The sequence below is a fragment of the Rothia sp. P13129 genome (assembly GCF_048512865.1).
In the GTDB taxonomy this organism is placed as follows: domain Bacteria; phylum Actinomycetota; class Actinomycetes; order Actinomycetales; family Micrococcaceae; genus Rothia.
The window spans coordinates 288,358-346,028 of record NZ_JBLXYA010000001.1 but is presented as its reverse complement, the minus strand read 5'-3'; the positions used below and the strand labels follow the sequence as shown (position 1 = coordinate 346,028).

Annotated in this window: 52 protein-coding genes and 1 pseudogene (2 of these 53 only partly in view); 18 read left to right on the top strand and 35 right to left on the bottom strand. The window is 48.3% G+C overall.

The annotated features are described in order from the left end of the window. Together ACN081_RS01635 and ACN081_RS01630 are read right to left on the bottom strand one after the other, a co-directional pair. On the bottom strand, positions 1-955 hold the 5' portion of the coding sequence (locus ACN081_RS01635; RefSeq protein WP_419102764.1) for a glycosyltransferase family 2 protein. It extends 41 nt beyond the left edge of the window; the window shows 955 of its 996 coding nt (coding positions 1-955); it begins with the start codon at positions 953-955; its stop codon lies off the left edge, out of view. 150 nt (positions 956-1,105) lie between these two features. After that, positions 1,106-2,080 carry a glycosyltransferase family 2 protein gene (locus ACN081_RS01630; protein WP_419106780.1) on the bottom strand — a complete coding sequence of 325 codons (975 nt, stop codon included), beginning with the start codon at positions 2,078-2,080 and terminating at the stop codon, positions 1,106-1,108. 361 nt (positions 2,081-2,441) lie between these two features. Here ACN081_RS01630 and ACN081_RS01625 point away from each other — a divergent pair, with 361 nt between their 5' ends. The 4 genes from ACN081_RS01625 (at position 2,442) to ACN081_RS01610 (ending at position 9,962) form a co-directional block, all read left to right on the top strand. After that, positions 2,442-7,301 (top strand): NAD-glutamate dehydrogenase, encoded by a 4,860-nt coding sequence (locus ACN081_RS01625; RefSeq protein WP_419106742.1) that lies wholly within the window; start codon positions 2,442-2,444, stop codon positions 7,299-7,301. A gap of 167 nt (positions 7,302-7,468) precedes the next feature. Next, entirely contained in the window at positions 7,469-8,215 is a 747-nt protein-coding gene (locus tag ACN081_RS01620) for a GntR family transcriptional regulator (RefSeq protein ID WP_419101222.1), read from the top strand. A 29-nt stretch (positions 8,216-8,244) separates the two neighbouring features. Then, on the top strand, positions 8,245-9,141 hold the full coding sequence (gene iolB / locus ACN081_RS01615) for a 5-deoxy-glucuronate isomerase (RefSeq protein ID WP_419106741.1): 897 nt from the start codon (positions 8,245-8,247) through the stop codon (positions 9,139-9,141). Positions 9,142-9,215: 74 nt separating this feature from the next. After that, positions 9,216-9,962, top strand: a complete 747-nt coding sequence (locus ACN081_RS01610; protein WP_419106740.1) for a sulfite exporter TauE/SafE family protein — start codon at positions 9,216-9,218, stop codon at positions 9,960-9,962. Between the two features lie 88 nt (positions 9,963-10,050). Here ACN081_RS01610 and ACN081_RS01605 read toward each other — a convergent pair whose 3' ends face one another. The 11 genes from ACN081_RS01605 to ACN081_RS01555 all read right to left on the bottom strand — a co-directional run bounded on the left by ACN081_RS01605 (position 10,051) and on the right by ACN081_RS01555 (position 23,145). After that, positions 10,051-11,262, bottom strand: a complete 1,212-nt coding sequence (locus tag ACN081_RS01605; RefSeq protein ID WP_419106739.1) for a Gfo/Idh/MocA family protein — start codon at positions 11,260-11,262, stop codon at positions 10,051-10,053. A 121-nt stretch (positions 11,263-11,383) separates the two neighbouring features. Beyond that, on the bottom strand, positions 11,384-12,826 hold the full coding sequence (locus ACN081_RS01600) for a sugar porter family MFS transporter (RefSeq protein WP_419102759.1): 1,443 nt from the start codon (positions 12,824-12,826) through the stop codon (positions 11,384-11,386). A gap of 325 nt (positions 12,827-13,151) precedes the next feature. Then, a complete protein-coding gene (locus tag ACN081_RS01595) occupies positions 13,152-14,126 on the bottom strand; it encodes a Gfo/Idh/MocA family protein (RefSeq protein ID WP_419106738.1) in 975 nt (324 codons plus the stop codon). Positions 14,127-14,166: 40 nt separating this feature from the next. Further along, the gene (locus tag ACN081_RS01590) at positions 14,167-15,084 is read right to left on the bottom strand and encodes a sugar phosphate isomerase/epimerase family protein (protein ID WP_419101216.1); all 918 of its coding nucleotides are present in this window, start codon (positions 15,082-15,084) and stop codon (positions 14,167-14,169) included. Positions 15,085-15,348: 264 nt separating this feature from the next. Next, positions 15,349-16,848 (bottom strand): CoA-acylating methylmalonate-semialdehyde dehydrogenase, encoded by a 1,500-nt coding sequence (locus tag ACN081_RS01585; protein ID WP_419106737.1) that lies wholly within the window; start codon positions 16,846-16,848, stop codon positions 15,349-15,351. Between the two features lie 86 nt (positions 16,849-16,934). Then, positions 16,935-18,869: a 3D-(3,5/4)-trihydroxycyclohexane-1,2-dione acylhydrolase (decyclizing) gene (iolD, locus tag ACN081_RS01580; RefSeq protein ID WP_419106736.1), complete on the bottom strand. Its 1,935-nt coding sequence runs from the start codon at positions 18,867-18,869 to the stop codon at positions 16,935-16,937. A gap of 40 nt (positions 18,870-18,909) precedes the next feature. After that, complete coding sequence (locus tag ACN081_RS01575; protein ID WP_419101213.1) at positions 18,910-19,824, bottom strand: Cgl0159 family (beta/alpha)8-fold protein; 915 nt, start codon at positions 19,822-19,824, stop codon at positions 18,910-18,912. A 34-nt stretch (positions 19,825-19,858) separates the two neighbouring features. Then, entirely contained in the window at positions 19,859-20,824 is a 966-nt protein-coding gene (iolC, locus tag ACN081_RS01570; RefSeq protein WP_419106735.1) for a 5-dehydro-2-deoxygluconokinase, read from the bottom strand. Between the two features lie 424 nt (positions 20,825-21,248). Then, a complete protein-coding gene (locus ACN081_RS01565; RefSeq protein WP_419106734.1) occupies positions 21,249-21,716 on the bottom strand; it encodes a GyrI-like domain-containing protein in 468 nt (155 codons plus the stop codon). Between the two features lie 15 nt (positions 21,717-21,731). Beyond that, complete coding sequence (deoD, locus tag ACN081_RS01560) at positions 21,732-22,442, bottom strand: purine-nucleoside phosphorylase (protein WP_419102755.1); 711 nt, start codon at positions 22,440-22,442, stop codon at positions 21,732-21,734. Positions 22,443-22,545: 103 nt separating this feature from the next. Further along, the gene (locus ACN081_RS01555; protein ID WP_419106733.1) at positions 22,546-23,145 is read right to left on the bottom strand and encodes an arsenic metallochaperone ArsD family protein; all 600 of its coding nucleotides are present in this window, start codon (positions 23,143-23,145) and stop codon (positions 22,546-22,548) included. A 188-nt stretch (positions 23,146-23,333) separates the two neighbouring features. Between ACN081_RS01555 and ACN081_RS01550 the strand changes: the two genes are divergently transcribed. After that, positions 23,334-23,849, top strand: coding sequence for a PTS sugar transporter subunit IIA (locus tag ACN081_RS01550; RefSeq protein WP_419102753.1), 516 nt, complete (start codon positions 23,334-23,336; stop codon positions 23,847-23,849). Between the two features lie 10 nt (positions 23,850-23,859). On the opposite strand, the gene ACN081_RS01545 is transcribed toward ACN081_RS01550, so the two are convergent. Then, entirely contained in the window at positions 23,860-25,173 is a 1,314-nt protein-coding gene (locus ACN081_RS01545) for a hypothetical protein (protein WP_419106732.1), read from the bottom strand. A 202-nt stretch (positions 25,174-25,375) separates the two neighbouring features. Between ACN081_RS01545 and ACN081_RS01540 the strand changes: the two genes are divergently transcribed. The 3 genes from ACN081_RS01540 to gabT all read left to right on the top strand — a co-directional run bounded on the left by ACN081_RS01540 (position 25,376) and on the right by gabT (position 29,831). Continuing rightward, a complete protein-coding gene (locus ACN081_RS01540; RefSeq protein WP_419106731.1) occupies positions 25,376-26,875 on the top strand; it encodes an NAD-dependent succinate-semialdehyde dehydrogenase in 1,500 nt (499 codons plus the stop codon). A 55-nt stretch (positions 26,876-26,930) separates the two neighbouring features. Further along, positions 26,931-28,358, top strand: coding sequence for a gamma-aminobutyraldehyde dehydrogenase (locus ACN081_RS01535; protein WP_419106730.1), 1,428 nt, complete (start codon positions 26,931-26,933; stop codon positions 28,356-28,358). A 132-nt stretch (positions 28,359-28,490) separates the two neighbouring features. Continuing rightward, entirely contained in the window at positions 28,491-29,831 is a 1,341-nt protein-coding gene (gabT, locus tag ACN081_RS01530) for a 4-aminobutyrate--2-oxoglutarate transaminase (RefSeq protein ID WP_419106729.1), read from the top strand. Between the two features lie 115 nt (positions 29,832-29,946). Here the strand turns inward: gabT and ACN081_RS01525 are convergent, their stop codons facing one another. Beyond that, a complete protein-coding gene (locus ACN081_RS01525; RefSeq protein ID WP_419106728.1) occupies positions 29,947-31,224 on the bottom strand; it encodes a sucrase ferredoxin in 1,278 nt (425 codons plus the stop codon). A 61-nt stretch (positions 31,225-31,285) separates the two neighbouring features. Between ACN081_RS01525 and ACN081_RS01520 the strand changes: the two genes are divergently transcribed. From ACN081_RS01520 to ACN081_RS01510, 3 genes are all read left to right on the top strand, one after another. Beyond that, positions 31,286-31,693 (top strand): RNA-binding S4 domain-containing protein, encoded by a 408-nt coding sequence (locus tag ACN081_RS01520; protein ID WP_419101202.1) that lies wholly within the window; start codon positions 31,286-31,288, stop codon positions 31,691-31,693. Positions 31,694-31,765: 72 nt separating this feature from the next. Next, entirely contained in the window at positions 31,766-32,296 is a 531-nt protein-coding gene (locus ACN081_RS01515; protein WP_419106727.1) for an N-acetyltransferase family protein, read from the top strand. A gap of 31 nt (positions 32,297-32,327) precedes the next feature. Next, positions 32,328-33,680, top strand: a complete 1,353-nt coding sequence (locus ACN081_RS01510; protein WP_419106726.1) for an MATE family efflux transporter — start codon at positions 32,328-32,330, stop codon at positions 33,678-33,680. A gap of 46 nt (positions 33,681-33,726) precedes the next feature. Here ACN081_RS01510 and ACN081_RS01505 read toward each other — a convergent pair whose 3' ends face one another. Next, on the bottom strand, positions 33,727-34,776 hold the full coding sequence (locus ACN081_RS01505) for a YeiH family protein (protein ID WP_419106725.1): 1,050 nt from the start codon (positions 34,774-34,776) through the stop codon (positions 33,727-33,729). Positions 34,777-34,843: 67 nt separating this feature from the next. After that, positions 34,844-35,458, bottom strand: coding sequence for a pyridoxal 5'-phosphate synthase glutaminase subunit PdxT (gene pdxT, locus ACN081_RS01500; protein ID WP_419106724.1), 615 nt, complete (start codon positions 35,456-35,458; stop codon positions 34,844-34,846). Between the two features lie 215 nt (positions 35,459-35,673). Here pdxT and ACN081_RS01495 point away from each other — a divergent pair, with 215 nt between their 5' ends. After that, positions 35,674-36,393: an ABC transporter ATP-binding protein gene (locus ACN081_RS01495; RefSeq protein ID WP_419106723.1), complete on the top strand. Its 720-nt coding sequence runs from the start codon at positions 35,674-35,676 to the stop codon at positions 36,391-36,393. Beyond that, positions 36,393-37,124: an ABC transporter permease gene (locus tag ACN081_RS01490; RefSeq protein ID WP_419106722.1), complete on the top strand. Its 732-nt coding sequence runs from the start codon at positions 36,393-36,395 to the stop codon at positions 37,122-37,124. The genes ACN081_RS01495 and ACN081_RS01490 overlap by 1 nt, the downstream gene beginning before the upstream one ends. 209 nt (positions 37,125-37,333) lie before the next feature. Here ACN081_RS01490 and ACN081_RS01485 read toward each other — a convergent pair whose 3' ends face one another. The 3 genes and pseudogenes from ACN081_RS01485 to pdxS all read right to left on the bottom strand — a co-directional run bounded on the left by ACN081_RS01485 (position 37,334) and on the right by pdxS (position 38,928). Next, positions 37,334-37,771: a hypothetical protein gene (locus ACN081_RS01485; RefSeq protein WP_419102740.1), complete on the bottom strand. Its 438-nt coding sequence runs from the start codon at positions 37,769-37,771 to the stop codon at positions 37,334-37,336. 15 nt (positions 37,772-37,786) lie between these two features. After that, positions 37,787-37,897, bottom strand: a pseudogene (locus tag ACN081_RS01480) (helix-turn-helix domain-containing protein); the annotation flags it as partial. Between the two features lie 125 nt (positions 37,898-38,022). Then, a complete protein-coding gene (gene pdxS / locus ACN081_RS01475) occupies positions 38,023-38,928 on the bottom strand; it encodes a pyridoxal 5'-phosphate synthase lyase subunit PdxS (RefSeq protein ID WP_419102739.1) in 906 nt (301 codons plus the stop codon). 89 nt (positions 38,929-39,017) lie between these two features. Here pdxS and ACN081_RS01470 point away from each other — a divergent pair, with 89 nt between their 5' ends. The 3 genes from ACN081_RS01470 to ACN081_RS01460 all read left to right on the top strand — a co-directional run bounded on the left by ACN081_RS01470 (position 39,018) and on the right by ACN081_RS01460 (position 41,699). Further along, the gene (locus tag ACN081_RS01470) at positions 39,018-40,517 is read left to right on the top strand and encodes a PLP-dependent aminotransferase family protein (protein WP_419106721.1); all 1,500 of its coding nucleotides are present in this window, start codon (positions 39,018-39,020) and stop codon (positions 40,515-40,517) included. Positions 40,518-40,583: 66 nt separating this feature from the next. Next, positions 40,584-41,177 (top strand): hypothetical protein, encoded by a 594-nt coding sequence (locus ACN081_RS01465; RefSeq protein WP_419106720.1) that lies wholly within the window; start codon positions 40,584-40,586, stop codon positions 41,175-41,177. 156 nt (positions 41,178-41,333) lie between these two features. Then, positions 41,334-41,699, top strand: coding sequence for a hypothetical protein (locus tag ACN081_RS01460; RefSeq protein WP_419102736.1), 366 nt, complete (start codon positions 41,334-41,336; stop codon positions 41,697-41,699). A 69-nt stretch (positions 41,700-41,768) separates the two neighbouring features. Here ACN081_RS01460 and ACN081_RS01455 read toward each other — a convergent pair whose 3' ends face one another. The 11 genes from ACN081_RS01455 to ACN081_RS01405 form a co-directional block, all read right to left on the bottom strand. After that, complete coding sequence (locus tag ACN081_RS01455; RefSeq protein ID WP_419106719.1) at positions 41,769-42,221, bottom strand: hypothetical protein; 453 nt, start codon at positions 42,219-42,221, stop codon at positions 41,769-41,771. Position 42,222: 1 nt separating this feature from the next. Continuing rightward, positions 42,223-42,879: an Asp23/Gls24 family envelope stress response protein gene (locus ACN081_RS01450; RefSeq protein WP_419101189.1), complete on the bottom strand. Its 657-nt coding sequence runs from the start codon at positions 42,877-42,879 to the stop codon at positions 42,223-42,225. Next, a complete protein-coding gene (locus tag ACN081_RS01445; protein WP_419106718.1) occupies positions 42,879-43,442 on the bottom strand; it encodes an RNA polymerase sigma factor in 564 nt (187 codons plus the stop codon). Before ACN081_RS01445 ends, ACN081_RS01450 begins: the two co-directional genes overlap by 1 nt. Before the next feature lie 87 nt (positions 43,443-43,529). Next, positions 43,530-44,153 (bottom strand): hypothetical protein, encoded by a 624-nt coding sequence (locus ACN081_RS01440; protein WP_419102734.1) that lies wholly within the window; start codon positions 44,151-44,153, stop codon positions 43,530-43,532. A 2-nt stretch (positions 44,154-44,155) separates the two neighbouring features. Next, positions 44,156-44,782, bottom strand: a complete 627-nt coding sequence (locus tag ACN081_RS01435) for a hypothetical protein (RefSeq protein WP_419102733.1) — start codon at positions 44,780-44,782, stop codon at positions 44,156-44,158. After that, positions 44,779-45,138 carry a hypothetical protein gene (locus ACN081_RS01430; RefSeq protein ID WP_419101185.1) on the bottom strand — a complete coding sequence of 120 codons (360 nt, stop codon included), beginning with the start codon at positions 45,136-45,138 and terminating at the stop codon, positions 44,779-44,781. The genes ACN081_RS01435 and ACN081_RS01430 overlap by 4 nt, the downstream gene beginning before the upstream one ends. A 40-nt stretch (positions 45,139-45,178) precedes the next feature. Continuing rightward, on the bottom strand, positions 45,179-45,379 hold the full coding sequence (locus ACN081_RS01425; protein WP_419101184.1) for a hypothetical protein: 201 nt from the start codon (positions 45,377-45,379) through the stop codon (positions 45,179-45,181). After that, positions 45,379-45,870 (bottom strand): Asp23/Gls24 family envelope stress response protein, encoded by a 492-nt coding sequence (locus tag ACN081_RS01420; RefSeq protein WP_419101183.1) that lies wholly within the window; start codon positions 45,868-45,870, stop codon positions 45,379-45,381. The genes ACN081_RS01425 and ACN081_RS01420 overlap by 1 nt, the downstream gene beginning before the upstream one ends. Positions 45,871-46,056: 186 nt before the next feature. Beyond that, on the bottom strand, positions 46,057-48,318 hold the full coding sequence (locus ACN081_RS01415) for a heavy metal translocating P-type ATPase (protein WP_419106717.1): 2,262 nt from the start codon (positions 48,316-48,318) through the stop codon (positions 46,057-46,059). Positions 48,319-48,409: 91 nt separating this feature from the next. Then, complete coding sequence (locus ACN081_RS01410) at positions 48,410-48,625, bottom strand: heavy-metal-associated domain-containing protein (RefSeq protein WP_419102731.1); 216 nt, start codon at positions 48,623-48,625, stop codon at positions 48,410-48,412. Positions 48,626-48,674: 49 nt separating this feature from the next. Continuing rightward, on the bottom strand, positions 48,675-49,007 hold the full coding sequence (locus ACN081_RS01405) for a metal-sensitive transcriptional regulator (RefSeq protein WP_419102730.1): 333 nt from the start codon (positions 49,005-49,007) through the stop codon (positions 48,675-48,677). A gap of 174 nt (positions 49,008-49,181) precedes the next feature. Here ACN081_RS01405 and ACN081_RS01400 point away from each other — a divergent pair, with 174 nt between their 5' ends. Beyond that, complete coding sequence (locus tag ACN081_RS01400) at positions 49,182-51,227, top strand: glycoside hydrolase family 15 protein (protein WP_419106716.1); 2,046 nt, start codon at positions 49,182-49,184, stop codon at positions 51,225-51,227. Between the two features lie 57 nt (positions 51,228-51,284). On the opposite strand, the gene ACN081_RS01395 is transcribed toward ACN081_RS01400, so the two are convergent. The 4 genes from ACN081_RS01395 to pta form a co-directional block, all read right to left on the bottom strand. Then, positions 51,285-52,244, bottom strand: a complete 960-nt coding sequence (locus ACN081_RS01395; protein ID WP_419106715.1) for a bile acid:sodium symporter family protein — start codon at positions 52,242-52,244, stop codon at positions 51,285-51,287. 5 nt (positions 52,245-52,249) lie between these two features. After that, the gene (locus tag ACN081_RS01390) at positions 52,250-53,632 is read right to left on the bottom strand and encodes a M48 family metallopeptidase (protein ID WP_419103217.1); all 1,383 of its coding nucleotides are present in this window, start codon (positions 53,630-53,632) and stop codon (positions 52,250-52,252) included. Positions 53,633-53,823: 191 nt separating this feature from the next. Beyond that, positions 53,824-54,963, bottom strand: a complete 1,140-nt coding sequence (locus tag ACN081_RS01385) for an acetate/propionate family kinase (RefSeq protein WP_419103216.1) — start codon at positions 54,961-54,963, stop codon at positions 53,824-53,826. Positions 54,964-55,081: 118 nt separating this feature from the next. Beyond that, on the bottom strand, positions 55,082-57,193 hold the full coding sequence (gene pta, locus ACN081_RS01380; RefSeq protein ID WP_419106714.1) for a phosphate acetyltransferase: 2,112 nt from the start codon (positions 57,191-57,193) through the stop codon (positions 55,082-55,084). 217 nt (positions 57,194-57,410) lie between these two features. Here pta and ACN081_RS01375 point away from each other — a divergent pair, with 217 nt between their 5' ends. Then, positions 57,411-57,671: the 5' portion of a thiamine-binding protein gene (locus ACN081_RS01375; protein WP_419101174.1), read on the top strand. 51 nt of this gene lie beyond the right edge of the window; only the first 261 of its 312 coding nucleotides appear in the window; it begins with the start codon at positions 57,411-57,413; the stop codon falls past the right edge of the window.

Sequence of the window (57,671 nt, the reverse complement as noted above, 5' to 3'; positions counted from 1 at the left end):
CCCGATACAACGGTGGGCATAATTTTAGTAAAGTGGCAGCCGCACAAAAAATAGGATTAATAGAAATAATCTGATAAATCTGTGACCACCGAATCAGCTGACGATTACGAGATAGAATTTCACGCCCCTGAGCAGTGTCATTAAAAATTGCTTGCTGTGAGCTATTAAGAAAAGTGATAATCCACGAAACGTCGTAAGCCTTACGCCCTTGAATGGTGTTCAGGCGTTCCCCTAATAGCTCTGCTTGAGCCTGCATGAGAGCTAAGCTTTCTTCTACAGGGGTAATGCGTCCCCACGAAAGACCGGTCGACTCCATAAAATACTCATATTGGACTTCTGGAGTTGCTACAACCGTCTGAGCGTTAAGACATAATGCCAAGGTGACAAGAGCGTCTTCTCCACGATGAATATCTGGGCAGAAACGAACATTTTCAAAAAGAGAACTACGAATGATTTTGTCGCACAGATAAGGAGTGATTCTTCCACCTTGAAGAAGGTGATAAGCGGCTTCTTGTCCTAGGAAAGTCTCTGTCGGTTGGGTTGGGCGTGGGGTAACGGAACCATCTGGTTTAGCAATAGCTAAAACACTGGTCACAATATCGGCATCATAGCGCTCCGTATAAGAATGCAAAGATTCTAAAAAATGCGGGCGATACGTATCATCTGAATCAAGAAAAGCAACCCATTGCCCCCGAATGTGCTCTAGCCCCTGGTTGCGTGTTCGTGAAACCCCCTGATTCTGCGCATTATTGAAAAAACGTAGCCTTGGATCAGGGTTGTGGTGAAGAAATTGTTCAATAACCTGCGCTGAATGATCAGTTGCCCCATCTACGAGTATCAGCAACTCAAAATCAGGGTCACTTTGAGCGAGCACCGATTGAATAGAAGATATAACACGTTCAGCAGTGTTATACACCGGCATAATGATAGATGTGCGAGGAGCAGAAAAGCTCATGCAGAAGTTCCTCACGGGTAGGAAACGAAATATCGACAGCACACATTATATCCTTCACCGCTTGAAACAAAGGATGCGTCATGCAGAACCTTAAAAGTTATAGCGGACATCAGGGAGTGCTACATCTGAGTAGTGTAAGACCAAAGAGACTTAGCCAATTCCATACGCTCGTTGAACATAACGGGTATAAAACGTCTGGTAGACCTTCGGCGAAAGTTTAAATAAGAATGCGGCAGCACCAAAAACTGGACGTGTTCTAAGAGCTCGTACAACAATATGCCACGCTAATGCCTGTTGGCATTGTTTTAAATAATTCGGAGCGTTGGAAACACCTAAACGCAGAGCACTTTGTGCTCCATTGAGAAAAGCTAGACACCATGTAACGGCAAGAGCGTCCTGCTCTTGCTTGCTCCCTTGATGTATTTGAGTATTTTCTTTGAGATAGTTCATATACCGGTACATTTCTTGTATGGGCGGTACAGACCCCCACGTGACAGAATGCGGGTTTACGCTATAGAGGCATAATGATTCTTCAATAAAGCGCACTTTTCGCGCTTTTTGATAAATCGGAATAATGTAGGCGGCATCTTCAATACGGTTAATAGTGGGGAAGGTGTGTCCAGTTGCGGTGCTGGCACGAAAAATTTTGTCCCACACATAGGGTGTTGTTTCGTCGCGTAGAAGTTTGAGCATCGCTTCATGTCCCGTGAATATTCCAGTTTTTCCGCGGAGTCGGGTGCGTTGGTTTCCGTCTCGTGTGACGACATCATGAGCGCAGACAACAACGTCTATTTCATCGTTCGTCCAATGATGCATTCTTTCAAGAAAAGTTGGTGTGAAGGCATCGTCTGAGTCTAAGAAGGCAAGCCACTGTCCGCGAGCTTGAGAAAGTCCTCGGTTGCGAGTTTCGGATAATCCAATGTTCTGTTCGTTGAGGAAGTAGCGTACCCGTGAATCATTAACTTTTTTGAGGTGCTCTGTGATGATGTGATCAGCGTGGTCTGGGGAGGCGTCGTTAACGATGATGAGTTCAAAATCTGGGTCTGTCTGATGCAGAACGCTATCGATGGCACGGATAACCGCATGAGCGGTGTTGTAGACCGGCATAATAATGGTAGTTCGCACAGTCAATGAGTGCCCCCTTGTCTCAAAAGTACATGTACCCATGATTATAGGTGTTTTTAGAGTGTAGCTTGGACTTTAGAGGAGCTCTCTCATGTCTCGTGATGTGGCAAGGTCTTGTGGTTGGGTGTCTTTTGAGGAATGTCAGTAGCGAATAAAAGTGTTACAGACTTTAATGCTTCTTGGTTATTCTAAAATATGGGGTTATCTAGCTGATACGTTAGTTTTTTTAATTTTCTTCACGAGAGTACTCTAGGGGTTTTGTGTTAGTGGAGTCACGTTATAAGGTATTACCTATAACACGCACACTCAGCGTGTTGACCATATCACAAAGGTGTGATTGTACTACTACCGGAGGCATATTTTGCACGCTCGCGACGACGCATCAACAGAACAACTGACCACCCCAACATGGATCGATCAGTATTACCAATACACCTCTACAGAGGCAGAAGGAAATAACGTTCACAACCGCCAACGTCTCGCCCAAGAACACCGACGTCTATCACAGACCCGTCAACACGGCGAATCCCTCGTCAACACGCTACAGGACGAAACCTCCACCACATTACTCATCACCACCGATGATATGAGCTACCTCGTCAGCTCCATCACCGCCGAGATTGCCGCACACTACGGCGGTATTGCAACATTGAACCACCCCACCTTCATCGCTGAACGAGACCATAACGGAACACTCATCAGCCTAGAAGGAACAGGCGTAGAACAACCGGTCGTCAGCGGAGACACCGCAGCGTTACCCGTACTAGACCAAAAAACACCCTCGAACGGCAACACACTCACCGTAGAATCATGGATATCCATCCAGCTCATCAAAACTCTTGACCCACAAACGCAACAAGAACTCACAACACGTATTCACCAGATTCTCAAAAATGTACGTAGCGCCGTTACGGACGCTGACGCCATGGCACAACACGTACAAACCATCGCCCAACAACTCAGCGAGCGCACGAACACCACACAACAAACCTTTAGCGCCCATGACCCCATCCAAAAAATAAGCACTGCTCAAGAATTTCTTAACTGGTTAACCGAAGGAAACTTCTTGTTCTGGGGGATGGAAGAACGGCGCATTAACCCCGCAACAGCAACACTAGAGACCTCACCGCAGAATCGTTTAGGAATCTTTACCCAAAGCCAAGAACATCACGTCGAACTACCTGCCCTCGACATCACAACGGTGTATTCCCAACAGCCATTACACATCACGAAAGCGTATTCTCGCTCAACCATTCACCGTCACGAGTATCTCGACTATATTGGTGTCAGCATTGTGGACGACTCCGGTGCAATCATCGGAGAGCACGTTATCTTAGGGCTGTTCTCTGCTCAAGCGTATACACTGCCAGCTACGCAAACTCCATTGATACGAGAACGTATTAATTCTATTCGTCACCGACTCGGGTTCCACTGCTCCTCCCATTCAGAAAAAACTCTTACCGGAATGATCGAGCAGTACCCTAGAACAGAACTGTTCCACACCAACGTTGAAACTCTCAGCGAAACCTTCCGAGCCATCATGGGGCTTGAAGAACGACGCCTTACGAGGGTCTTTATCCGCCCCGATAGCTTAGGGCAGTTTATTTGTGCCGTTATTTTCTTACCGCGAGACCGTTATAACACTGGAGTCCGCCAACGAATCGAATCTGTTTTCTGCGAACAATTTGATGTCGCAGACATCGACTATGACGTACGTTTGTCGACTTCTTCCTTAGCTCGTCTTTTCCTTCGTATTCGGTTGAATCAACCCAATACGACCCTCGAGATTAACACTGAGGACATCCAACAAAGAGTCCAACGAGCTGTGCGCTCATGGTCAGAAGCAACTGCTTCGGCACTAGAAAAAGCCCAACCAGAAGATAAAGCCCGTACGATTTCTCAGCTATGGGCTGATGCGGTTCCTGCAACCTATCGTGCCGACTATTCCGTTGAAGAAGCCGTCAACGATGTTGACATCTTTGAAGAGCTCTCAACACAACATAAAAAGCCTGTAGCAGTCAGACTCTACACAAAAGATGGGCAAACTCGCCTCAAAACGTATCTCAATAGCCAACACACACTAACCGAACTGCTACCGGTTATGCAGAATATGGGGCTGATCGTAATCGATCAGCGACCCTACCGTATCACCCCTGCAGACGGGCGAGACTTTATCCTCTATGATTTCGGTGTGGTATTCCCTGAAGGGATTGATGCACAAGAAGTCGTAGATGTTTACGAACAAGCATTAAGCTCATTCCTTCAAGGACGCCGTGAAACAGACACCCTTGACCGTCTCATTCTCAAAGAAAAAATGAGTTGGAAATATGTGACTGTTCTGCGCGCTTACACACACTACCTTGGTCAACTTGGATGCGGATTCACCCCAGAATTCATGTCCGACACGCTGCTAGGGTACCCTGCTGTTACGAGTCTACTTAACGAATTCTTCGCTATCAGCTTCGACCCGAAACGCCAGTACAACACTGATGAAGAACGAGAACAAGCACGTCAAAAAACATGGGAAGAGCTCCTCTTAGAACTTGGTAAGATACCAACTCTTGACGCAGACCGTTTTATGCGTTCAATGGCTACCGTTATCGCAGCTACTTTACGCACTAACGCGTACCTACCAGATGAGTTCCTCGCGCTAAAAGTCTCTCCCGAATACATTGATTTTGCGCCTTTGCCTCGACCTAAATTTGAAATCTACGTGTATTCTCCCCGAGTAGAAGGCGTGCACTTACGCTTTGGCTCCGTTGCACGCGGCGGACTCCGCTGGTCTGACCGTCGTGAAGACTTCCGCACTGAGGTCCTTGGCCTTGTCAAAGCCCAGATGGTCAAGAACGCGGTTATCATCCCAACTGGAGCTAAAGGCGGGTTCTTCCCGAAACAGCTTCCTTCCCCAGCACAAAATCGTGACGCATGGATTGCAGAAGGACGAGAATCCTACAAAATCTTTATTCGTGCGCTCCTCTCTGTCACCGACAACCTGCGTATCGATGAGAACGGCGTAGAACACATCATCCGCCCCGAAGGTATTATTGCTCGCGACGCAGACGACTACTACCTTGTTGTAGCCGCAGATAAAGGGACTGCAGCGTTCTCTGATACAGCTAATAGCATCAGTGAAGAATATGGATTCTGGCTTGGTGATGCGTTCGCGTCCGGCGGCTCTATCGGATACGACCATAAAGCAATGGGAATTACCGCAAAAGGCGCATGGGAATCTGTTAAACGTCACTTTGCCGAACTCGGTAAAGACTGCCAACAAGAAGAATTTACCGCAGTAGGTATTGGAGATATGAGCGGTGACGTCTTCGGTAATGGAATGATGCGCACACAAACAGTCAAACTCCTTGCCGCCTTTGACCACCGCGACATTTTCTTAGACCCCAACCCCGACCCCGAAACCTCTTTCAAAGAACGCGTACGCCTCTATGAATTACCACGCTCCTCGTGGCAGGACTACGACCGTTCACTCATATCTGAAGGTGGCGGAGTCTACTCTCGCGATAGTAAATCTATTCCGCTGACACCCCAAGTACGCTCCGCCCTAGGTATTGATGAGGACATCACAGAGATGTCACCACCTCAACTGCTTTCAGCTATTCTCAAAGCTCCCGTTGAACTCATCTACAACGGTGGTATCGGTACATATATTAAATCGTCTGCAGAAACTCACGCAGAAGTTGGCGACAAAACCAATGACGCACTTCGTATCAATGGTTGCCAAGTACGAGCCACCATTATCGGTGAAGGCGGAAACCTCGGAATGACCCAACGCGGCAGAATTGAAGCAGCAGAAGCAGGGGTACTTCTCAACACTGACGCTATTGACAACTCTGCCGGCGTAGAAACCTCCGACCGTGAAGTCAACATCAAAATCCTAATTGACCGACTCATCGCTCAAGGCAAACTATCGCCAGAGGAGAGAGCAACATTTATTGAAGCTCAACGGGAAGATGTGGGCCAACAAGTTCTTGAAACAAACCGTGAACAAAATGTTCTACTCCAAGCAGAACGGCACGGTGTTATCCCAGGGGTAAGCGCCTACATTCGACTCATCCACGACCTTGAAAAACATGCCGGACTGGTGCGTGAAGTAGAGTTCATCCCTGACGACGAACACATCCGCGAACGCTATGAACAGACCGGAATTACTCTCACTAGCCCTGAATTTTCAGTGCTTACCGCATATGTCAAAATGCACCTCACTGCGGAGCTTTGCAAAACATCTTTTGCAGAAGACCCCTATCTGCACCGTATTTTGCAAGAGTACTTCCCTCCAGCACTTGTAGAGCGATTCGGAGAAGACCTAAACACCCATCCGCTACGTCAAGAAATTATCTGCACGCGGGTTGCAAACCAGATAGTGAACACTGCTGGTATTACGCATGTCTTTAGGGTTCAAGAAGAAACAGGCGCCAGCGTAGACACTATCGCACGAGCCTTCTTCGTTGCCCGTGACCTTTTCGATATTGACAAGGCTTCTACGGTGCATCGCGGGCTTCCTGCACGCACCCCGATTCAGGGTTGGCAGGCAACAATGCGAGACTGGCAACGCGTACTTGACCGCCTCGTACGCTGGTTTATCTCTGAGCGTTCTGTTGTTACAGGAGCACCAATCTTTGACATCATTAACACCTATTCAGAGGTTCTGCGACTGCGACGCAACCTCCCTGATTATCTTTCTGATAATTCTCGCGCTCGCGTTCGTGCTTTGCGTGAGCAGGGTGAGCAATGGGGTCTTCCTGAAGAATTGTTAGTTGTCTGGATTCGTGGTTTTGAAGGTTTCGCATTGATGGATGTGGTGCGGACTGCTCAGGCTCATCAACTCAGTGTTGATGCTGTTGCCCTGATTTACTTCTCGGTGTATGACCGTTTCGGAGTAGATTCTTTGTTGACGCTCATTAGCCGTCTGCCTCGTACTGACCGTTGGGAGATTCTTGCTCGTTCAGCTCTTCGCGATGACCTCTATGAGATTGCTGCTGGCCTTGCCCTAGCAATTTTGAAGGCTCAAGGTGAAAATGCCTCGGCTCGCTCGGTGGAACAAGGAGATTCTGCCGTTCAACAATGGGTCAAAGAACATCCTGTTCGTATGGAACGAGTTGATGATACTTTAGCTGAGGTAGTTCAGGCTGCTACTGGGTCTGATGGTCGCCCCCGTTTTGATGTGCTCTCTGTTGCGTTGCGTGCTTTGCGTGGTGCGTTGAACTAACAGACACTGTGGTTCAGGTGTGGAAGTCATCGCTATTATTTTGATCAATAGCGATGACTTCCTTGCATTTGTTGATGTGCTAGCACCCTTGGAATGAATCACAATGCTACTCTAGAATAGTTATGTCTTTACAAAAGGACATATAGACACTATCCCCAGCAAGGTTGATGATGGCTACTATAGATTTTCCTGCAATTACTATTGATCGTTCTTCCCCTATTCCCCTGTACCATCAGCTTGTTAACGGCATTAACCACCATATTGCTGAGGGAAAGATTCCTACTGGTTCAATGCTCCCTAACGAACTAGAACTTGCTGCTCAGCTGCATCTATCACGTCCAACTGTGCGTAAAGCTATGGATGAGCTTGTTCGTGGCGGGTTACTTGTTCGTAAACGTGGGGTAGGTACACAGGTTGTTTCAAACGAGATTCGTCGCCCCTTGAGCCTGTCTTCTCTATACAACGATTTGCAACGAAGCGGTATTGAACCAACAACACGTGTCATTACCTATGAAGTGGTTGAAGCTGATGAGCAAATTGCAGAGAAACTTGCCTTAACTGATGATTTATCGGTTTATCATCTGGTTCGTGTTCGTTACGAAAACGGTACTCCACTAGCTTTAATGGAGAACTGGGTTCCTGTTAGTGCGGTCTCTTTGACGGAGGACGAATTAAATGAACGCGGTTTGTATGAGCTCATGGGATCTCGTGGGGTGACGTTCTCTCTTGCTCAACAAAAAATTGGTGCCACTATAGCTAATAAGTATCAGGCGGTAGAGCTTGATACCCATGAGGGTGCGCCGTTGGTGACGATGTTCCGCACCACCATGAATGACACCGGTGTTCGTGTTGAAACAGGAAAGCACGTATACCGAGCAGACCTATATTCCTTTGAAATGACGCTTTCAAACTAAAATTCTGAACTCTACGATAGGAGAGTACCGTGACACAGCAGTGGTTCTACCCAGCAGGTTCTGCTTCCCAAGACCAATGGGAGGTTTCTTTAGGGGCTTCTGACTCTACAACGACTGTAGAAGGTTGGAAACATACTGGTATTCGTGTTGCTACTTTGGGGGAAGAGCCTCTGAGCTTAGATGCAGCAGATGAAGAGCGTATCATCATGCCCTTGAACGGTGATGTTCACGTCACGATAGGTGAGCAACAGTACCTTCTTGAAGGTCGCGAATCTGTATTCCACGGCCCTGCAGATATCTTATACACCGGTATTAATACCCCTGTGGTGATTAGCGGAGTCAAAGGTGCGCGAGTTTCTATTTCTTCTGCACCAGCACGTGCACACTATCCGGTTCGTCATGTTAAAAAGAGTGAGATTCCTGTAGAGCTCCGTGGTGCCGGTAATTGTTCTCGTCAGGTTCATAATTTTGGTACTCCAGCAGCATTAGAAGCAGACCGTTTCATTGTCTGTGAAGTGATTACTCCTGCTGGTAACTGGTCTTCATATCCTCCTCATAAGCATGATGTGGAGCAAGAAGGGGAAACTGCGTTAGAAGAGATTTATTATTTTGAGACTCGCCCTGCAGTAGGTGCACCGGCAGAAGCGCAGGACGCGATTGGCTACCAGCGTGTATATGCTTCAGATGAACGTCCCATTGATGTCAACGCTGAAGTGCGTACCGGTGACGTGGTGTTGGTGCCTTATGGTTGGCATGGGCCAGCCATGGCGGCTCCTGGCTACGATTTGTATTACTTGAATGTTATGGCAGGTCCTGGACCTGTTCGTGATTGGCTGATTAGCGATGACCCACACCATGGCTGGGTCCGTTCGACATGGGACAATCAGGAGATTGATCCTCGTCTTCCTTTCACCGCAGAACAATAAAAATATAATATGTCCAGAGGTGCTAAAGAATTATTCTTTAGCACCTCTGGCTTTAACATGATGGGGCAAAAACAATGCTGAATATTATAGGGGAGTACTCTCTAATTTCTTGGGCTCTTCTAGGATGTGCAGCCTTTTTAGTGGGTATCTCTAAGACGATGCTTCCGGGAGTTAATCTTATTTCTGTTATTATTTTTGCTTCTCTCATGCCAGCAAAAATATCAACGGGCGCATTATTAATATTGCTCATCATCGGCGATATTTCAGCGTTAGTAGCGTATAGAAAACATGCTCATTGGAAAACACTCTTGACCTTGGTGCCGGCTGTGCTTTGTGGCTTAGTTGTGGGTGCTGCGTATCTTTTTGTTTCTAATGATCAGGTGATTCGTCGTAGTATTGGTTGGATTTTATTGGCTTTGATGGTGCTGACTCTTCTTCAGCGTCAGAGCCGTCATTCAGCACAGAATACTTCGCAGAAGTTTGCTTGGTTTTATGGGGGACTTGGTGGTTTTACCACGATGGTCGCTAATGCTGGTGGGCCAGTCATGAACATGTATTTCTTGGCGCGCCGTTTTAACGTTCAGCTTTTCTTAGGGACAACAGCTTGGTTTTTTGCGGTGATGAACATGCTGAAACTTCCTTTTTCTGTGAGTTTAGGGTTGGCGAACCCTCACACCTTAACATTAGGTTTAGTCTTACTTCCCCTGCTGCTTCTGGGAAGTTTTATAGGTTGGTTTTATGCTCGACGTATTCCACAAAAAGTTTTTGAGCGTCTTGTCATTGTTGTGACGTGGGTGGGGGCTCTTTACCTAGTTTTCTAAAAAGTTTTGAGTATGCTTAAGGCTCTTTGAAACCGGTTTCCCCGCCAGTTTCAAAGAGCCTTAAGTATCTCTAGGAGTTATTTTCTTCTTATCGTTTGGAGAGGTCTTCTCCGCTGGCACTAGTGCCAGTAACAGGTTCCACTACCTGCCATGTCTGCGTTTCCGCAGAGTCTACTGCCGCTGAGATGACGCGGTTAGCGAGGAGTGCGTCGTGAATATCAGCGTGAATCTTTTCTCGTCCAAGATATGCTTGAAGGAATTTCTTCGCTTCAATAATTTTTAGGTCGTCATATCCCATGGAAGTTCCTGCCCCTGGCTGGAAGAAGGAGAAATCTCCAAAGCCTGGGCCGGCAAAAATACGAGTGTATCCAACTTGTTCGCCAGCTGATCCAAGAGCTAATTCGAGTTCGTTCATACGCTCAAAATCCCATTTGAGGGAGCCCTCAGTGCCGTAAATTTCAATAGCGTACTGGGCGCGTGGGCCAACACTCACACGAGAGGCTTCAAGAGTTCCTACCGCGCCTACGCCACCAAGACGTACTAAGAGTGCGGCGTAATCTTCATTCTCGACCGGTGCCATTTCACCATTTTCAATGACTGCGAAGTGGGTTCCGCTTCCCATAGGCAGTTTGGGGCGCTCGGTATGGACGGTGTGGGTGAGCGCACAGACCTCAGTGATAGGGCCGACGGTGTAGTGAATAAGGTCTGCGAGGTGTCCTAAAAGATCTCCTAATACGCCGGTACCAGCAAGGTCTCGTACGAAACGCCAAGAGAGCGCTCCGCGGGGGTCTGAAGAATAATCTGCAAAGAATGAACCACGAACGTTGGTGATTTTTCCAAGTTTTCCGTCGCTGATGAGTTGACGAGCGTATTCAATAGCTGGTGTGTTGCGATAGTTGAATCCAACGGCGGTGACTACACCACTGTTACGAGCTTCATCAACAATTTCTTGGGTTTCTGCCGCGGAGCGTCCTGCTGGTTTTTCAATCCAGAATGCTTTGCCTGCAGCTGCTGCTTCTTTACCGATTTGTGCGTGCAAGAAGTTAGGTGCACAAATAGAAACAACGTCAATATCGGGGTTTGCGAGGACGTCTTGATAGTTGGTTGTTCCACTTTCAAAGCCAAGAACGTTAACCGCGTAATCGACGCGTTCTTCGGAGGTATCTGCGGCTTGAACGAGTCGAGTTTTGATTCCTAGTTCTGGGTAGACCTGTGGAACTGCTGCGTAGGCTTTGCTGTGGACTTTTCCCATCCAACCGACACTGATAAGACCAACGTTGATGGTACGTGTTGTTGTCATGATGTGACCTTTTCAAAAAAGTAGTAGATGTGTAGAACTGAGGAAAATGGAACCGTAGCCCCTATGCCCATCGTGAGCAATAGAGGCTACGGAACATCAAGAGAGGTTATTCAGTGGTAGTTTATTTGTTCTTGACAATGTAGATAGCACCGGTAGTGACGCCAACTTCCACTTCTTCAAGGCTCTTACCGCGGGTTTCTGGTAGGAACTTGAACATTACGAACGCTGCGATTGCGTTGATGACGGCGAATCCGAAGAAGGTGGAGTTTAGTCCAACTGCTTTGAGGATTGAAGGGAACGCGAAGGAGATTGCAGCATTTGCAAGCCAGAGGCAGAGAACTGCGAAGCCCATACCGAATGCGCGAATCTGCTGAGGGAAAATCTCGGAGAGAAGAACCCATGTTGCAACGTTTAAGAAGGTCTGCATCGAACCGACGAAGCCGACGATGAGAAGCAAGAGAATGTAAGGGCGAGCTGCAGAGTCGGTAGGTAGTACCAATGCTGCAGTACCGATGAGGAGGTGGAAGATAGTAACCAAGGTGTAGCCGGTGATAACGGTGGTACGACGGTTAATTTTTTCCATCATCCATAATGCGATGAATGCGCCGATAACAGCGATGATACCGGGAGCGATATTAGCGATAAGAGCTGCGTTCTTAGAGAATCCAGATTCTTGAAGAACAATCTGACCGTAGTACATGATGGAGTTGATGCCGGTGAACTGCTGGAATACCGCAAGTGCAACACCAACAAGGACGATGCGAAGAATCCATTTGTCTTTGAGCATGGAGGACACGCTAGGAGCAACCATGGTGGATTCTTTTTCGAGGGTTCGCTGAATATCCTTAGCCTCAGCTTCAGCTCGCTTTTCGGAACGAATCTGGCGTAGAACTTCAGTTGCTTCATCGAGGCGTCCCTTAGAAACTAGCCAACGAGGAGATTCTGGAACGCGGAGCATGCCGATGAACAAGAATACTGCAGGAACTGCACAGATAGCGAGCATGATACGCCAGACACCATCAAGGTGGCCCCATACGTTGCCGATAAATGCGTTGATGACGAATGCTGCCAACTGACCGACAACAATCATCATTTCGTTGCGTCCAGAGAGGGAACCACGAATTTCGTAAGGTGCAAGTTCTGCAAGGAACACGGGAACGACGGTGGAAGCGCCACCGACGCCGATACCGAGTAGGATGCGTCCAAGGACGAGTAGGCCTAGGCTTGGTGCGAAGGAGCACGCTAATGCGCCGAGGAAGAAGATAATTGCGAGCCCCATGATGGTCTTACGACGACCAAATTTGTCGGAAATGCCACCGGAGAAGAGTGCGCCAAATGCTGCAGCGAAAAGGAGTGAAGAAGTAACGATACCTTCTGTTTTTTCGTTGAGGCCTAGCTCTTCTGACATAGGAAGTAGAGCACCGTTGATGACACCGGTGTCGTAACCAAAGAGCAAACCGCCGAGAGTTGCTACAACGGCGACCTGGCCGAGGCGTTTACTGTGAGGCCCCTTGGTGAGAGGCGGTAAGTTCGCCTCCGACGCACTAACAGAGTGTCCTGACATTATGACTCCTTCGTCTATAAGAAATGTCGATAGTAGATATATGAGGTTAAACGATAGTCTCTGTAGGCGAGCTTACCTAACCTCATGCTCTATAGAGTGTGTGGTTTTAGTAACCAATTACTCAACAGAGAACCCAATGTGTTACTAAACACTATATATTTGTCATGACATAATGACAATCTTTTTAAGAAAATTTTTTATCCCCTTTTTCTTGAAACGACAATCAGCCCTAATCCAAGAAAAAGAGTGCAAAGACAAGCAGATACGCGAAGAGGGGGTACCAACATGTTGGTACCCCCTCTAGCGTAGATACCCGAAAATATCTTTAGCGATACAAATCAGGTTTCTCTTCGAGAACAACCTGCTCAATATTTCCGGAATTCAACGCCGCAAAACCAGCTTCACAACAAGCAGCCGCCGCGTAACCATCCCAAGCAGATGGTCCAGTATGCTCACCCTTGCTGATGGCATTAATCCATGCCTGAACTTCTTGATCATATGCATCAACAAAGCGCGGCTCAAAACTGGGGCAGGTCAAATCTTGACCGACAGAAATGTGGTTTTCTTCAAATACTGCGCGAGTAGTTACAGAATATCCAAAACGAGCAGTGACATGAGTGCTAACCGTTACCAGTACGCCAGACTCAGTCTCCATAATGACCTTTGTCGGATCAGCAAGCTCACCTTGAGCATGCTTGGTCTTCTTGCCAGAGATTACACGGACTGTCTTAATCTCTTCACCAGTCAGATAACGAACTCCGTCAAACTCGTGAACAACAGTGTCGTCAATGAGATTACGCCCCGTATAAGAATCCAACACATACGGATTAATATGTTCGCAATCCAGCTGCAAAAGTTCACCATAAGAACCAGCCTGAACAGCTGCACGAATAGTGCGGTAACCGCCATCAAAACGACGCATGAAGCCAACCTGAATCAACTTCTTGCCGGTAGCAACTTCAGCCTTAACAATTTCATATGCAGAGGCTGAATCTGGGGTGAGTGGCTTCTCGCAAAGAATAGGCAATCCAGCCTCTAATGCAGGTTGTAAAACAGGTGCATGTAAGAAACCAGGAGTCGCAATTAAAACAGCGTCAACACTGTCAGACTCAAGAGCCTTGTGGAAATCAGTATAAACCTGAGCTCCATCAATACCTTCAAGAGCTTCAATAGCCTTAGACTCATCAATATCTACTACTGCGCTAACGCGTGCGCCATCAATACGTTCGTGAATACGACGAATATGGTCGTATCCCATGCGTCCAGCGCCAACAACGGCAACACGAATATCCTGAGACATCTTTACTTCCTTTTCAATAACAGATGAAGTTGGGTTATCTTTAGCCAATTACGGTGCGAGAACCGCAACCAAGTAGATAAGTTTTGGTGCGCTGAGCGATAGGTAGTGGGATATCAAAAGATTTCACAGGATACATATCCTGCTCAACAATGCCAAAGAGTGGTCGGTTGAGAGCCTCAGCAGCTTCAATAACTTTCGACAAGTCAGGCAATCCGTGAGGTGGTTCGCACATCACTCCACTTGCGGTTGCATCTTTGAAGGTCATGTTTTCTTCACGTACTCGGCGAAGAATCTCAGGGTCTACCTGCTTCAAGTGCAAGTACCCGATGCGTTCAGGATACTTTTCGATTAGTTCAACAGAAGAAGCTCCACCATACTGGGCATGTCCGGTATCCAAGCAGAGAGTAACAAGCTTCGGGTCAGTTACAGCAAGGAACTTTTCAATCTCTTCCATGGTCTCAACATGAGAATCTGCGTGGGAGTGGAACTGTTGGAACAAGCCGAAGTCGCGCTGAAGGGTTTCGCCAAGCTTGTTATGTCCTTGAGCAAGATTATCCCACTGCTGTTCGGTCAAGGTTGATGGCTCTAGTTCTTCGCCGGTCTTGTCATCGCGCCAAAGAGCCGGAATAACAACAATGTGTTTTGCGCCCATAGCTGCTGTTAGTTCAGCAACCTTGCGAGCGGGCTCCCATGCGATATCCCACTGCTCCTGTCCGCCTCGATGGAAAGCTGTGAAAACAGTTCCAGCAGAAATTTGCAAATCGCGCTCTTTAAGTTCGCGAGCCAAAACCTCTGGTTCTGCAGGGAGGTAGCCGTAAGGTCCAAGTTCAATCCACTTGTAGCCAGCTTCAGCAACTTCATCTAGGAAACGCTGCCACGGTGTTTGAGCGTCGTCGTCGGCGAACCATACGCCCCAAGAGTCGGGGGCTGTGCCAATGATGAGGTTATTCTCGGTCATGTTCTCACGCTTTCATCGTTGAAAAGTGTTGTCTGGGTGAAAATGAAGAGTTTCAAAAACCCTTAACTATGTAAAGACATACTATCAAATAATGTGTGGTGGTGAACATAGTAGAAGAAAAAGTTTGAGAAAAATTATGAACCCTCAAAGAACCTGCATCAGCCCTAGCCACAACCACAAAAGAGGAGGGGTTAGTAACCAGTAATCACTAGCTACTAACCCCTCACAACCATCACACATCCAATAAAGGATCCTTTTTAGTCACTAGTTACGTGACTCAAAATTAAAGTTCGCTCCAGAAGCTTGCTTCGGCTCAGGCCAACGCTGAGTAATAGCCTTGCCACGAGTGTAGAAGCGAAGGCCATCTTCACCATAAATATGGTGCTCACCAAAGAGCGAATCGTTCCAACCACCGAAAGAGTGATTTGCCAACGGAACAGGCAACGGAACATTGACACCAACCATGCCGACCTTAATCTTTCGGCTAAAGGTACGAGCTGCAGCACCAGAGGAAGTGAAGATGCAGGTACCATTTCCGAAGGGGTTGGAGTTAATCAAATCAATACCTTCTTGCAAAGTATCAACACGAATAACTACCAAAACGGGACCAAAAATCTCTTCACCATAAGCGCTCATCTCAGGTGAAACATTATCCAAGATGGTCGGGCCAACAAAGTTACCCTTCTCATGGCCAGGTACAACAAGGTTACGACCATCAATAACAACGGTAGCGCCAGCCTTCTCAGCCTCGGTAATAATGCGCTGAACACGCTCACAAGACTGCGGAGTAATCAAAGGACCCATATCAGCGTCCTTATCCATACCGTTAGAAACCTTGATGTTACGAGCTAAAGCGGTCACCTTCTCGATGGTCTTCTCAGCAGCTTCTCCCACAGCAACAGCAACAGAAATAGCCATGCAACGCTGACCTGCTGCACCAAAAGCTGCAGCGTTAAGGTGCTCAGCAACAACATCCATATCAGCATCAGGCATAATCAGCGCATGGTTCTTCGCTCCGCCAAGAGCCTGAACACGTTTGCCGTGCTTCGTACCAGTCTCATGAACATAACGAGCAATAGGAGTAGAACCAACAAACGAAATGCCATCAACATCAGGATGAGTCAAAAGACCGTCAACGGTCTCTTTACCACCGTGCAAAACGTTGAAAACGCCATCAGGAAGACCAGCTTCCTTCCACAACTTTGCCATGAAGTTTGCAGCAGAGGGGTCACGCTCAGAAGGCTTCAAAATGAAAGCGTTACCAGCAGCAATACCCAAAGGCGCCATCCACAACTGAATCATGACAGGGAAGTTGAACGGAGTAATACCAGCAACAACACCCAAAGGCTCACGAACAGAATACGCATCAATACCAGTTGCGGCCTGAGGAGTGAAACGACCACTTACAAGGTTGGTAATACCGCAAGCATACTCAACGATTTCCTGACCACGAGCAATCTCACCGCGAGCATCAGAAAGAACCTTACCGTGTTCTGAAACAACAAGTTCTGCTAACTCTCCAGTGCGCTCTACAAGAAGCTCACGGAAACGGAAAAGAACAGCAGTGCGCTTCGCTAAAGATAGCTCAGACCAGCCCTTCGCAGCAGTCTTCGCAGCAGCAACAGCCTTCTCAAGCTCGTCCTGAGAACCAAGGTGCAAAGACCCTAGAACATCTCCGGTAGCAGGGTTAAAAATTTCCTGACGAGCAGAACCAGAACTAGGTACTTCTTCGCCGTTGATGAAGTGTAGAACTTCGTATGACATATTTACTCCTTGTATAGAGATAGAAAAATATCGGGATAATGCGTGCTGTAACACTCATGCGCCACAGCACACACGACAACTAAAACTTAAGGTCCAAGAAGAGGACGCTGCATGGCCTTCTTCTCGCGATAGGTCTCATAAGCATTCTGAGTAGAAGAAAGCTCACTCACACCCGTAATAGGCACATCCCACCACGATTCAGAAGACGGTGCATCAATCATCGGATCAGACTCAACATGAATAACAATCGGGCCAGAACCTTCTGGTGCTGCTTTCGCCTGAGCCACAGCATCTTGCAAACGCTCACGAACATCCTCACCCGGTTCAACACGAATAACCTTCGCACCCAAAGACTGAGCATTCGCTGCCAAATCAATAGGCAAAGTATCGCCATGATCAAAACTGTGAGTCTCTTTATCCAAGGTGCGGTACTTCGTGCCAAAACGCTGAGAACCAACAGACTCAGAGAGCGCACCAATAGACGCATAGCCATGATTCTGAATCAAAACAACAATCAGTTTGATACCTTCTGCTACCGCAGTGACCAACTCAGTGTTCATCATCAGATAAGAACCATCGCCAACCATCACCACAACATCACGACCATCTTGGGTATCTAACGACGCACGCTTCACACCCAAACCGCCAGGAATCTCATAGCCCATACATGAATACGCGTATTCAACGTGGTAACCATAAGCGTCCTTAACTCGCCACATCTTGTGGAGGTCACCAGGTAATGAACCCGCTGCACACACCACAACATCGCGGTCATCCATTGCCTCATTGACAGCACCAATAATTTCGTTTTGGCTCATCAACGGACGATAACGCTCAGCAAAAGCATCATCAACAATGCCATTCCAACGAGCCTTTTCTGAAGCAACTTCCTCAGTAACAGCAGAAGAAACTTTGAAACCGCTCAATGCGTCATTGAGCTTAATAAGAGCCTTCTTCGCATCAGCAACCATCGCAACAACACCACTGTGCTTATACGCATCAAATGCTGCAACGTTGATATTGACAAACTTAACATCAGGATTTTGGAATGCCGTACGAGAAGCCGTCGTGAAATCTTCGTAACGAGTACCAATACCAATAATCACATCAGCATCACGAACAAGAGCATTAGATGCCGTAGAACCAGTGGAACCAACAGCACCCAAGCACAAAGGATGATCCCAATCCATCACACCAACAGCAGCCTGAGTGCATGTGACAGGAATGCCTGTTGCTTCTGCAAACTGACGTAGCTCATTTTGAGCAAACGCATAATGCACGCCACCACCAGCAACAATGACAGGTTTCTTCGCTTCGCGAATAACACTCATCGCTGCTTGAATATCAACGTCTTCTGGCTCAGGGCGACGGATTCGCCAATGGCGAGGAGCAAGGAACTCATCAGGAACAAGAATTTCTTCTGCCTGAACATCCTGAGGCAAAGCAATCGTCACTGCACCTGTATCCACGGGGTCAGTCAAAACACGCATACCGTTCAAAAGTGCAGAGAAAACCTGCTCCGGACGCCATACACGATCAAAATAGCGGCTTACAGGACGGAAAATATCATTAACCGTCACATCTGCTGCGTCAAAACGTTCTAGCTGCTGAAGAACAGGATCCGGAACACGAGTAGCGAACTGGTCTGATGGGAAAAGCAACGCCGGAAGACGGTTCGTTGTCGCAAGAGCCGCACCCGTAACCATGTTTGAAGCACCAGGGCCAATTGACGTGGTAACCGCGTAGGTTGCACGACGACGAGTATGGCGAGCATACCCAACAGCTTGGTCTACCTGAGCTTGCTCATTACGACCCTGATAGTACGGCATCAAGGAAGGATCTAATTCCTGATACTGGCGAAGAGCCTGCCCCATGCCGGCAACATTGCCGTGCCCAAAAATACCGAAAATACCAGGAATAGTGCGCTCACAGTATTCCTGCCCATCAATGGTGTCTACGGTGTACTGGTTCGCTAAGAACTTCACCACAGTCTGAGCTACAGAGAGTTTTTGAAAACCCATAATTTGTGTCCTTATACGTCAAAAGGTGAATGAAAGAAGATTAATCGGTGATGGTGTGATGTAGAAGTGAAGCGGCTGTTTCAACAGCACCAGCAACATTGCCATCTGCAGGGTATAGCAAGGTACGCCCTACCGTAAGACCCTGAACACCAGGGAGCTTCAACGCATTTTCCCAGCTAGAGAATACCTCTTCGGGAGAACCAGAAGGATCTCCACCCAGAAGAACAGTCGGCATCGTCGTAGCTGCCATGACTCGTTCCATCTCCTCAACAACAGGAAGTTTCATCCACGTATAAGCGGTGTTAGTTCCAAGAGCTTCAGCAATACCGATAGAGGTAATGACAGCATCAGCAGAGAGATTGTTACGAATAGCGCCGTTATGAGTTTCTGAGATAAAAGGCTCAACCATCGCGTAGAGTTCTTGTTCTGCTAAAGCATTAACTGCCTGAGCGCAAGCCTCTAGGGTAGCTACAGTGTTCTCATCACCGTAGTGAATGCGGGTGAGCATTTTGCCGCCGTCAGCGCCAATACGCTTGAGATATTCGGCAGTGTGTCCGGTGAAGCGGTCGTCCATTTCGTTGACAAGCCCACTAATACCACCACGGTTCATCGACCCGAAGACGAGCTTTCCGTCAAGAGCACCTAAAAGGAGCAAGTCGTCGAGAATGTCGGGAGACGCGAGAACACCGTCCACCGCTGGGTTTTTGAGTGCAATTTGTAGGCGGTCAAGAAGATCACGACGATCTGCCATCGCCATTGCACGATCTTTGACGCGGTTTGCTCCGCGTGCAGGGTGATCTGCAGCGACGATAAAGTTTTGTTTTCCATAACGTGGGCCTTCGTGGCGAACACGGTTGTCGGCTGCACGTTGAATAGCTTGAGGATCCTCTAGACGGATACGCGTGAGATGCTCATATCGTCTAGGGTCACGCTCTTCATCATGAGAATGGGACATTGTAATCTCCTGAAAAATTTGGCTCGTGCGGTGCTTAGAAGTTGCGCCCATACTGAGCGAGGAACTCTTGTACTTCAGATTCGGTAGGCATAGCATCCGAACATGCAATTTGTGATGCGACGATAGCGCCTGCACCATTGGCAAAGTCGAGTACCTTATCGAGTTCCCAGCCAGAGAGTACGCCGTGCACAAAAGCTCCGCCGAAAGAGTCTCCAGCACCAAGACCATTAGCTGTTTCAACTGGTGTTGGTGCGCATACCACACGGCTGGTTGCGGTCTTTGCAAGAACACCGTTGGCACCCATCTTCACGACAGCAAGTTTGACGCCTGCTTCAAGGAGTCGGTCTGCTTGTTCATCTGGGGTGCCGTCTCCAACTGCTACGGCGCACTCTTCACGGTTTCCGATCGCGATAGTTGCATAGGAGAGAAGCTGTTGAGCAGCTTGTTGTGCCTGCTCAATGTTCTTCCAGAACATGGGGCGGTAATCTAGATCGAGGATGGTGTGTTGTTCGTCGGAGAGGAGATCACGGGGGCGTGCCTCATGTGCTGCAAGTTGCGCGCTACGAGCTGGTTCTTGGCACATTCCTGTTAGAGTGCTCCAGAAGATACGGCTCTCTTTGACAGCTTCTTTGTTGATGTCTGCTTCGGTGAGCTGTAAATCTGGTGCGGTGGGGAAGCGGCCGTAGAAGTATAGAGGGAAATCTTCTGGAGGCTTGATAGCGCAGAAAGTTACGCATGTTTGTAGCTGAGGATCAGTTGAAACATGAGCTTCGTCTACACCGTATTTTTTGAGTTCACGGCGAAGAAAAGTGCCGAAAGGGTCATTGCCAACGCGGGTAATGACCGAAGTTTTATGTCCGTAACGGGCAGCTGCTACCGCTACGTTTGCAGGGGAGCCACCGAGGTATTTACCGAATGATGTGACGTCTTCTAGTCCGACTCCAATGTCGTTAGGGTATACGTCAACGCTGATGCGGCCCATGGTGAGAAGGTCGTACATGAAATCTTTCCTTAGTGGGGTCGTATGGGTTTGGCGTCCTCGCCGAAAAGCTGTTAGTTATAGCGTGCCCCATCACACACCCAAATGTCAATGTTTGTACTGACATAGTTACAAAGTTTCTTTATTTTGCGTTAAAGACTGGAAAAAATTGCAAAAAACCTCACCCTGATACCCCGCCCGAAAAAACAAGAACCCCCTACTTCTTGCCGCAATAGAACGCCTAGAAAACCCTGCATAAACCATCTGGCTAGCAGAACATTTCCACCTACCCCATACACCTCAGCCCCAGAACGTGATACCCAACTTGCACTGTGCACACCAGAACTGAAAAAACACTCATACCAAACAAACACCATACGAAAAAGGTCGCTCCACCAAACAGTGAAGCGACCTTCCATACCAAAACACGAGAAGAACTACCCTCTCAAAGTGCCTTAACAGGAACCCAAACCTGCATCATATAATCCTCAGAACTAGTATCCCCAGGACCATACACCTCCATTGCAGGACCAGACGCCGTCAAAGCTCTCTCAGGCAAAAACGTACCCAAAAGATAATCCAAACCCGTCATAGACGCTAACGGGGCAGGGCCACGAACATCAACAATGGCATAATCACCAGCAGGAACCTCTGCCGCATTCAAACCCAAAGCCTGCGCGTTATCCCGAGAATTCACCACCAAACCAGCCATATAATCAAACTCTTGACGCATATTAGCACCAAAAATAATGGAAACCTGCTGAGTACCCTCAGTACTAAAACCAGCCAGCTTAACCGTATTCAAAACACGCTCCCACACATCAGCATTGCCAACAGCAGGATCAATCGTCTCACGTAAACCAGCAAGAACAAGCGATGGGCGATGCTCCACTCGCGCAAAATCAGACATCATAAACGCCAGTATCCCTTAACGTGCAGCAACCGGAAGAACAAGCTCCATCATCTGAGTAAAGCTCTTCTGACGCTGCTCACTGGTGGTCTCTTCACCCTTAAACAAATGATCAGAAACCGTGAACAAAGCCAACGCCTCAACACCAGCATGTGCCGCAACAGAATAAATACCAGCAGTCTCCATCTCAACCGCAAGAACACCCATCTGAGCCCAGCGCTGAGCATCAGAAGGATCATGACGATAAAACACATCAGAAGACAAAACATTACCCACATGCAACTGAATACCCTGAGACTCAGCCTCCTGCGCCACAGCAGAAAGCAGACTCCACGAAGCAGTCGGGGCAAAAGTACCAGGAAGCTTGTACTGATGCATGAAATGAGAATCTGTAGAAGCTGAAGCCGCAACCACAATATCGAATAGTTCAAGCTGATCTTGCATGCCACCACAAGAACCAATACGAATCAGGCGCTCAACACCGAACGTATGAATCAGCTCATAAGCATAAAGACTCGCAGAAGGAATACCCATGCCAGAGCCCATCACAGAAACCTGCTGACCATTAAACATTCCTGTAAACCCAAACATGTTACGAACAGTATTAAACTGCTGAACATCGCTCAGATAATTCTCCGCGATAAACTGCGCACGAAGAGGATCCCCCGGCAAAAGAACAGTTTTTGCAATAGGAACACCCTGAGGGTTGATATGAGGAGTGCTTGTCATAGGAGCGTCCTTTCAAAGACCATACAGAACTTCAACATCACTGCCGAAGAACACACTAATAATTCTCAATACTTTAGTTTAGGCGATATGAACACGCAGGCAGTTATCCGCAACCACAACCACCGCAACCACAACCCCCAGAAGCTGGCGCACCAGAGAGTCGACGCTCTACCTCAGATAATTCTTCGTCTGAAAACTCATCCTGATTCTCCACAGACTCCATCAGGTTCTGACGCTGACCAATATCCGGTGCCCCAGAAGGATTCTGAGAAAGACCCGCTAACGTTGCAGCAAAACCTGCCGGAGCCGAAGGCTTTGCAGGGGGAGCCGACTCTGCGGCGACAGGGCCACAACCGGCAGCAGTCGCCGATACCTTTTTCTGCTGCACACTACGAGCGCGCGAAAAACGCTGTAACTGTTCAGCATCAGGATAGTGGTAAGAAACTTTCACTTCGCCATCAACCAACAAAATAGGGAGCACATCAGCACCCGATATCTCAATCTGATCAGCTACCGGAACGCACTGCGTAAAAGCGCTCGGATAAGAATCTGTTGAATAAACAACAATATCTAAACCTTCATCAAGGAGTTGCTGAGCCATCCTAAGAAACTCCTCACGTTCTATATCTTGCGGGTCGTCAGGATTCTCTCCCGGAGCGGGAATAAACACCTCAAGTTCAGCATTCTGTACAGTATCAGCCACAATTCTCCTCATCATGATAGAACTCGTATCAACGTTACCCGTGCAGAAGATACTTTGTATATAACAATGTCGAGACAAGCTAAGAACGCGTAAAATTTCTGTATCTATGAGTGGCTAAATACCACTCAAGAGTGTTCCAGGTTACTCTCATGGTGTGTAGAGAAACAACATACGTCCAAAGGAGAACGATGTTTGGATTCAGACGAAAAAAGCGAACAGCCACGCTCTCAACCGCATCATATACGCCAGAAGAACTCTTCTCTCCAGTACAAGGAACATATAAGCCACTAAACCTTGTCGGAGACCCAGTATTCTCCAGCGGGCTACTAGGAGAAGGCTACGCCGTAGAAGCGACAGAAAAAACCATCAACGCACCCGTGAGTGGACGCATCGTTCTCATTCAAAACACCCTCCAAGCATGCGCCATCTGCACACCGCAAGGGGCAGAAGTGCTCATACACATTGGAGTAGACGTCGCCCAACGAAACCACTACGGGCTCAAAGCGTTAGTCGAAACAGGAACTCAGATTACCGCCGGAGAACCCCTACTACGCATCAGCAGAGAAAAAGAATACGCCTCGACACCACTGCCAGAAGTCATGGTCATGGTCACCAACATGAAGAATTTCGGCGTGAACATCACCAACAATGACGTACGTGAGGTCTCCAGCGGAGAGCACATCGGCTACACTAAGCCACGATAAAACCCGTGACCTAACCGAGGAAAAACTTTTTAACCGCAGCTTTAAGAACACTCTCCGGTTCAGACTCTGCAAAATGACGTCTCTTCGTCTCATCACGCTCTGCCTCAAGATTCTTCTCCTGAGCAGAAACAGGAAGTGACTCATCTGAAGATGATGATGACGCCTCTGTCTCAACAGCAGAAGATTCTTCGGTATCGCCAAAAGCATGAGTTGCAAAATCTTGAGCAAACTCTTCCTGAGATTTTTGCTCATTCTGCTTGGTATGCCGTAAAAATTCATCAACCTGCGAACGATAAGATATCGTAACTTGCTCAGAAGCAGCAGACTCTTCAGCAGGTAGGAAATCATCTGAAAGAACCTGAGAAGATGCAGGCTCTGTAAGAGAATCCATCGTCACTGCTGGAACAGCCTGCTCCTGCTGTGGTTGACTCTCGTGTGTGCTGTCATCTTCTTTGACAGTGGTAGAGCTCGTCCACTGAACAGAAGAAGAACCAACCGATACGCCCCAACTCTTACCGCGCTCCTCTTCGCTGACCCAGTTGCCAGTCACAAAATCTGAGAACGAACGAGCAAGAAGACGAGGCGGCTCTGCAATACGCGGGTCACGGCTAATAACCTGTCCCTTTGCGCCAGAGGCCCCAGGGGCAAGATCTACCGCATAAAGAGTATCTGTATCATGGGCAATTTCTACCCACAGCCGATGAGATAACAACGGCTGTACAATATCGCTCGGCTGCGCTGGAATATGTGGAAGCTGAGCATCTGCAAGGTCGCTCGTACCAAAATCTTCTTCAATGTGTGATGCAAGGATATCCCCGTGGGGTCCGTCCGCAATTTTTCCATCACGCACCGTCGAACGATAAAAACGTAGCTCCGGCAGAGTAATACCCCCACGTTTTTTGATGATGTAATCAATATCTGACGGTGAATAACCCTTGCTATGTCCCAAACGTGTCAATGCACGATGAAGGGCTAAACCGTCATTCTTCGTGGTTGGGACAGAATCTAAATCTCCGGGGTCAGACTTAACAGTCTCAACATCAGAGTTGTTGTGAGAAGCAGAGGTGTCGATACTAATCGTAGCGTTAGGGGGAATAACACCACTATTTCGCAACTCTTGAGCAGTCACAAGAAAGTTCTGCGTGAGTGTGGCGTCAATAATGATATTTCCGCCGTCGTTCGTCAATGAAAGTTCAATTATTTCACCGCGAGAGCTATGAAGGTGCGCGTGAATAGGCTCTTGTGCCTGCTGTGAGTAATTCTCTAGAAGTGAGGTCAGAGCCGATAAATCTACAGTGTTTGTGGGGGAGCTGTTCAAACTCATGGGGTCATTTTCTCATACCGTCGCATTGTGTACAGACTCTTGCGATAGGAAGATTAAAAATACCTTCAACAAAAGCCATTAATATCGTGATAACGGTAGCAAAAATAATAAAACCTCGCCAAAATTGCCTTAACGCATTAGGTTGGGGTGTGATAGAAGAATCATCATCTTCCCCCTATCATTCCAACATTCAACGAAGAACATGGAGAAAAGGACTAACGTGAACACCGCAATCACCGAACTCATCAACAAAGTACCCACCGGCTTGCTCATTGGCGACCAGTGGAAAGAAAGCTCCACCGGAGAAACCTTTGACGTGTTCAACCCTGCAACTGAAGAAAAACTAGCAACTATTGCCTCAGCAACTTCTCAAGACGCTACTGAAGCGTTAGACGCCGCATATCACGCCGCATATAAAAACAAGGGGTGGGTTGAAACTCCTGCACGTGAACGAGCTGAAATCCTTCGTCGCGCCTACGAGCTCGTCACAGAACGTGCCGAAGACTTCGCCCAACTTATGACACTTGAAATGGGTAAACCGCTTGCAGAAGCTCACGGAGAAGTAAAATACGGTGCTGAGTTTCTTCGCTGGTTCTCTGAAGAAACCGTTCGCAACTACGGGCGATACGTTAACACACCCGAAGGAACAAACCGTATCCTCACCTCCCGCAAACCTGTTGGTCCGTGCTTGCTCATCACCCCATGGAATTTTCCTCTTGCTATGGCAACACGCAAAGTCGCCCCAGCTATCGCCGCTGGCTGCACCATGATTCTCAAGCCAGCACGACTCACCCCTTTGACCGCACAATACTTTGCGCAAACAATGCTCGATGTTGGACTTCCTCACGGAGTGCTCAACGTCGTACCCTCAGCCTCAGCATCTGCTATTAGCGCACCCCTGCTTGCTGATTCTCGACTGCGTAAAGTGTCCTTTACTGGATCAACAGAAGTCGGCAAAAAACTCCTCGAACAAGCTTCCGCAAATGTTCTGCGCACCTCCATGGAACTCGGCGGAAACGCGCCATTTATCGTCTTTGACGATGCTGATATTGATGACGCCGTCAACGGCGCAATGGGCGCAAAGATGCGAAACATGGGTCAAGCCTGCACCGCTGCAAACCGTTTTATTGTGCACGAATCAGTTGCTGAAGAATTCACTGAAAAATTTGCCGAAAAAATCCGTCAGATGAAAGTCGGCAACGGCATGGATGAAGGGGTTACTTGCGGTCCTCTCATTGAAAAGAAAGCACAAGAACAGATGAGCGAAAAAGTTGCTGACGCGGTAGCTCACGGTGCTCGTATCGTTGTGGGCGGTCATGCAATAGATGGTGCAGGATATTTCTTTGAACCAACCGTGTTAGCTAACGTTCCAGCAGAAGCATCTGTGATTCGTGAAGAAATCTTTGGGCCTATTGCACCCATTATGACCTTTAGCGATGAATATGAAGCTTACCGCATGGCTAATAACACCGAATACGGGCTTGCCTCCTACGTTTACACTAAGGATTATCAGCGTCAACTGCGTGCCGCTGACCACCTAGAATTTGGTTTGGTGGGTTGGAATGCTGGGGTTATCTCTAACGCGGCTGCACCCTTTGGCGGAGTTAAACATTCTGGTTTAGGTCGTGAAGGAGCCGCAGAAGGCATCGATGAATACACCTACACGCAATATATCGGAGTTAAAGACCCCTACGCTCTTTAGCAGATATGCTGTAAGTAATGCACGTCACCCCAAGACACAATGAAGGGTTCACCCCATGAAACGCCTACAACACTTCATTAACGGAGAATTTATCGACTCTCTTTCAGTCGAGACACTCGATATCGTTAACCCCGCAACCGAAGAAACTGTCGCACAATCACCTATTGCAACAGCAGAAGAGATCGAAGCTGCCATGAGTGCTGCTCGTGAAGCCTTCACTAGTTGGCGACGAACTACCCCATCACAACGACAAAAATACCTCCTTGAGCTGGCAACAGCCATGGAAGAAAACGCCGACAAACTGGTTGAAGCGCAACACCGCAATACCGGTCAGCCACGAGAAATCATCCGCAACGAAGAAGTTCTCGCCGGTGCAGACCAAATGCGCTTCTTTGCTGGTTGCGCACGCACCCTTGAAGGCAAAGCGGCCTACGAATACATGGCCGACCATACCTCCTATGTTCGCCGTGAACCCGTAGGTGTTGTTGCCCAAGTCGCCCCATGGAACTACCCGCTCCTAATGGCCGTATGGAAACTGGGGCCAGCTTTGGCGGCCGGTAATACCGTTGTTCTTAAACCCTCGGACACTACCCCAGAATCCACTCTGGTGCTGGCCCAGCTCATTCAGAATATTTTCCCTGCCGGCGTGGTGAATGTACTCTTAGGAGACGCAAGTGTTGGGGCTCAGATGGTAGAACACCCCACCCCGTCCATGGTCTCTATTACCGGTTCAGTGCGTGCAGGCCAAGCAGTCGCCGCAAGCGCCGCAAAAGACCTCAAACGTGCACACCTTGAACTTGGTGGTAAAGCTCCCGCCATTGTTTTCGCTGATGCAGATTTACCTCGCGCAGCTCGTATGCTCACCGAATTCGGGTACTTTAATGCTGGTCAAGACTGCACTGCTATTACTCGTGTTCTTATTGAAGAGTCTGTCTACGAACAATTCCGTGCACTGCTGGTGCAAGAAGCCGAAAAGATTACGACCGGAGACGCAGACGACTCAAAGAACTATTATGGCCCGCTCAATAACGTCAACCATTTCAAGACGGTTATGCAGAAGCTAGAGAACCTTCCTGAGCACGCGGTTGTTGATACGGGCGGTGTTCGTTGCACTGAACGCGGATACTTCATCGCCCCCACCGTGATTAGTAACGTCAAACAGCAAGATCCTATCGTCCAAGAAGAAACATTTGCTCCGGTTCTGACTGTGCAACCTTTCAGTGATGAGGCAGAAGCTCTAGAACTAGCTAATGACGTCTCGTATGCCTTGGCCTCTTCTGTGTGGACAAACAACCACGGTGTTGCCATGCGCATGTCTCGTGACCTGGATTTTGGTGCTGTATGGATTAACACTCACGTCATGCTCACCGCAGAAATGCCACATGGAGGATACAAACTCTCTGGATACGGCAAAGACCTATCCCTGTATTCAGTAGAAGAGTACACCCGCGTCAAACACGTGATGAGTGATATGAGCGTGTAATTCCTCTACGGCGGGAGTCTTTAGCTCCTGCTTGTGAAGTGACTGAACACAAAAGCTGCCGAGAAGAGCCCCAAACGTTTCACGTGAAACGTCAACTCTTCTCGGTTGCTTCCTCTAAGAGAAAGTACATCAATGACAAACATAACCTACCGCCTACCACAAGAAATCAAACTCAACGGCACCTTCCCCGGTGAACACTCACAACAACTAGCGCAACGACGAGCAGACGCCGTACCCGCCGGAGTCGCCTCCACCGCGCCCATCTACGCACAAGACGCAGACGGCGGAGTAATCCTCGACGTCGACGGAAACTCCTTCGTAGACCTCGGCTCAGGTATCGCCGTGACCTCCGTAGGCGCAAGCGCCCCACGAGTGGTCAAAGCCATCCAAGAAGCCAGCGAACATTTCACCCACACCTGTTTTATGGTCACCCCCTACGAGGGATATATTGCGGTAGCAGAAAAACTCAACGAACTCACCCCCGGTAACTTCCCTAAACGATCCGTCCTCTTCAACTCTGGCGCAGAAGCCGTAGAAAACGCCGTAAAAATCGCGCGCGCAGCAACCGGACGTAACGCCATCATCGTTTTCGACCACGCATACCACGGGCGAACCAACCTCACCATGGCACTCACCGCAAAAGCCACCCCCTACAAAAAAGGCTTTGGCCCATTCGCACCAGAAATCTACCGTGTTCCCATGAGCTACCCCTACCGTGACGGTGAAGAACTCACCGGCACACAAGCGGCACAACGAGCTATCGACATCATCGAAAAACAAGTCGGAGCAGAATACATCGCCGCCGTGCTCATCGAACCCATTCAAGGTGAAGGCGGATTCATCGTCCCCGCAGAAGGATTCCTCTCTAACATCGCACAATGGGCAAAGAGCAAAGACATCGTCTTCATCGCCGACGAAGTACAAGCCGGATTCTGCCGTACCGGACGATGGTTCGCCAGCGAATATGAAGACATCGAACCAGACCTCATCACCACCGCAAAAGGCATTGCCGGTGGTATGCCATTATCAGCCGTTACCGGACGAGCCGAACTCTTCGAAAAAGTGCAACCAGGCGGACTCGGCGGCACCTATGGCGGAAACCCTGTCGCCTGCGCCTCAGCTCTCGCCACCATTGAAACCATGCAAGAGTGGAACCTCAACGAACGCGCGTTACGTATTGAACAACTCATCCGCCAAAAACTTGAACCACTCGTCCCCGAACTGCCTATTCTTGGTCAAGTACGTGGACGCGGCGCCATGATGGCACTAGAGTTCGTTCTCGATACCAACTCACAAGAACCACACCCGCAAGCAGCACGAGATATTGCAAGCTACTGCCTAGAACGCGGAGTGCTTATCCTCACCTGCGGAACATACGGCAACGTTGTACGCCTATTACCTCCTCTAACCATCCCAGAAAATCTCCTTGAACAGGCATTAGATATTCTGGTTGAAGGTATCCGCTCAATCTAAAACATTCCTACACTCTAAAAGTGTTGTCCCCGTAGCGCGCATGCTACGGGGACAACACTTTAACAAGAAAAACTGCAATCTTCAGAACCACACCTGAAAACTTACCAGCAACTGACTAACGATGAGACGCCTTCTCCACCGAGAGAACCTTAAACGTTGAAAGCGGTTTTTCTCCTTTACCGCAAGACTCACGTGCCGGAGCAGTCTTCGTTTTAGCTGTGACAACAACCCACGAACGACCATCCTCATGGCGAACAATAGAGCGCTGAACACCCTTATGCGCGGACGAAAAAACTTGAGAAGACCCAGTATCCTGCCCACCATGAAGCAACGCATACTTCTCACGACGGTACTGCTCTTTAACCTCACGATACCGCCGATTAAGCTCATTGAGCTCTACCAGCTCTTCAACACATGCCTGACCATAAGACAACTTTTTGCGTAGAACCTTCGCCCGCGCCTTCTGCTCACGCCACAGTCGACTCTTACGCAACCGCGCATACTTCTTCTTCAACTGCCGGTACTCTCGAGACTTCTTAAGATTCTTCTTTTTCTTTGAGGACTTCTCACTTTTAACAGAAGAAAACGACAGCTGAGAAATAGTAGGCTCTTCTCCACCCTGAGCAAGATACTCACGAACAGCAACCTCTGCCACCTGATGAACCGCCGCAAGAGAAGAACAACCACGAATACCAGCCAACGACGGAACCTGATACTCCTCTAAAGACACCACCGCCATAAGAGCAGTAGCAGGAGTCAACCGACCATACATATAACCAGCAGGCAACACCACACCGGTGGGAGCTAAACGATGCCCACCAATATGCGAACACTCCCAAACCGTCTCCGGAGGGCGAACCTGCCTGAGATACTGTGCAATAGGCCGTCCTGCTAACGCGCAACACCGATCACGCTTACCATGAGTACACAAAAATATGAGACTATGAGGAACCTTCTCAACACCCTTAATCTTCTGCGGTGAGTGCAACGGAAGAGAGAGCATCTTCTCTAGATGAGGAACCTCAAAACGGTACGTGCGCTGCTTCCCCTGTGCACTATTAACAATAAAAATGCGGTGTGTTTGACGCTTCTGCTGAGATTGACTTCCACGTGAAGCCGGCTCCCTAATAAACAACAGCTTATATCCGCGAAGTTTTTTAACCTTACGCGCAATTCTTCGAGCAAGTGCAGAATGAACACTGCCACCTTTGAGGATCTCTCGCCCCCACTGCCCTGGCACCTCAACACCAACCCATCCGCGGGTACGTGTAGCCGTCCCATAAGTTTCCCCCGCAACATTCTGAGAACAAGACTCTGGTGGAAGAACAGGGAAACGGATAGTAGAAAGAATCTCCTCATGCGAGCAGGGTGGGAGGGAGAGGGTGGTAGTCATATCTTCAGCTTAGCTGGGTATGCTAAGAGAGTCATGTTTGTTTTGAGGAAAGGCACAGAAAATGAGTCAGGACAACCTCAGCTCATCTCATCAACATAATCCACCAGTTCGGGTTGATGTGTGGTTGTGGTCTGTGCGTATCTTTAAAACACGATCCTTAGCGCAGAGTGAATGTAAAGCAGGGCACGTACGTATCGACGATAGCGCTGTTAAACCCTCGCGAACAGTAAAACCGGGAGATGTGATACGTGTACGATACCCCGGATATGAGAAGGTCCTGAAAGTTATTCGTACCATTTCTCGTCGAGTAGGCGCACCTATTGCGGTGACCTGTTACGAGGACTTATCCGAACCATACCCATCATATTTATTGCGTGGCGGTGTTCCCCGCCGTGAACCTGGTGCGGGGCGCCCAACAAAAGCTCAACGTCGTGAACTCAACAAACTTCGAGGATACGAAAAATCTTAAAATCTGATGCTCAACCTATAGAGAGGAAAAGCTCTCTTCCGTCGACTCACCCCTGCCACTAGGATAGAGCGAGTGATACATGAAGAAACCCCAAACTACCGGTTAGCAAACCTCAACGACGCACCCCTACTGCACACCTTCGCACAAAAGATGTTCCCTGACGCAACACCGTCTTACATTCCCCAAGAAGCAGTGCAAACCTTCATCAACGAAAAACTCTCACAAAAAATCTTTGAAGAATACATCCGTTCAGAACACTACCAAGTAGGCATCCTCGAAAAGAACAAAGAACCTGTCGGGTACACCGTCCTCTGCACCAACACCGCCGAAAACCCCGAAATCGTTGCAGAAGCAGCATGCTTAAGCAAGTTCTATCTAGACCCATCCGTACGCGGCAACGGAACAGCCCAAAAAATGATGGATGCCGTCTGTGAACAAGCACGACAAGCAGGATTCACAACACTATGGCTCGGCACCGCAAAACTCAACATACGTGCCAACAAATTCTACGAAAAATACGGTTTCCGTATCGTCGGAGAACGCAAATTCTACCTCACCCAAGACATCTACGGAGACGACGTCATACGCCGTCTCAACCTCTAAACACCCGCCCCACACAAGTAGAGTAAAGATTATGTCAGCTACCCGCCCTGCACCCTCCAACACCTTGCACCGACAAATCCTTCACTTAGCAATACCAGCCTTTGGCGCACTCGTCGCTGAACCGCTCTTCGTCATGGCTGACTCTGCCATGATCGGACACCTCGGCACCGACAAACTAGCAGGACTCACCCTCGGCTCGACCATCATCCAAACAGTCATAGGGCTAATGGTGTTCCTCTCATACTCCACAACACCAGCAGTTGCCCGAGCCTACGGAAAAAATAACCTCTCTCAAGCCTACGCTGCAGGACGAAACGCGCTCTGGGTCGCCCTCGGACTAGGGGCACTACTTGGCATCTTAGGGTGGGTTTTCTCTCAACAGCTCTTCACCGCATTAGGAGCAGACACCGCCACCACCATCAACGCCCAAGAATACTTACACCCCTCACTACTTGGACTGCCCGCCATGCTCGGTGTACTCGCCATCGTAGGGGTGCTACGAGGTTTACAAGACACAAAAACCCCGCTCTATGTTGCCACCGTCGGCGCGATTGTGAACATCGTCCTCGACTGGGTGATGATTTACCTTCTGGGGTGGGGACTTGCCGGCTCTGCTATTGCTACCGCCACCGTACAATGGGGCATGTTCGCTGTCCTCAGTGTGAGTTTGTGGCGGGGTATCACCCGATACGGTGTGCAACTTGCCCCCGAACTTTCGGGGCTTCGCCACGTATTTGCTCTCGGCTCATGGCTCATGTTGCGCTCGCTTTCTATGCGAGTGGCGTTACTCGGTACGGTTATTGTTGCCACACATCAAGGGCAGACAGCTCTTGCAACCTATCAGCTCACCATGAGCTTTTTCAGCTTTCTTGCTTTTGCACTCGACTCTTTGGCTATCGCTGCACAGGCTCTTTTAGGTAAAGAACTGGGGGCACAGAACCTCAACACGGCACAAGGAAAGAACGCTGTTCTTGATTTTAAAAATGCTTTGGTGCGGTGGAGTCTTTATTTTGGTGTAATTACAGGAATTTTCTGTGCACTCATCGGTTTTACCAGTAGCTGGATTTTTAGTTCTGACCCGCACGTTCAACACCTTTTTGCGTTGTCCTTACTAGTTGTGGGACTCACCCAACCATTAGCCGCATATGTTTTTGTTCTAGACGGGGTGCTGATGGGCGCAGAAGACATGCGTTATCTTGGCATTGCTTCACTCATTGTTTTAGGTGCCTACGTGCCGTCACTTCTACTCGTTGACGTCCTCACCCCGCTCATGGGGCAGAGTGCGGCCTTTATCGCTCTATGGTTAGCGTATTCTACGGTTTTCATGGGTGCTCGTGCCGTGACTCTTGGCCGACGCGCTCGCACTGAGATATGGGTTCGGTAGGACTGCTCCACATCGAATGCTCATAGAACCTAAGATGCTTGAAAACTTACATGATGACTAAGACCAAGACAAGGCTCACCACAGCCGCAACCACACTCGCAACAGCACCCAAAACAACAGCACTCAACCCCGTCGTCATAATCTTCCGAAGATGAACATTAGTGCCCATCGCACCCATCGCAACAGTAATCAACACCGTTGACAGAACTTCAGCACCCCTCAACACGCTGCTAAGAACACCATCAAACCCCATATAGGTCAACACCGAACGCAAAAATACTGCAACAAGAAAACCCACCACAAAAAGTGGCAACAACGGTGGCCGCTTCTGAGACGACACCCCACGACGAGCTTTCTCTTGCCCCTGCCGATACCCCACATAAGCAACCAAAGGAGCAAGAAGAACCACACGACCCAACTTCGTCACCGTAGCAGTTGCCACCACATCCGTACCGATAAACCCAGCACCCGCAACAACCTGACCCACCTCATGGATAGAAGTACCAATCCAAACCCCAGCCTGCTCGGACGAAAGACCAAACTGAACAGCTAAAGCCGGAATAAGAAACATCAAAAATGTTCCAAACAGTGTTACACAAGCAATAGCAGTAGTCGCAGAAGACTCCACATCCTCTTCGGAATCATCTTTTTTCTCTAACACCGCAGACATACCAGCAACCGCAGAAGCACCACAAATAGCTGTACCCGTCGCAATAAGCATACGAGAATTATGGGCAACACCCATCAAACGTCCGCACCACAACGTCACCAGATACGTGCTCAGCACCGTGACCGCAATGATAAAAAGCACGCCCCAACCTAGCTCAAGAATGTCAGGAATTGCCAGACGCAACCCCAAGAGCACAACACCAACCCTCAAAAACGTTTTACTCGAATACGTCAAACCTGCTGAACAAGAATCGGGGATAAGACCCACATTCCGCATCAAAATGCCGAGAACAATCGCCAACAGGAGAATGCTAACAAGCTGAAACCCCGGAATAAACGTGATGAGATAAGCTCCCATCGTCAATGCGACAGCGTACAAAATACCGTATAAGCGGGAACTAAAAGTATGGAGCATAAAACTAAACATAACTCATCTTCAAGATACTGGTATGAACATGAAGCACACCAAGAGTTATGAGATAGAAAAAACGAGTTTAAGCGTCCACCATCTCAAGAAGTTCACGGTGAATTGTTGTGTCACCCGTAAGTTCAGGGTGAAAAGAAATACCCATAACATTGCCCTGCCGAACACCGACAACCTGCCCACCATGATGAGCTGTTACCTGAACATCTTGACCCACTCGACTCACTCGAGGAGCCCGAATAAAAGCCGCGTGAACAGGGTGTAGCTGTTCATCTGCCCCACGCCAAAGAACCTCTGTCTCGGCAGAATCAACTTGCGAACCAAAAGCGTTACGATCTACAGAAATATCAAGAATATCGAGTGTTTGCTGACCCGGTGCAGGGTCGTCTACAGTGTGCGCTAGCATGATGAGCCCAGCACAAGTACCTAACGTTGGTACACCTGAGATAATAGCTTCGCGTAAGGCATCCCGTACCCCAAAAATACGCGTAAGACGGTCAATGGTAGAAGACTCTCCACCGGGAAGAATCAACGCGTCTAACCCATGAAGGTGCTCAGCCTTTTTAACAAGAACTACCTGCGCACCCAGAGATTCCATCATTTGTGCGTGTTCTGCGACGCCACCTTGAAGGGCAAGAACACCAACAGTTTTACCGTTCCCAGAATTGTTAACAATAGTGGTCAATGTTTGTACCCTTCGTGTTTTTCTCGCGCAAACTTATACAGATAAAATCTGTGGCTAAACTAAGCATACTCGTTTTATTGATTCGTTCTGATAAGGAAATATGTCTCTACGGTTTATAAGAAATGTATTATCAAACTTATATGAGAGAGAACGACGTCTTAGAAAGACCTATATAGAAGAGAATATTCATTAAGCACTTCGAGAAAGCTGATACCTTGAAACCAATCATTGTTGCAGAAGGCTTAGTCAAAAAATTTCCTAAGAAAACAACACCGGCAATAGACAACGTAAACCTGACTATCAATCCAGCAGAAGTCATAGCAGTAGTAGGACATAACGGCGCAGGAAAATCAACCCTTTTTGACCTCGTCAGCGGTTTTACACACCCAACAGCAGGAACACTATCAACGAATATCAACCGTTCAGAGATAGGGTGGTGTCCTCAACGAGAAATCATCGATTGGTCTCTTACCGTGCATCAAAATATTGCACTTGGTGTAGAGCTTCGACGTAGTGCCTTACAGAAATCACAGCGTGTGTCCATAGACGAAGTCGCTCACACCCTTGGGCTGAGCGAATATCTCGGGAAAACTGCAGAAACTCTGTCTGGGGGAGAGCTACGACGAACTCAAATTGCACGTGCAATCGTCGGAAACCCCCAACTAATGATTCTTGATGAACCAACTACCGGTCTTGACCCTGAAGGTATAGAAACAGTTTTTAAATATCTTGATGAACGTAAAGAACACGGATCAACAGCATTAATAAGCACTCACGAAACATCACGATTCTCGAAACACTGCACCCGAGTAGTGGCTATCGACCACGGAAAAATAATCGCTGACTTACCCGTTGAAGACTATCTAAGCCTTTCCCCTAGAGAGACAGATGATTTATGGGATATTTACACACATATTAGGGAGACTGTTTTCTAATGCTACGCCCTTTAATCCTTATAAAATTTCATATCCTCTCCTTGTGGAATTGGCGTACGTCCTATCTTGGCCGTTTTATAGAACCTGTTGCTTACTTAGTTTTCCTGTCTACAGGGCTTCGACCTTCATTGGAAAATAAGGTCGATGTGTATAGCGAATTTGTGTTGGCAGGACTGGTATGTTTGCTGGCCTTTCGTTCTGCTACAGCAAGTATGAGTGATGTTGCTAATGACCGTAAGTGGGGAGTGCTGGCCTTATATATCCTTCAAGGCGGTTCGGTAGTCGGGTATGTATTAAGCATTGTGCTTTTTGGTGCATTGGTATTTATTGCTCAGTTTGCGCTCTTGTTTGCGTGTTCTCTGCTTATTTTCCCTGAGTCTGCACCAGATATGTGGAGGGTTTTAACCTTATTAGGTGTGGGCGTTCTTTTTGTTGCTGGATGGTGTGGCTTTGGTGCAGCCTTAGGCGGGAAAGTGGACTCGTACGCTACACGTGATTTTGTTGTTACTGTGACGTCACTTCCAGTAGTTTTTACTGCTCCCTTGTTTTACCCTATTCAGGGAAATTGGCTTGCTGTTCTTGCTGGTTTTAACCCTTTGACGTATCAAGTTGGTGTTTTGAGGCAGATGAGTTCTTTGGGGATTTTATGTGCGGGGTTATGGGTCGTTCTTGGTGTTGTCACTGCAGTGATGCTTTTGCGTAAGACTGAGTATCTGAGTCGAGAACGCTAAATTTATGTATTTAACGTGGTAGTTGTGCACACCCTTTCCCTAACTTTTGATATATCCCGCTGGTCTCAGCATAAAACCGTGCGCAACTTTTTGTGCGTGGACAATACTCGGTGCAGAGCACCGATGTGTTGAGTAGATGGTACGGGTTCGGTCTGAGGTATTGGGTTGGTGGCGCCTGCGCGCTGGTGCTGATTGCAAAACTATAATGTCTAGTTAAAGCTTCTAGAACTTAGGAACTGAATCTGCCAGCTTCCTGACTTTTTAGAGGACTCTACAGTAGCTTTTATACCCCCTGAGAGTGCAATTTTTTGGATTTCATGAATCTCATAAACTGATTCATCACAAGGTACAGTTTTTTCGATTTCTGAATCGATAGATACAGCCATCTCCTCTCCTTCACTGCATGCTATATAAGCAGTGAAAGGGCCTTTTCCGGAAGCGTCAGAAGCGACTAAAGAACTCTTCGGATTGTCCAGCGGAAAATTGCTATAGAAAGTCCTGGTATAAGAACCATCCTTTTCAATTGGTGAAAACAGTTCAGGAACTTTTGTTCCAGCGCTGGACGGTGATGAAGATGAGGGAAATCCACAAGACGTAATAGCTAAAGAAAATAGCGTAAAAGTAGTCAGAAAATAAAATTTCTTCATATGTTCATCAATCCTTTATACGCTTACATTATTTTCTTTCTCGAATTCTTTAATATATCGTGCGACACTGCTTTTGGAAATATCTAGTTGATATGCGATAACTCGGACGGATAAGCCGGTAGCGCATAGCTCTGCTACTTACTGTTTTAACCCTTCGACGTATCAAGTCAGTGTTTTAACGTGATAGTTGTGCACATCCTCGATGAAGAATACGCACAACTACCACAAGAATTTTTGTGTAATTACAATTCTTACCAGCCGCGCTCAGCTAAACGGTGAGGTGCTGGAAGGTCCGCAACATTAATACCAACCATCGCTTCACCCAAACCACGAGAAGCCTCAGCGATAACAGCAGGGTCGTTATAGAACGCAGTGGCCTTAACGATGGCACGTGCACGAGCAACAGGGTCACCAGACTTAAAAATGCCAGAACCAACAAAAACACCATCTGCACCAAGCTGCATCATCATTGCAGCGTCAGCGGGGGTTGCCACACCACCAGCAGTAAAAAGAACCACCGGAAGTTTTCCTGTGCGTGCCACTTCCACAACGATGTCGTACGGTGCAGCAAGCTCTTTAGCTTTCACATACAACGCGTCAGGAGAGGTCGCATATAGTGCTTGTAGCTCAGCAATCTCAGATTTAATCGTGCGAATATGCTTTGTCGCTTCAGAAACATCGCCCGTGCCAGCTTCGCCCTTAGAACGAATCATCGCCGCACCTTCAGCAATACGGCGAAGTGCTTCACCCAAATTAGTTGCACCACACACAAAGGGAACAGTGAACTGCTGTTTATCAATATGATTCACATAATCAGCAGGAGAAAGAACCTCAGATTCATCAATGTAATCCACCTTGAGAGATTGAAGAACCTGCGCCTCAACAAAATGTCCAATGCGTGCTTTAGCCATCACAGGGATAGACACCGCGTTAATAATATCTTCAATCATGTCGGGGTCACTCATACGAGCAACGCCACCTTGAGCACGAATATCGGCAGGCACACGCTCCAGTGCCATCACCGCAACAGCACCAGCATCTTCTGCAATTTTTGCTTGTTCAGCGTTGACAACGTCCATAATGACGCCACCTTTGAGCATATCTGCTAATCCTCGTTTGACGAGGGGAGATCCATGAAGTTCAGTATTTTCAGTCATGGTCTCTACTGTGCCCTAAAACGCTGGTCTAAGATAGAGCCAAGAATCAACAAAAATTTTAGACCACTAGGTGGAACTACCACACTCCTATGCACACCTCAGCTTCCGTAGAACTACCCATCACCCTCAACCGCAACCTCACAACCTCACTACCAAGCCAACTGGCAGAAAAAATACGCGAACTCATCCTCAACGGCACACTCATCGCATCAGACCCGCTACCCTCAACACGAACACTCGCTCAACGTCTCAACGTCTCCAGAGGAACAATCGTCTCCGCCTACGAACAACTCATCACAGAAGGGTACCTACACACCACACATACTGGAACAACTATCAACCCCAACCTCCCTCACCCCCACAACAAACACCACACCAACACACCACAGCCCACCACACCAACACGCCTTTCCACTAGTCACCTGAGAACACCTCAAAACACCATTATCGACCTACGCCCAGGCACCCCAGATACCTCCACGCTCGCCAGCACACCATGGAGAGCAGCATGGAGAACCGCTGTCGCCAACGTTGGAACAACATACCCTGCCACCGGCTCACCTGCACTCAAAAAAGAACTCACCGAACACCTCCGACTAACACGAAGCCTCATCGCTCACCCCGAAGAACTACTCATCACATCAGGAGCACGAGACGGATTTAGGCTCGTCCTCTCAACACTTAGAACCATCATTAAAAATCGTCCACTACGTATCGCCGTTGAAAACCCTGGGTACCCCTCGCTACAAAAAATTCCTGCCACCTTCGGACACACCATCATGCCGATACCCCTCGATACACAAGGACTCAACCCCCAACATCTACCTCAAGACACCCCGCCAGATATTATCCTTCTTGCACCAAGCCACCAATACCCGCTAGGCACGACCATGCCTGTAACACGCAGGCTCGAACTGCTCGAATGGGCACACAAAAATAAAGCCCTCATCATTGAAGACGACTACGACTCCGAACTGCGTTACACAGGAGACCCCGTACCTGCACTCGCCTCACTGACCCGCTCACAACATCTAGCATCGCACCATGATTGTGTCGTTACCCTCGGCTCGTTTGCTAAAACACTCTCTCCAGCAGTCGGGGTAGGGTACCTGCTTGCCCCACAACACTTGCAAGAACCACTAAGTGCCCTCAGAACCCAGCTCGGTTCACCTGTCTCTGCCATTACTCAAGAAGCGATGACACTCCTCCTACAAAACGGTACGGTACGCCGTCATATTGCAAAAATGCGAAGAACTTACGCCACAAGACGACGCCTTGTGCAAAACTATTATGACCACAGTGAACTCTCTCAACAGTGCACACTTTTACCCATGGACGGTGGACTACACGCTATCCTCAAATTTGCGTCAATAAATCACCTCAGCGCAGAAGAACAATACCTCAAAGAACAAAAGGTTGTAGCGCGAGCTAAAGAACAAGGAGTATCCGTCAGAAGCTTAGGAGAATACTGGTCGCATAATGGTATGCCGCGTCAAGACTACGGGCTAATCATCGGCTTCGGTGCAGTATCAGAACGGTACCTCGAACAAGCAATGACACTGCTAACCCGCATCATCTGCAATCCCTAAAACAGACTCTGAGAATTATCAGTTCTCTACTCGCACGAAAATACTCTTTTCCGATAGCCTTATACCGTGACTCAAAACCGTACCCACTCAAAATCTTCAAACAACCAATCAGAGCAGAAAAAACAGTTGCTAAGCCAGTGGACTGCCGTCCACGCATCAATATACGTTGTATTCGGTCTCATCACGTTATTCATGGTGAACCCCAGTCTTGACGTACTTCGCTATACGATTTCACCATTTATGGTCATATTGGCAGTTGTGCATAGCTACCTATACAAAACTTTATCTGCAACAGAAAAAGACAAGAGTCGGTTTCTCTTTGTCACCTCATCCGTAGTGTTGTGCATAACTACGCTGATATATCTATTTTTTGCACGGGAAGAAACTTCAGCCGGAGTTATCCTCGGAATAGGATGGTGTATTTCTGGTGCTGCGCAAACCATCTTTTCAAACAAGTTAAAGAACAACAACGCACTTGCTAAAGATTGGCGTTTTGAAGGAATCATGATGCTTGCAACAGGGCTGAGCTTCTGGGCTGTGAGCGGTATCGGCGATAGAGCCATGCTTGGAGTGTTCAGCTGTGGCGCAATCATTACCGGTGTGTTTCTAAGCACCGGTGTTATCACGTGGCACCGGCTCGGGAAACCTCTAGAAATATAGAACACCTACAAAACGACGTCTCTTACCTCATCCAAGTTCCCAGTAGCTTGAAGTTTTCTTTGGGGAAATACACACGACAAGCTGAAAGATTAACATTCTCTGCATGCTCGCCGGTTAACGAGTAGACTGGATGAGACACATCAGGAGGAAAGTTTAGTGGTACAACAGCGCCCTAGAGGTTTCAAAGAGCAGGTGACAGGGCCGCTCGTCATCGCCTCAATTCTAGCCGTCGTTGCGTTTTGGGGAACCTTCATCACTGCAACAGGTGGAACAAATAACCGCCCACAATATGTTTTAGCGTTTACGGTTGCTGGTGCAGTTTTTATCGTTACCATCGTTGTTTGTGCAACATTAATTCTTGTTGAAAAACCGAACTCTCCTGAACTAGGGCAAGGTACCGGAATCAACCGTTCTTCAGCAAAACTTTACGCCGAAGCCCGTGCCCGACGTGAAGCCCAAGCACGCGCAGAAAAAGCACAACAGAAAACCTCTCAAGAGGAGAAAAACTCTCAAGAGCGCTAAAGACGTTGTGGCGATAAAACTTAAAATAAATATGCTGGTGACGAGGGAAAGCTCGTCACCAGCATATTTTTAGCTATTGACAATGTCTATATGAAGAACCACTGGCTCTTTCACAATACGACGGACAACCTGCGCTACAGTCCGTACGGTATCTGGAACATTCGCACTCGAGGTTGTTCCTAAACGAAGAACAATATTTAGTTGGGGAGTCTGCAACGCACTCTGTGAAGAACGAGAACGATTAGAGTCAATACCCTTTTTCTGCTCAGATGAGGCAGACCCGTTAAGGGTTTCTCGAACCGTTGAACCCACCGTAGAGTTAACCGCGCTCATCGCCCGCAAAATACGTGTAGCACCAGCATAATGAGGGTAGATTTTCTCTACACCCTCTACCGCTAATACTTCCTTGCGTATCCGAGAAATATCAATTGATAATTCAGAACCTTGGTATTCTTCTTGCGTGTTATTTTGGGAATCAGAATCGTGGGAGGAATGTGGCTCAATATGAATGATTTGTGGCATATCACGCACCTTTCCGGTATTCGAAGGCAGCTTCGTCGCGGAGCATCCCCCAAGCACCAGTTTTCTTCTGACGTGTGTGTTGCGTTTGAGCAGCATCAAAAATATCTTGAATCGTCACGTTCACCATCTGAACGTTCAGCTCACTAATACGCTCAATTTCTTTGAGAATCAGTGTTCGTAACTCTTCAGCAGCGTTGTCAATAACTGTGCCAAAACGAATAGATGCAGTGACATTAACCGTAATGGGGGAATCGATAACAGTCACATCACCATCAAGATGGCATTTACCAATAACGACGTCCTCTAACTCATCAGCGGCTGAACGGATAGCTGAGATAACTGAACCCTCCGTCTGTGTTAGACGGTCAAACTCGTTATCTGAGCGTAGGGGGATAGAACGTCCAGCTTTAGTTTCGAGAGCAATATTATTCAAGAGCGTATCAATCCAGCTCGTATCCTTATTTTGCTCTTTAAGGTCATGCTCAGAGAGCTCAGCGGTGAGTGTGCCGAGCTTACGTAGCGCCTTGACTCGTTGTGTACATACAGGACATTGATCAATATGTTCTGTTGTTTTTCTATGGGCTACCGTTTCATTATTTTCGTGTTCATCATCCAACCAGTCACTTAAGACGCTGAGAGGGATTCTACAATCAGACATTATTTCCAGCCCTCCAATCCATCAAGCAGTGCGATTCTTGCTCGAGCAAGTTTTCCTCGAACACTAGATTCGCTAATCATCAATGTCTGTGCAATTTCTTTATATGAGGCTCCACCAAGTTCCCTCATCACCAATATCTGCCGTTGCTGAACGGGTAATGTTTTGAGCACTTCGGAGAGCGCACCCATCTGTGAACCCGTAATAGCACTTTGCTCAGGAGTAGCTCCTGCAGCGACGGGTTCGGGTGAATTATCAATGTCGGCGTTGAGCTTACGCGCTCTAATAAGATCGATTCCTTTACGGTTGACAAGCATCATGAGCCAGCTTTTAACACGTTCAGGGTTCTCGACCGTATCCATTTTCTTCCACGCCTGAATAAAGGTTTCTTGGAGAACATCGTCTGCGTCAGCGGTGCTTCCTGTTAACCGAATAGCGTAGGCCCTCATGGAAGGAGCATGTCTACGTAATAGAGCTTGAAATGCGTCTGAATCGCCGTTTGCAGATCTTTCGCACAATAATGCGTCAGATAGTCCTGCTACTCTATCGGGGGTGAGTAATGCCATGTGTTTTCCTTCCCGGTCTCACAAAAACACAAGGCAGAACCAACAACATTAATAACTCGTGTGGTTCTGCCTTATGTGTTCTAAGGGTTAGTTTACCCGTTGTGTGTCCTTGGACATCATGGCGCGAATCCCGCCGGTCAAATAGACCGTTACAGGAATTTCTTGTCCTGTAAGGGCATCTAAACCAGCAACAGTCTTATCAACTGTTTCCCGTAGTGAGAGCGGGTTTGCGCCCTGTCGAACTTCAACCTTGACAAATAATCCAGAGGTTTTCTTGGGGAGTTTAAGTGCCGTAACACTTGTACTTAGAACGTCAGGGTTTTGCTCAAAAGACTCTTTGACAGCGTCTTTAGCGAAACTAGCAGCAAGTTCTGTGCGTCCCTGAGAGCCCTGCGACTTTACCGAGTGCTGACTAGAAGCTACAGAATGAGCGCGGTTACCATGCTGAGCAAAAATCCAACGTACCAGAAGGAAAACGGCGATGACCGCTAGAACAACAACTCCGACTGTTACCCAGCTAAAACCCCAAGGAGTTGCAGCTGCCGCAAACACATCGCGTGCTGGCTGTTCTACCTGATCAACAGCATCATTCCAGTACTGTGCCAAAGGCTCAGAGACTTTCAACGCGATAAGCCCTGCACCTAAAGCAAGGAATACTAAGCCGAAGAGGGTCAGTAAGATTCTATTGAGTGCGCGAGGTGCGTTACCCATCTTTATGCCACCAGCCCTTCTCCAGTAACAGTGACCGAAGCGCGCATTGTCGGTACAAAACCGTATGCGTCCAAGGTTTTTTGTGCAAAATCAGTGATTTCTTGAGTCGGTACAACCGAACCAGAGGTCGGAACAATCTCTACAACAGCCTTAGCGTGGTAGATACTTGTGGTGACCTGCTCCTGATTGAAACCGAATTGACGGCGTACTGCCTCGCTCATTGCCGCAGCGATGACTTTATCATCTGCAACAAAAGCGACTCTCTGGCGAGATCCTAAAGAATGCTTTGCCAAAGTCCCAGGCGACAACGCCTTTTGAACAGCGAAGATACCGAGGATGACAAGAACAGCGCCCGTTAGGTAGAGTGCCCAGTCAGGTATGCCTGAAGGTAGCTGAGCTACACCATCAAACATCTGTTCACCGCTGAGCAAAAGAGCCTTCTGCCCTGCCATGCTCAAAACTAGTTCAATACCAGCCCAAAGAATGACGGCGAGCAATAAGACCGCGAAGAAGATGGAGACGCCAGCACGTGAAGAGTGCGTTTCGCGACGAACCATATATTTAACAAACGGCCCTGGAGCGCGACGAGCGGTGGGATATTCTTCGACATATTCTTGATGACGACTCATTGAACACGCACCTGCTTTCCGTACTCGGTAATACCTGAAATGCTGACATTTACTGCGCCAATCTCACGACCAGTAATCTCACTGGCCTGTGCGATAACTAGCGCACGAGCGCGCTCCACCAAATCAAAGACCGTGCCACCCATTTCTTGAAGAAAGTCAGGTGAAGTGGGAATCTCGTCGAGACGTGGAGCACGAAGCGGTATAGAAATGTTCACGCCGAGCTTACCTGAGTGATCGGTGAGCGTCGTCTTAATATCAGATGACGCCACACCGAACGCCTCAGAAGCAACAGCAGTGCACACGGTAACCAGAGCCTTGCGGGCAACAATCGTGTTTCCGCGACTACTTGAATTCATTGCTTGTACTTTCGTGGACTATTCACCGAAGTGACATGGATTAGTTGGAGGAAGAGCCCTTTTTATTTACGAGAGACTTCCATGCTTCATCAAGGTTCAAAGAACCGTTTTCGAGCATTGCCCCGAGGAATCCACCTGCTGCAAGGAAAATTACAGCGAGGAGGAATCCGCCAAATCCATGATCAAGTGCTGCATATGCAAGCACTGCGGCTACTAATAATCCGATTAGAGTCTTACTCACTACTTAACACGGCTTTCAGTCTTGGTTTCTTCTTCTACTTCTTCTTCGTCATCTTCAGAAGCAACATGAACATCGAGAATTTCGATGTTTACTTCAGTTACCTCAAGACCAGCGAGGTCTTCAATTGCCTTGATGACGGAGTTACGTGCGTCTTCAGCAACCTTGTAGAGGGGGTAAGGGTACTCAACAACGAGGGAGAGATCTACAGCAGCCTGAGTCTGGCCAACCTCTACAGAAACACCCTGCTTAAGGTTTTCTTCCTGACCAGCGAAGGAACGAATAGCGCCCAATGCGCGAGCTGCGCCGCCACCAAGTGCGTAAACGCCTTCTACATCGCGAAGAGCGAGACCAGCAATCTTAGCGATAACTGCGTCATTGACGTGGGTGGTACCCTGACCGCTATCTGCGCCAATGTTCTTTGCAGGACCAGAGGAAGCTGAAGTGCTCTTGGACTCTACATCTGCAGGGGTTACCTTAGTGTTCTGTGCCATGATTCTTTCTCCTTGCGAGTTTATTGTCATAATGGCTAAAAAATTTTAGATAACGGCACCCCAAGAGATATTGGTCGAAGCGCCTGAGGTGCCGTCACTAATAAGACGAAACGACAAGAGAAAATGTCACGGTATTTTCTCAAAAATGTTCAGTGGACTTATGTTTTTGCTGATTTACTAGCTGTTTTACTTTGAAGAATTTTCTTGGAAACGCATCAACCTCAAAGAATTAAGAACCACAATCACCGAGCTAGAAGCCATCGCAGCGCCAGCAATCATCGGGTTCAACAATCCCAAAGCAGCCACAGGAATAGCAATAAAGTTATACCCAAACGCCCACACAAGATTAGACATAATCAGCCTCAATGTTGCTCGCGAAAGCTCAATTGCTGTCACGATAGAACGTACATCGCTACGCATCACCGTCATATCAGATGCTTCCATGGCAATATCTGTTCCAGAACCCATCGCAATACCAAGATGGGACTGCGCCAAAGCAGCTGCATCATTGACACCGTCACCCACCATGGCAACGCGTACCCCACCTTCTTGAAGGCGTTTAACAGTCTCTACCTTTTGAGATGGTGATACCCCAGCAAAAACATCCTCATCTGCAATACCCACTTGACGTGCGATAGATTCTGCAACAGGCTGAGCGTCACCGGTTAGTAACACTGGACGTAGTCCCTGCTTCTTTAATGAGGCAATAGCCGTTATTGCATCATCTTTTGGCGTATCTTGAAGCGCGATGAGAGCAACTGGGGTAGCGTCAACAGCAACCATGACCACCGTTAAGCCCCGTTCTTGCTCCTGCCGTAATAAGAGGGCATCTTTCTCACTCAACTGCACTGAATGCTCCTCAAGGAAAGAACGCTGCCCAACCATCACAGTGTGCTTTTGCCCCGAAGACCGTACACATGCTTGTACGCCACCACCTGCGGTCATCGTAAAATCTTCTACAACTGGCTCAACCACAGAACTATAATCAGCGTTGACATGACGGATAATTCCCTGAGCAATAGGATGCTCTGAACGTCTTTCAACACACGCAGCATAGGTAAGAGCCTGCTCAACAGTAAGACGCGAGGAACTGCCGCTGAGTGGCAATGTATGAACAACGTTAAACTTTCCTGCAGTAACTGTTCCTGTCTTGTCGAAAATAATTGCACCAATATCGCGAGTATCTTCTAGCACTTGTGCAGAACGAATCAGAATACCTAGCTGATAAGCACGCGTGGTTCCCGCAAGAAGCGCAGTAGGAGTTGCAAGACCCAAGGCACAAGGGCATGCAATCACCAAAACAGATACTGAGGCAATGAAAGCGCTATTGACGTCCTGAGAGAACACCCACCATGCAAGGAATGTCAGCACCGCAATCACAAGAACTACCGGAACAAAAACCGCAGAAATCCTATCTGCTAGACGCGCAATAGGTGCTTTAGTTGCCTGAGCCTCAGAGACAAGAGCACCTATCTGAGCTAAAGTCGTCTCTTCCCCCACGCGGGTGGCCCTGACTGTCAAAGCACCAGAAAGATTGACCGTAGCACCTGTGACGGTATCTCCCACTCCAACCTCAACCGGAGCAGATTCACCGGTCACGAGAGACATATCAACAGAAGACCGTCCTTCAACGACCTCACCATCGGTGGCAATCTTTTCCCCAGGTAAGACAAGAAACTCATCATCTGGCAGAACATCTTGAGCTGGAATCTTGACCTCTTGACCATGACGAAGAATACGAGCTTCTTTAGCGCCCAGTTCAAGAAGCTGATGAAGAGCGCGAGAAGAACGCTGCTGAATACGCTGTTCGATGTAACGTCCTATCAAGAGGAAAAACGCAACCATCGTCGAAGAATCAAAATAAAGTTGATGGCTATGCGCAGAATGAGCATGCACAGCTGCTGTCATTGCAGGGTCGATCAATAACTGAGCTAAAGAAAAGAAATAACTAGAAAGAACACCTAGCGAAATGAGAGTGTCCATCGTAAACATGCCATGTCGCAGATTGGTCCATGCTGCACGATGGAAAGGAATCGCTGACCAAAACACCACTACACTCGCAAGGAGTGCAACCGCCCAACCCCAATGCGGAAACTGAACAGAAGAAAACATCGATATAAAGAACACCGGAACAGCAAATACTGCTGTAACCCAGATTCTTTGTTTGAGAGAATCTAACTCCGTATGCTCAGGAGAAGAAGACGCTCCTTGGCTCATCGTTGGTTCTTTAAGTTGTGCCGTATACCCAGCTTTTTCAATCGTGCGAATTAGTTCTTCAGCTTCTACACCTTCTGGAACAAGTACTCGAGCGGAAGACAACGGCAAATTAACGGAAGGGTCCACTCCGTCAATTTTGCGCAATTTGCGCTCTACTCGCCCAACGCAGGAAGCGCAGGTCATGCCCCCAATATGAAGATTGATAACGCGTTGGTTTTGTTGCTCGTTCACAGTTATTTTCCTAGAGGTTAAGAAGGGGTATAAAGGCAGAGGGCACCTCAGCTCCATGAGAACGATGAGGTGCCCTCAAGGTCAGTGAGGACTAATCCACTAGGGTGAAGCCAGCTTCTGCGATGGCCTCACGAATCTTATCTCTACTTAACTCTTCTTCGTGTGAGATAGTGACGGTGGATTCTCCATCTTTTACAACATCCACGTTGACCTCTTGCACTTCAGAAAGCTCTTTGAGCTCTTCTTCTACGCTCATTGCGCAGTGGTTGCAGGTCAGTCCTGTTGCTTTGACAATAGTTTCTGTCATGATATTTTCTCCATATTCTTAGGTTTTATGGTGTACAAGGAAAGCTTATTTAGGAGCGTAAAAGCCGTGAAATTGCGGCACTAGCTTCAGAAACTTTATGCTCGACGATGCGGTGGTCTCCTGTGCGCTGAGATTCTTCTGCCGCGTGAACAACACAATGTCCGATATGTTCTTCGAGCAAGCCGATAGAAACAGCATGTAGTGCCTTATTAGCTGCTGATATTTGCGTCAAAATATCAATGCAATATTGGTCTTCTTCTACCATGCGTGAGATACCACGGATTTGCCCCTCAATGCGACGTAACCTTTTGAGATACGCTTCTTTTTCAGAGGTGTATCCGTGAGGCGGTGAGGTCTTTGAGTGGATTTCTTCTTGGCACATGTTGCACGTTCCCTCCGTAGTGTTTGGTGTTCGATGAGGAAAACACCCACCTCCAAGATATACCCCCTAGGGGTATAAAACAAGAGGTGTCAAGAATGTATTTATTTCTGCAAAAAACCACGAAAGACGCTTCTACCCTCCCCAGAAAACTAAGCTTAGGTTAGTGTTAACCCCATGGCTTCTTTTATCGAGGACTACGCATTATTATCTGATATGAACACTGGAGCGCTTGTCTCCCGCGCAGGATCCATTGACTGGTTTTGCGCCCCAAGATTCGACTCCGGTGCCGTGTTCGCCGCCCTACTAGGGGACAGAGAACACGGACGATGGCTGCTTGCGCCCCTAGAATCAGTAAACCCCGCCCCCGTAGAAGAAGTTCGTACAGAACGCTCCTACCGAGAAAACACCTTCACTCTCCAAACCATCTGGCACATCGGAGACGCCAGCGTACGCGTCACAGATTTTATGCCATTAACCGGCGGAACCTCCATCGTACGAAACGTCGAAGGACTCACCGGAGAGGTCGTCATGCTCCACGAGCTCACCATGCGATTCGACAACGGAAAAACAACACCATGGGTCACCCGCTACACCGACGGAGACACCGACCCCATGGTCATCGGAATGGCTGGACCTCACGCGCTCGTCTTCCGTGGAGATACCATTCCCGACACCCAACATGGTGCCCATACCGACACATTCGTTGTATCTGCCGGACAACACTATTCTTTCTCCCTGAGCTATTTCGCTTCAAACCACAACCCGCCCGCACCCATCGACTATGACACCGCCTTGACCTACGCCAACGAACAATGGAGCGAATGGTCAGAACTTTTCACTACAGGGCGCAACGAACCAGCACCAGAAACATCATCACGCCCTGTCATCACCGCAACAGAAGCTGTCTCAGATTCAACGAACACCAACGAAACCGCTGTTTGGGCAACACGCTCTATCGGTGAAGCTCTCAACACTGAAAATGACCCTGTGACCAATACGCAACTACCAGAAATTGATTCACAGACCTATCACGAACTCGCGCAAACAGCAACGCACACCATCCTGCCAAACACCGCAGAAGACACCCAAAATGAGCACGATGCACTCTACCGAGAAGCACGGCTACGCGCACTACTCACACTACGCGCCCTCATCTCCCGAGAAACTGGCGGACTCGTCGGTGCCCTCACCACATCGCTACCTGAAACCCTAGGTGGTAGTAGAAACTGGGACTTTAGATTCTCATGGCTACGAGACGTCGCCATGGCAATGGACGTGACCCTTACACACGGACACGAACGAGAAACTGCCCAGCTAAGAAACTGGATACTTCGTGCCGTAGCAAATAACCCTCAAAAACTTCACGCCGTCTACGGTGTCGCCGGAGAAAAAGACGACCTAGACCGTCGCCTCGCATTACCAGGTTACGAAGGTTCACAACCGGTTCGCTCAGGTAACGGCTCAGGAGAATACTTCCAAGCAGACGCTCTAGGGCAAATGCTCGTCACCTTCGCAAACTTGCGTCATAACGGGGTAGGGGAGGACCACCTATCATGGCCGCTACAAAAAGAACTCCTCAACTCAGCCGTTGAACGAATCGGACAAGCAGACCGATCACTGTGGGAAATGCGAGCAGAACCTCGCATCTACACTCATTCTCAAGTCATGCTATGGGCAGCCTTTAACGCCGGAGTATCAGCGGTTGAAGACTATGGTCTTGCTGGAGACGGAGCATTATGGGCACATTGTCGAGACAGCCTTGCAGAAGAAATTCTCGAACGCGGCTACAACCCAGAATTGAATTCCTTCGTGCAAACCTACGACGGAACCACCGTAGACGCCTCCTTATTGCAACTTCCACAGGTAGGCTTCTTAGATTGGTCTGACGAACGCATGCTCGGCACTGTCCGCAGAATTGAACAAGAATTACAGCATGCTAGCGGAATGATTTATCGCTACATTAACCGCAACGGGTTTGACGGTTTTGAAGACCAAGATAACCTACACTGCGCCGCCTCGCTCTGGTTAGCAGAACAATACATACGTTCTGGTCGAGAACAAGACGGGCGAAGAATTCTCGATACAGTACTGGGGGTTGCGAACGACCTTAACCTGATGAGCTCAGAATACGATTTCACCGCTGAGCGAATGACAGGTAACTTCCCGCATTCTCTAGCGCATATATCTTTGATTCGTACCGTAGAAGCTCTAGGTTTATAACCACCAGAACTTTCAAGGAATATAATCTATAACCAGTGGTCAAGAAGGAGTTATAGATTATATTCCTTTTTTGGCATATTGAGCGGCTTGATGAGCGCACACCATCAATTGCACCTGATGGAAAATCATCAACGGAACAATCAAAACACCCACCTGAGAACTACCAAAAATAACAGCAGCCATCGGAAGACCCGTCGCTAAAGATTTCTTCGTTCCACAGAACTGAATAGCGATAATGTCCTGACGGCTAAACCCAGCACGAGAAGCAACCGCACGTGTTAGCCACAACATGGCGTACACAAAAAGTATTGAAAAAATTACTAGAAGAGATAACTGCCACCAGCTAATACGGCTCCAAACACCGTGAACAATACCCTCAGAAAAAGCCATATAAACCACCATGGCAATAGAGAGACGATCCACCTGTTTTGTCACCGGACGGTGCGCAAAATCTGCACTCCAACGACGCATCAGCTGTCCTGCAATAAAGGGTGCAAGTAACTGTATAGCAATGTCCAAAAAGATATTTCCACTAATGGTAATGCCATCAGAGTGCATCAAAAACATGACTAAAAGAGGTGTCGCAAAGACCCCCACAATATTCGAGACAGAGGCAGAAACAATTGCACCAGCAACATTACCGCGAGCAATAGAAGTAAAGGCCACAGAAGATTGCACCGTTGAAGGAACAAGAGTCATATAAAGAATCCCTAAATATAGCTCATGCCCCAGCACCATACCCATCGGGAACAGAAGAACCCCCATGAAAGGGAAAACAATAAAGGTAAAAGCAAGAATCAGCAGATGAAGACGCCAATGCTTTAACCCCTCTAAAGCCTGCTGAGGAGAAAGACGAGAACCATAGAGAAAGAACAATAAAGCAATAGCAATTTTTGTTGCGAACGAAAAACTCTCAGCAAAAGCGCCTGTGGCTGGGGCAATAAAAGCAATCACCGCTGCCAGCACAATCAACATGATGAGCGGGTCAGCGGTGATGCGTGGAATACGAAGAGCCATAGAGGCTATTTTACGATACGGCCCTCATCGTCATTGCCTTCTTCTGCAGATGTAGAAGTATATGACGTTTCTTCACTCTTTGATTCCTGTACATGATTCTCAGCTGGCATCTGAGGGCGCAAATGCGGTGGAACCCATAGCGTGAAGAGGGTATCCGATATGCGGCGGTCACGCTCGGTAGCTGGCTCCTTCTTCTGCGTCTGAACGATACCCCAATGCTCATTATCAGCACGTTCTGGGTAGATATTCATGAAGTCTGTCGCCTGCAACGGATCTGGCCATAGGCGAGCAGGCTCAGCCGCTGGAACAGCAGAAAGAGGATATGGCGGGTTGGTCTTCGGACGCCAAATAAGTCGTCCTGGTTCAGAACGGTCACGCAAAGCATGGGCACGCCACGTCGTTGGAGGATGAGTCAAGGATAGGTTGCTCATCCACGTAAAGAACCCTTTTTCATAGACTGCGCGGTTTGCTAATTCATCACTATTGACTTCGTTGCACAAGTATTTACCGGCAGAAAGAACACCCATCGTTTGGAGTGCACCTTGAGGTGCAAGACGATACCCAAAATTATCTGCAGTGTATTCTTGTGCGCGTGAGAGCGTCGAACCAAGAACCGGAATTTGCATAAAAAATGACGTAAAAATCAGTCGGAAATAGCTGACGTGTCCGGCGGCAATATGCCCCACCTCGTGCCCAATGATAAAGCGTAGAGCCTCGGGGTTTCTTGCTTTTCCACCTATCTCAAAAAGGTCTGAGTAGATGACAATAAAGCGGCGGTGTCCATGCCCCGAAGCGAAAGCATTAATCTGGCCGTTGCCTAATTGCACATAGGCATCTGGTACACGACGAAGTCCGCTAGCACGCGCCGCATCAACAACCATTTGGTAGGCTTCGGGGAATTGTGTAGGGGTAATACGCACCGCGATAAGCCGAATTTTTGCGTAGGTTAAAGCACGCACAATAAATATGCCTAGAGGGGCATAAATAGCGATGAGAAGAAGCTGTTTAAGCGTAGCCCCCGGCGTCATACCCTCTGCTGCACCAGTAATCACTGACACAAAATTAACGACCAAATAAATAAAACCAGCAATATACACCGCAAAAGTCAATAAATACGCTGCAATCACCCACGGTAGCTCACCCGGATGACGTAAAGAGTTAATGAACTTAAACGGCATCAACGACTGATACTTCAGCAACGATGGTGCCGGCAACGGAGAAATCGGATGCTGACGAGAGTCTTCAGGAATCCAACCTCGTGACACGTCATCAGGTAACGGGTGCTCTGTAATATTCTGAGCACCCAACGGAGGATAATTCTGAGAGGAATGGTTCTCAGATGGCTGACCCGCTGGTGTCATACCGTCGTCATGGGGAGGTTGACTCATTGCTGTTTCTTTCGCTCTCGACAAGGGTGTTCACTGGTTACTATAGTACGCATTAGCGACAAGGAGAACCTCATCCGAAGGACGTAATTAACGTTCAAAATTGTTGCGTATCAAAAACTTTTAAATACTATGCGGGGTGTATCCTCACCACAGTGAGGATACACCCCGCATAGAATCCACAAACAAAATAATTATGCCGAAGCTACAATCACTTCGGTTGCTTGAGCAATAGCTAATTCTTCATTCGTAGGAATAACAAGAACAGGAATTGCAGACTCTTCAGTAGAGATAATACGTGGCTCATCACCACGAACAAGGTTTGCCTCAGGGTCAAGAGTGATACCCAAAGCACCGAGACGCTCAATGGTTAGGGCACGGAACTCAGAAGAGTTCTCGCCGATACCAGCGGTAAAGATCAACGCCTGCATACCACCAACAGCTACATGGTAACCACCGATGTATTTTGCAAGACGATAAGTGGTCATATCCAAGGCAAGCTTTGCGCGCTGATCACCATTTTCCATCGCATTGACAACAGTACGCATATCGTTATCGCCTGCAATAGCAAGCAAACCGGATTCTTTGTTGAGAATCTGATCCATACGCTCAGCAGTAAGTTCTGGGTCGCGCATCATCAAAGATGTGAGAACAGAAGGATCGATGTCACCGCTACGAGTACCCATAACCAAACCTGCAAGAGGAGTGTACCCCATGGACGTATCGAGGCACTTACCGTGAGCAATAGCGGTAGCAGAGGCACCGTTGCCGAGGTGCGCAACAACAGCGTTGAACTTTTCACGCTCAATGCCGAGGAATTCTGCTGCAATACCAGTAACGTAGTCGTGGCTTGTACCGTGGAATCCGTAACGGCGCACACCGTATTTCTCGTAGAACTCTTCTGGAACAGCGTAACGGTACACATGCTCTGGCATGGTGGAATGGAAAGCATTATCAAAAACAGCCACCTGAGGAACACCAGGATATGTCTCAGTTGCTGCTTTAATGCCCATAACGTGTGCAGGGTTGTGCAACGGAGCTAGCGGGGATAGCTCATCAATCTTTTGGAGAACCTCATCGTCGATAAGTACTGGTTCAGTAAAGACGTCTCCACCTTGAACAACACGGTGACCAATCGCTTGAATTTCACGACCGTGGAGAGGTTCTTTGAGGTCTTCTGCCATGATGGCAAGAGCTTCTGTGTGGCTTGGAATCTTAGTTCCAATGTTTTCGATGAGTCCTTTAGCGAGAACCTGCTCAGCTTCTGGCAAAGAGGTATCGCGTGCCTGATATTTGACGGAGGAAGAACCGCAGTTCACAACGAGAATGAGCAAAATATTTTCCTTTTCTATAGAGAATCTAAAGGTGTTGTGCAACAGAACATTCTGTTGCACAACACAAACGCTTCAAACAATAAGCCTGCCCCTTTGAACAGAGCCACCGTTATCCGTTTTAGAGAGTTTGAGCCTGAATTGCGGTGATAGCAACGGTGTTGATGATGTCATCAACGGTGCAACCGCGAGAAAGATCATTTACAGGCTTACGTAGTCCTTGAAGTACCGGACCAACAGCAACGGCACCAGAAGTCTGCTGTACAGCCTTATAGGTGTTGTTACCGGTGTTCAGGTCAGGGAATACGAAGACTGTTGCTTGTCCGGCAACTTTAGAGTCTGGCATCTTTGAAGAAGCAATAGACATATTAGAAGCTGCATCGAACTGGATAGGTCCTTCAACCTCAAAGTCGGGCTGCTGAGCTTTGACGATTTCGGTTGCCTCACGTACAACCTCAACATCTGCACCAGAACCGGATGTTCCGGTGGAGTAAGAGAGCATCGCAACCTTAGGCGTCACACCAAATTGGCGGGCAGTTTCTGCTGACGCTGTAGCAATATCAGCAAGCTGCTCTGCATTGGGGTTGGGGTTCACAGCACAGTCACCGAAAACCAAGACGCGGTCTTCCATGAGCATGAGGAATACGGAGGAAACAATTTTTACGCCGGGGCGAGTCTTCACAAACTCCAATGATGGGCGAATAGTGTTTGCGGTGGTGTTAACCGCGCCGGAGACCATACCGTCAACAATGCCCTTGTAGACGAGCATAGTGCCAAAGTAGGAAGCATCCTGTTGCATGCGTCCGCGAGCTGCTTCAACTGTCATGCCTTTATGCGCGCGTAGCTGAGCATATTCTTGTGCAAAATCTTCGGTGTATTCATTATCGTTGAGGTCGATAATGCGGATACCGTTCTTATCTTCCCCGGCGAGAGGAAGGTTAATGCCCTCAGCCTGACAAATCTCAGAGATTTTTGCTGGATTACCAATCAGAACGAGGTTGCAGAAGTCACGGCGAGCAATAATCTCAGAGGCACGGAGGATACGTACATCATGGCCTTCAGGTAAGACAATGGTGCGACGGCTTTGGCGTGCTTTTTCAATGAGGTTATGCAAGAAGCGTAGCGGAGTCATGGATGCAGGACGCTCTAACTCAAGGCGTTCAAGCAACTCATCAGGGTCTACAGAGCGGGACCATTCACCGAGTGCTGCAGCAATTTTACGAGGCTGTCCGTTAGAGAGTGAGCCTTCGACACGTGATACTGCTCGTCCTGATTGGAAGGTGTCCATGGTGGTCTCAAAGACAGGGAATGGCGCATTGCTCATCAAGGAGCTAATGACAGTGTCATTCTTAACCTCAGAGAATCCGCCGGTGAGGAGCATACCAGCAGGTGCTGGGAAGGTAGGCGAAAGAGCTGAAGCAAGTGACGCGACAACAACGTCAGTGCGGTCACCTGGGACAATGACGAAGTCTCCGTCAGTGAACTGGTCAAGGAAGTTTGCGACGGTCATTGCCGCAATTTTGACGTCGTGAATATCGCGGTTGAGGTGCTCTTCGTCGATTCCTTCAGCGGATAGTTCCAGTGCCGCCACCATTTCGGAGATTGAAGGTAGGGTAAGCTCAGGAATTTCTGGAAGAACGTAGACGGGGCGTTTTGAAGGACCGCGTTTGACGCTCTTGAGAATTTCCTCGCGTAATTCTGGTTTGCAACGGTTGACCATAATACCCAAAATGTCGACTTTGGCGTTGGTCAATTCGGTGCGTGCAACATCTACGGCGTTGACGATGTCTTGCACAGAGGATTCTCGTGCACCAACTATTGCGATAACGGGTAGCCCAAGATCGCGAGCGAACTGCACGTTGAGGTCGAATTCGACGGTGACTGCGTTGTGAGCCATAAGGTCAGTACCATCGACGATGATGACATCACATTCTGAGGCCATTTCTGCGTAGACAGATACTGCAATAGAGGACATTTCTTCGTGGTTGCCTTGAGCGAGAAGCTCACGGCAACGTTCGAGGGACACTCCTCCGCGGGCTTGTAGGCTGGTAAGCCCAAAGTTTTGCCGCATGAGGTTAAGCATTGGGTCCTGGGCTTCGGTTTGTCCGTTGAAGACAGGGCGGAAGTAGCCGACTCTATCTGCACGTTTGATGAGGGAGTCTGCTAGACCTAAGCTCACCAAGGACTTGCCAGAAAGCGGGTTCATTGCTGAAAGGTAGATACCGGTTGTCATGTCTCGTTTCTACTATCTCTTGTACGTCCCGATGGTGGGGCGGATGTCACGGCACTCTTTTGTGTCGATAGTTCATTTGAATTTTATGCCTTAATAGGCGGGTGGTGGGGTAGATTAGTTCCCTCTGTGGGGTAACTCATGAGAATGTTCTATTTTTATGACGATGCTTTGACACGTGGTATTGAGTGTGTGTGCTGATGTGTCGTAGGGTGAAAATATGTTATTTGCTTTTTCTGTTGCACCCACTGGTGGTGCCTATGAAGATGGTTCTGTTCATACTGCTGTTGCTCAAGCTGTGAAGATTGTGAATGAGTCTGGTTTGCCGAACGAGACGAATGCAATGTTCACCATCATTGAGGGCGAATGGGATGAATGCATGGATGTTATTAAGCGTGCGACGGAGGCGGTTTCTGCTGTTGCTCCTCGAGTGTCTTTGGTGGTTAAAGCTGATATTCGCCCAGGGCACGACAGCGGTGAG

Bases quoted from the DNA above. Each gene is read 5' to 3' on its own strand.
- ACN081_RS01405 (WP_419102730.1), bottom strand. From the start codon at position 49,007: ATGTGCCAAGAAGAAATCCACTCAAAGACCTCACCGCCTCACGGATAC.
- ACN081_RS01420 (WP_419101183.1), bottom strand. From the start codon at position 45,870: ATGGCACAGAACACTAAGGTAACCCCTGCAGATGTAGAGTCCAAGAGC.
- ACN081_RS01390 (WP_419103217.1), bottom strand. From the start codon at position 53,632: ATGAGTCAACCTCCCCATGACGACGGTATGACACCAGCGGGTCAGCCA.
- ACN081_RS01590 (WP_419101216.1), bottom strand. From the start codon at position 15,084: ATGACCGAGAATAACCTCATCATTGGCACAGCCCCCGACTCTTGGGGC.
- iolD (WP_419106736.1), bottom strand. From the start codon at position 18,869: ATGGGTTTTCAAAAACTCTCTGTAGCTCAGACTGTGGTGAAGTTCTTA.
- ACN081_RS01610 (WP_419106740.1), top strand. From the start codon at position 9,216: ATGCTGAATATTATAGGGGAGTACTCTCTAATTTCTTGGGCTCTTCTA.
- ACN081_RS01605 (WP_419106739.1), bottom strand. From the start codon at position 11,262: ATGACAACAACACGTACCATCAACGTTGGTCTTATCAGTGTCGGTTGG.
- ACN081_RS01450 (WP_419101189.1), bottom strand. From the start codon at position 42,879: ATGTCTGATTGTAGAATCCCTCTCAGCGTCTTAAGTGACTGGTTGGAT.
- ACN081_RS01455 (WP_419106719.1), bottom strand. From the start codon at position 42,221: ATGCCACAAATCATTCATATTGAGCCACATTCCTCCCACGATTCTGAT.
- ACN081_RS01490 (WP_419106722.1), top strand. From the start codon at position 36,393: ATGCTACGCCCTTTAATCCTTATAAAATTTCATATCCTCTCCTTGTGG.
- ACN081_RS01600 (WP_419102759.1), bottom strand. From the start codon at position 12,826: ATGTCAGGACACTCTGTTAGTGCGTCGGAGGCGAACTTACCGCCTCTC.
- ACN081_RS01430 (WP_419101185.1), bottom strand. From the start codon at position 45,138: ATGAATTCAAGTAGTCGCGGAAACACGATTGTTGCCCGCAAGGCTCTG.
- pta (WP_419106714.1), bottom strand. From the start codon at position 57,193: ATGACAACCGGTATCTACCTTTCAGCAATGAACCCGCTTTCTGGCAAG.
- ACN081_RS01545 (WP_419106732.1), bottom strand. From the start codon at position 25,173: ATGAGTTTGAACAGCTCCCCCACAAACACTGTAGATTTATCGGCTCTG.
- ACN081_RS01620 (WP_419101222.1), top strand. From the start codon at position 7,469: ATGATGGCTACTATAGATTTTCCTGCAATTACTATTGATCGTTCTTCC.
- ACN081_RS01575 (WP_419101213.1), bottom strand. From the start codon at position 19,824: ATGTCCCATTCTCATGATGAAGAGCGTGACCCTAGACGATATGAGCAT.
- ACN081_RS01520 (WP_419101202.1), top strand. From the start codon at position 31,286: ATGAGTCAGGACAACCTCAGCTCATCTCATCAACATAATCCACCAGTT.
- gabT (WP_419106729.1), top strand. From the start codon at position 28,491: ATGACAAACATAACCTACCGCCTACCACAAGAAATCAAACTCAACGGC.
- ACN081_RS01410 (WP_419102731.1), bottom strand. From the start codon at position 48,625: ATGACAGAAACTATTGTCAAAGCAACAGGACTGACCTGCAACCACTGC.
- ACN081_RS01435 (WP_419102733.1), bottom strand. From the start codon at position 44,782: ATGAGTCGTCATCAAGAATATGTCGAAGAATATCCCACCGCTCGTCGC.
- ACN081_RS01400 (WP_419106716.1), top strand. From the start codon at position 49,182: ATGGCTTCTTTTATCGAGGACTACGCATTATTATCTGATATGAACACT.
- pdxS (WP_419102739.1), bottom strand. From the start codon at position 38,928: ATGACTGAAAATACTGAACTTCATGGATCTCCCCTCGTCAAACGAGGA.
- ACN081_RS01595 (WP_419106738.1), bottom strand. From the start codon at position 14,126: ATGTCTCAGGATATTCGTGTTGCCGTTGTTGGCGCTGGACGCATGGGA.
- ACN081_RS01440 (WP_419102734.1), bottom strand. From the start codon at position 44,153: ATGGGTAACGCACCTCGCGCACTCAATAGAATCTTACTGACCCTCTTC.
- ACN081_RS01585 (WP_419106737.1), bottom strand. From the start codon at position 16,848: ATGTCATACGAAGTTCTACACTTCATCAACGGCGAAGAAGTACCTAGT.
- ACN081_RS01525 (WP_419106728.1), bottom strand. From the start codon at position 31,224: ATGACTACCACCCTCTCCCTCCCACCCTGCTCGCATGAGGAGATTCTT.
- ACN081_RS01505 (WP_419106725.1), bottom strand. From the start codon at position 34,776: ATGTTTAGTTTTATGCTCCATACTTTTAGTTCCCGCTTATACGGTATT.
- ACN081_RS01540 (WP_419106731.1), top strand. From the start codon at position 25,376: ATGGAGAAAAGGACTAACGTGAACACCGCAATCACCGAACTCATCAAC.
- ACN081_RS01510 (WP_419106726.1), top strand. From the start codon at position 32,328: ATGTCAGCTACCCGCCCTGCACCCTCCAACACCTTGCACCGACAAATC.
- ACN081_RS01550 (WP_419102753.1), top strand. From the start codon at position 23,334: ATGTTTGGATTCAGACGAAAAAAGCGAACAGCCACGCTCTCAACCGCA.
- ACN081_RS01470 (WP_419106721.1), top strand. From the start codon at position 39,018: ATGCACACCTCAGCTTCCGTAGAACTACCCATCACCCTCAACCGCAAC.
- iolC (WP_419106735.1), bottom strand. From the start codon at position 20,824: ATGTACGACCTTCTCACCATGGGCCGCATCAGCGTTGACGTATACCCT.
- ACN081_RS01445 (WP_419106718.1), bottom strand. From the start codon at position 43,442: ATGGCATTACTCACCCCCGATAGAGTAGCAGGACTATCTGACGCATTA.
- ACN081_RS01565 (WP_419106734.1), bottom strand. From the start codon at position 21,716: ATGATGTCTGATTTTGCGCGAGTGGAGCATCGCCCATCGCTTGTTCTT.
- deoD (WP_419102755.1), bottom strand. From the start codon at position 22,442: ATGACAAGCACTCCTCATATCAACCCTCAGGGTGTTCCTATTGCAAAA.
- ACN081_RS01535 (WP_419106730.1), top strand. From the start codon at position 26,931: ATGAAACGCCTACAACACTTCATTAACGGAGAATTTATCGACTCTCTT.
- ACN081_RS01395 (WP_419106715.1), bottom strand. From the start codon at position 52,244: ATGGCTCTTCGTATTCCACGCATCACCGCTGACCCGCTCATCATGTTG.
- ACN081_RS01485 (WP_419102740.1), bottom strand. From the start codon at position 37,771: ATGAAGAAATTTTATTTTCTGACTACTTTTACGCTATTTTCTTTAGCT.